Raw genomic sequence first — 52,650 nt, forward strand, 5'->3', positions numbered from 1 at the left:
ACCTGCACGGGAATTGTCACGGTCGTGCGGGTGCCGTGGGAGCGCACGGCAGGGGACATTGATGTGCTGATCGACGCTGAGGAGTACCAGCGGATCCTCGGAGACGAGCTCCGCAAGCTCCGGCGCAGCCGAGGCTGGACGCGCAAGGAGCTGAACCAGCACTTGCAGAGCGAGATCTCGCTGCAGACGCTGGCCACCTACGAGCTGGGCACCAGACAGTGCTCCGTCGTGCGCCTGGTCGAGCTGTGCGTCGCGATGGACGAACTGCCCCAGGACCTGCTGGCCAAGGTGCACCGCCGGGTGTTCGTCGACGAGCCCGGCCGGGTCCGCGTGGACCTGCGCAAGGTCGTCGCCGACGCCCCGGCCGACCTGCTGCCGCTGCGCCGCTGGGCCGAGGACCGCCTGCGGCACTCCGGCGAGCAGGCCGGCGGCGAGATCGCCCTCGACCTGCCGGCGCTGGAGCGGATGGCCGAGCTGTGCGGGCTGCCGACCGTGGACCTGATCGCCCACCTCCGCCGCTACACCTCCCGCTAGCCCCACCCCGGTCGTGAGTGTTTAGACGGGTTAGAACCCGTCTAAACACTCACGACCGCTCAGCCGATCCGGAAGTCTTCGCGGCGCAGCTTGCGCGTGTCGAGCCAGTAGCGCCAGGTGAAGCCGGGCCAGATCGTCCGGTTGACGCCCTTCGCGTCCAGGTACCAGCTCTTGCAGCCGCCGCGCGTCCAGATGCCCTTGGCCAGCTTGCGCTGGATCCGCGCGTTGAACCGCTCCTGCGCCTCGGGCTTCGGCTCGATCGCCCGGCCGCGGGCCAGCCGCAGTGCTTCGGCGACGTAGGAGATCTGGGCCTCGATCATGAACACGACCGAGTTGTGCCCGAGACCGGTGTTGGGCCCGAGCAGGAAGAACAGGTTCGGGAACCCGGCGACGGTGATGCCGAGGTGCGTCCGCATGCCCTCGGTCGCCCACTCCTTGCCGAGGTTGCGCCCGTCCCGGCCGACGATCTCCAGGTCGTCGAAGGCGTCGGTGACGTGGAAGCCGGTGCCGTAGACGATGACGTCGGCCTCGTGCTCGACCCCCGCGGCGTCGACGACGCTGTGCTCCCGGACCTCGCGCACGCCGTCGGTCACGACGTCGACGTTGTCCCGGGCCAGCGCCGGGTAGTAGTCGTTGGAGATGAGCACGCGCTTGCAGCCCATGGTGTAGTCCGGGGTGACCTTGCGCCGCAGCGCCGGGTCGGTGATCGCGCGGTCGATGTTGCGCTGGGCCAGCCGTTGCCCCAGCTTCATCACCCACGACTGGCCGTTGAAGCCGATCGCCCGGGCTTCGAGCAGCCAGTAGAGCAGGCTGCGGTAGGCGCGCTGGGCCGGCGGGAACGCCCGGAACAGCGCGCGGGTGCGCCCGGACATCTCGTGGTCGGCCTTCGGCATGATCCACGGCGGCGTCCGCTGGAACAGCGTCAGCGCTTCGGCCTCCGGGGCGATCTTCGGCACGAACTGGACCGCGCTGGCGCCGGTGCCGATCACGGCGACCTTCTTGCCCGCGAGGTCGACGTCGTGGCGCCACCGCGCGGAGTGGAACGCCGGGCCGGCGAACGCCTCGATGCCGGGCAGCTGCGGGATCATCGGCAGGTGCAGCGCCCCGACCCCGGCGACCAGGGCGTTCGCCACGAACTCGTCGCCGCCCCTCGTGGCGACGTGCCAGCGGTTCTCCTCGGCGTCCCAGCGGGCGCCGGTCATCTCCTGGCCGAAGCGGATGAAGCGGCGAAGGTCGTGCTTGTCGGCCACCTCGCGCATGTACCGCCAGATCTCCGGCTGCGGCGAGTACGCGCGCGACCAGCCGGGGTTCTGCTCGAAGGAGAACGAGTACATGTGCGACGGGATGTCGCAGGCGCACCCGGGGTAGCTGTTGTCGCGCCAGGTGCCGCCGACGTCGTGCGCCTTCTCGAGGATGACGAAGTCGTCGCGGCCCTCCTTGCGCAGCTGGATCGCCATGCCGAGACCGGAGAACCCGGTCCCGACGATGACGACCCCGGTCTCCGTGCGGTTGCCCATGAGGCCTCCCGGTTCCTGTTACCCGTCGTCCATCTTACTCGGAGTAGGTTACCCCCGGTAGAGTGTGCGGGGTGACCACCGCGAAGCGCAAGCGCATGCCCCGGGCCGACCGGATGCGACAGATGATCGAGGTCGCCGAGCAGGTCTTTTCGGAGCGCGGCTACGCGGCGGCGTCAATGGACGAGATCGCCGAACTGGTGGGCGTCTCGAAGCCGATGCTGTACGAGTACTTCAACTCGAAGGAGGGCCTGCTGCTGGCCTGCATCCGGGAGTCCCGCGCGGTGCTGCGCGAGGTCACCGAGCAGGCCACGGTCGGCGCGGCGGACGCCGAGGACGCACTGCGGCGCGGCCTGCTGGCCTTCTTCGTGTTCATCCGCGAGCGCCGCCAGGCGTGGTCGCTGCTGCGCCACGAGATGGCGCTGATCGGCACGCCGGCCGCGGACGAGGTCGAGGAGACCCGCCGCCAGCAGACCGACCTCATCGCGGCGTTGATGAGCGGCCACTTCGACAGCGGCGACGACCTGCGGGCCGAAGCGGCCGCGGAATTCGTGGTCGGGGCCTGCGAGCGGCTCGCGATCTGGTGCGAGCGGCACGACGAAGTGAGCCCGGAAGCGGCCACCGAATACGCCATGGACGTGCTGTGGAGCGGCCTGGCGCACCGTGCACGGTAGCCTGCGCGTGCATTAGGCCATTTGGTCGTTACTCAGCGCTGTCGTGTCCTGTGACACAGAGTTGCTCTACTGTTCTGCTGACACGGTACAAAGTGTGCTGGAGCTTCACGACCGGAGGAGGGGCACGGGAGCCGCGTCACGAAAGCGCGGTGCCTGCGTCACGGTTGTGTAAGGATGCTGGTGAGGGAGAGGGGCGTGAGGCAGATGGTGGAAATGATCACGGCGATGTACGTCCAGGAAGACGCGGACTGGGCGGTCACGGTCAGCGGCCACGGCAAGGAGCTGACCGCGCGGGCGCCGGGCATCATCGCCGCCCGCGACCGCGCCGACCAGCTGGTGGAGGAGCTCGCCGGCGACGGCAGGAGCACGGTGGTCCACCTGCTCAACGGCAGCGCCCTGGACTTCACCAGCGCCTACATGACGGCCCGGCTGACGCTCCCGAAGCTCCCGCCGCTGGAGGTCCCGCCCCCGGGCAGCGTCCCGAAGCAGCAGACACCGGAGTCGGCATCTGCGCCCGCTTCGGCGTCGGCTTCGGCGGAGAAGAAGCCGAAGCTGCCCCCGAGCAAGCAGCTCCCGAAGGCGGTCGAGGACCGCAAGGCCGAGCCGGCGCCCGCCGCGGAGAGCAAGGCGCCGGCGAAGCAGGCCTGAGCTACTTCAGGAGCTTGCGCACCAGCAGGACGAGCACGAGGACGCCCGCACCGATCAGCGGGAACTTGACCTTGGGGTTGTCCAGCTTGGCGCGCACGCCGTCCTTGGCCGCGTCGGCGAGCTTCTTCGGGTCGGCCTTGACGGTGAGCTGGTCGAGCGTCGCCGCCAGAGCGGTCCTAGCCTGCTCGATCTCACGCTCGATCGTCTCGGGATCGCGGGCCACTTGTCCTCCTCGCCGCTGGGACTTCCGGGCCCCAACCTAGTCGACCGCCCGGCGCCCGCCGCATGGGCCACGCCGCACGCTACGCTGCGAAGTGCTGGGGGCCCGTAGCCCAATTGGCAGAGGCACACGGTTTAGGTCCGTGCCAGTGAGAGTTCGAGTCTCTCCGGGCCCACTCGAGGGACGTCCACCCCGGTTTCACCGCTGCTCCACCGTGATGTGCGGCGCCAGCGCCCGCAGGAAATCGGCCGCGTCGAACAGCTCCCCCGCCGCCGCCACGCCGTTCGCGCGGACCCGGCCGGTGAGGATCCGCTCCACCGCCTCCACCGCCAGCGGCGCGCTCACCGCGTAGATGTCCTCCCCCCGCGCCACGATCCGGCGCTCCTCCTCCCCGGCGCGCACCACGACCTCCACCACGAACGTCTCCGCCGAGTCGCGCCCGGCGGCCGCCGCCAGCCCCTCGGCCGCGTCCACCGTCAGGTACGACGTCACGTCGCGGACCTTCAGGTGCCGCGGGATGGTGACGATGTCGGCCATCGAGAACTCGCCGAGCACCGGTCGCGCACCGAGCGGTTCGGGGAAGGTCCACTCCAGCGTCGGCAGGGCGTCGTCGCGGTACTCCAGGCGGCCGCCCGCGTACCGGACGCGGCGGCCGTCGCGGCGTTCCCGGGACACCCGGCCCGCCGCGAGCGTCCCGGGTGTCGGGTGCCAGCCGCTGAGGCCGTAGGCGACGTGCACCTCGTCGGCCGCCGGCCAGCCGGCCATGGCCGCCGTGGCCAGCAGGTCGGCCAGGCCGCCGAAGAACGCCATCGCGGGCACCACCGCGGTGTCCGCGGTGAGCTCGAAGGTGTCGAGGTTGGCCTCGATCTCCGCGGCGACGTCCACGTAGGGCACACCGGCGCGGATCGCCGCCTCGGCCACGGGGCGGGCCGTCGCGGCGAACGGGCCCGCGCAGTTGATCACCGCCGCCACGCCGTCGAACGCGCGGTCCAGGGCGGCCGGGTCGTCGACCGGCGCGGGCCGCCCGCCCGGCAACCGGGCCGCGTCCCGGCCGGAAAGGACCGGCTCGAAGCCGCGTTTCCGCAGTTCAGCCACCACGAAGCGGCCGGTGTGTCCGTAAGCGCCGTAAACCAGAACCGGAGTCATGGTGATCATCCTGGCGACGGCGTCCCCCGCTCACCAGTGTCCGGAACGACGTGCTGCGTACAGTTTCGGACATGCACGCAGTCGCGCTCGCCGCCACCGACGGAATGCTCTCGTTCGAGCTGACCATCGCCACCGAGGTGTTCGGCGACGATCCCCGCTACGCCTTCGCGGTCTGCGGCTCGCACGCGGTGCGGGTCGGCCGGTTCCGGCTCGAACCCGACCACGGCCTCGACCGGCTGGCCGGCGCGGACACGGTGATCGTGCCCGGCTGGGCCGACGTCGACGCGGACCCGCCGGCGGACCTGGTCGACGCGGTGCGCGCGGCCCACGCCCGCGGCGCCCGGGTGGCGTCGCTGTGCACGGGCGCGTTCGTGCTCGCGGCCGCCGGCCTGCTGGACGGCCTGCGCGCGACGACGCACTGGGCGCACACGGACGTCCTCGCGGCCCGGTACCCGCGGGTGACGGTGGACCCGGACGTGCTCTACGTCGACAACGGCCAGGTGCTCACCTCGGCGGGCAAGGCGGCGGCGATGGACCTGTGCCTGCACCTGGTCCGCGCCGACCACGGCCCGGCGGCGGCCAACGCGATCGCCCGCCGGCTGGTGGTGCCCCCGCACCGCGCGGGCGGCCAGGCCCAGTTCGTCCCGGCCCCGGTCCCCACCCGCGACGACCACCCGCTGGCGGCCCTGATGCCGTGGATCACCGCCCGCCTCGACCGCCCCCTGACGGTGGCGGACCTGGCCCGCCGGGCGAACATGAGCTCCCGCCACCTGGCCCGCCACTTCCGCGCGGCAACGGGCACGACACCGTTGCAGTGGGTGCTGAACCAGCGCATCCGCCGCGCGCAGGAGCTGCTGGAGAACACGGACGCGGGCATCGACGCGGTGGCGGAGGCGGTGGGCATGGGCACGGCGACGACCCTGCGGCGGCACTTCAACCGGACGGTCGGGGTGCCGCCGGACACCTACCGCCGGACGTTCCGCAGTTAGAGTCAACCATGCAGTCGTACGGATTCGTGGGCACCGGTGAGCTCACCGCCGCCATCGTCGAAGGTCTCAGCAGCAGCGGCAACCCGCCGCAGATCCACCTCTCCCCGCGCAACCACCGCATCGCGCGCGATCTCGCCGCCCGGTTCCCGAACGTGCGCGTCGCCGGCAGCAACCAGGAAGTCCTCGACCGCACCACGACCGTCGTGATCGCCGTGCGCCCGCAGATCGCCCGGGACGTGCTGGGAGAACTCACCTTCCGTCCCGGACACGTCGTCGTGAGCGCGGTCGCCGCCCTCACCCTCGCCGAGCTGCGCGCCCACGTCAGTCCCGCCGAGCGCGTCGTCCGGTCCATCCCGCTGCCGACGGCGAGCCGCCGCGCGAGCTGCACCGCCCTCCACCCGGACGATCCCGCCGCCCGCGCCCTCTTCGAAAGCGTCGGCGAAGTCGTCGTCCCCCGGGACGAAACCGCGCTGGCCGCCTTCAGCGCCGCCACGGCCACCTTCGCCGCGCACCTCGACCAGCTCGCCACCATCGCCGCCTGGATGGCCGCGCACGGCGTCCGTCCCGACGACGCGAACGCCTACGTCGCCCACGTCTTCGGCGAGCTCGGCCACACCCTCCGCCGGCACGACGGCACCCTCGACGAACTGGCCGCCAAGCACATGACGCCCGGCGGCATCAACGAACAGTTCCGGACCGCCCTGCGCGAGGCCGGCGTGCCGGACCACATCGGACACGGCCTCGACGACGTCCTCGCGCGGCTGACTTCTCAGTAGCGGACGGAGCTCTGCAGCAAGGGCGGGTACACAGTGGACGGTTCGCCGTCGACGGTCGCGCCCGCGAACTGGAGCATCGCGCGCTGGGCGCCGTGCATCGGGGCCGGGTAGTCCAGCGTCGGCGCCGAAACCTCGTCCAGCCGCGCCAGCTGCGCCGGCGTCAGCTTCACGTCCAGGCCGGCGAGGTTGCCGGTCAGGTGCTCCAGCCGTCGCGCGCCGAGGATCGGGACCACCGTTGCGCGCCGGGCCAGCAGCCACGCCAGCGACACCGCCGCCGACGTCGTCCCGTTCTCCTCGGCGACGGCGGCGACCGCGTCGATCACCGCGAACTCCGCTTCGGACGGACCGCCGACGAAAGCCGTGCGCGCCGAGTCCGGCGCCGAAGCGCCGCGCCGGTACTTGCCCGACAGGAAACCGTTCTTCAGCGGGCTCCACGGCACCAGCGCCAGCCCCTGGTCGAGCGCGAAGGGCGCCAGCTCGCCCTCGACCGTCCGTGCCAGAAGCGAGTACTCGACCTGCAGCGCGACCAACGGCGTCCAACCCCGCAGCAGCGCCGTCGTCTGCGCCTGCGCGGTGACCCACGCCGGGGTGTTGGAGAAGCCGACGTACCGGATCTTGCCCGCGCGCACCAGGTCGTCGAGCGCCCGCAGGGTTTCCTCGATCGGCGTGTGGCGATCCCAGTTGTGCAGCCAGTAGAGGTCGAGGTGGTCCGTCCGCAGCCGCCGGAGGGTTTCCTCGAGCTGGGCGGTGATCGCCCCGCGGCCGGCGCCGCCGCCGTTCGGGTCGCCGGGGAACATGTTGCCGAAGAACTTCGACGCGAGCACCACCCGCGCCCGGCGGCCGGGGTGGGCGGCGAAGAAGTCGCCGAGGATCTTCTCGGAATGGCCGTTCGTGTAGAAGTTCGCCGTGTCGACGAAGTTCCCGCCGAGGTCGAGGTAGGTCGCGAGGATCTTCCCGGACTCCTCGACGCTGCAGCCGGCACCGCCGGGGTCCTCCCCGAAGGTCATCGCCCCGAGGGCGAAGGGGCTGACGCGGAGCCCGGACCGGCCCAGGGTGACGTAGTGATCGAGTGACACGAAACTCTCCTTGCCTGGCGGATCGACGAGAACCAGGAAACCGCGAATCACCTGCTCACCGGTAGACCGATCGCCCCGACCTCTTGCACAATCCTCTCGACCTCGGTTTCCTGGACCGGTGCTCGAAGAACTCCGCGACCTGGTCGCCCGGCACGCGCACACCGACCTGCGCACCGCGGTGCCGGGCCTCCTGCTGTCCAAAGTGGACACCAGCGAGCCGCACCACTCGCTCGCCGAGCCGCTGCTGGTCGTGATGGCCCACGGCGGCAAGCGGCTGCTGCTCGGTGCGCAGGTGCACGAATACCGCGCCGGCCAGTACCTGCTGGTCGGCACCGACCTGCCGGTGACCGGCCACTTCGTCGACGCCACGCCGCGGACGCCCGCGCTGGGCCTGGGCGTGGCGCTGCGGCCCGCGGCGATCGCTCCGCTGCTCCTCGATGCGCCACCCCGCACCCCACCGGCGTCCCCCATCGCCATCGGGGACGCCGGCCCGGAGCTGCTCGACGCGGTCCTGCGGCTGGTGCGGCTGCTCGAGCACCCGTCCGACGTGCCCGTCCTCGCGCCGCTGATCGAGCGGGAGATCCTCTGGCGGCTGCTGACCGGCCCGCACGGCGGCCTGGTCCGCCGGCTCGGCCTGGCCGACAGCGGCGCCGCCCACGTCGGCCGCGCGATCCGGTGGATCCGGCACAACTACGCCGAGCCGGTGCGGATCGAGGAGCTCGCCCGGCTGAGCGGGCTGAGCGCGTCGGCGTTCCACCGCCACTTCCGGGCGGCGACCGCGATGAGCCCGCTGCAGTTCCAGAAGCGCATCCGCCTGCAGGAGGCGCGGTCGCTGCTGCTGGCCGACGCGGGTGACGTCGCGGGCGTCGGACACCTCGTCGGCTACGACAGCCCTTCGCAGTTCAACCGCGAGTACCGCCGCCTGTTCGGTGCGCCGCCCGGCCAGGACGCAGCACGCCTGCGCGAAGCCGCCGCCGGGCCACAGCTGCCCTGAGGGTCCGATCCGTTCAAGACGGCCGTGCGACGCTGGCCGCATGCCCGTGAACCTTCCCGCGGCGGCGTCCTTCATGGCGACGCACGCCCGCCTCCTCGACCGCCGCCGCTTCGAACTGCTCGGCGGCGCGGCGAACGCCGACGCCGTGCTGGCCGCGGTCGACGGCTACCGCAATCCCGACGGCGGCTACGGCTGGGGCCTCGAACCGGACCTGCGCGCCCCGGAAAGCCAGCCCGGCGGCGCGCTGCACGCCTTCGAGGTGTTCGAGGAAATCGCCCCGGACACGACCCCGCACGCGGTGCGGCTCTGCGACTGGCTGGCGACGGTGTCCCGCCCGGACGGTGGCCTGCCGTTCGCCCTGCCCGTGGCGGACCCGGCCGGCGTCGCGCCGTTCTGGGCCCAGGCCGATCCGGCGGTGGCCACCCTCCAGAGCACCGCTTTCGCCGCCGGGGTGGCCTTGCGCGTCGCCCGCCACGACCGGGCCGTGCGCGAACACCCGTGGCTCGCCGCGGCAACGCAGTACTGCTTCCGCGCGATCCGCGAACTTTCCTCGGCCCCGCACGCGATCGCGTTGTCCTTCGCGGTGCAGTTCGTGGACGCGGCGCACGAACTCCACGCGGAAGCGCCCGCGCTGCTGGCCCACCTCGCCGCGTTCGTCCCGGCCGACGGCCTGGCCCCGGTGGACGGTGGTTCGGACGGCGAAACCCTGCGCGCGCTGGATTTCGCGCCGCTGCCGGACCGCCCGGCGCGCGCGTTGTTCGCCAACGACGTCATCGACGCCGAACTGCGGCGGCTCGCGGGCGAACAGCAGGACGACGGCGGCTGGCGCGTCGATTTCGCGAGCTACTCACCCGCCGCGGCGCTGGAATGGCGCGGCTACGCGACCGTGCGTGCGGTGTCGGTGCTGCGGCGTCACGGACTCGCTTGATCTGCTACACCGGCACCGCCGAGGTTCACCCGACCGTGGGGTGTCGGGGATGGACGGCCGGCCGGTCCTTCCGGGGCACCCGGCCGAACCCGTACTGTAACCGGCGGAACCGGTTCCCGGAGGTGCAGGATGTCGTCGCGCAACCCGTTGCGCTGGTTCGCCCGCTGGGCGGACTGGTTCGAGGAGCGCGGCGTGTACGTGCCCGGCGAAGAGAGCCGCGCGGTGGATCCGGTCCGGGATTTCGGCTGGCTGATGGCCGCGTGGGTAGCCGGTGTCGCGATCTTCATCCTGTTGTTCGCGCTCGCGGTTTAAGTGGCATGTGGCCAAGGATTGTCACCAGCCGTGCCGTTCCGGTCACGGATTGGCCACGGGGCGGCACCAGGTGCGCGACAACCCCCGGTCGCGCCTCGTAACCACGCGCGATCACGGCCAGAGTGGAGCGGGTTCGCCCGGCATCCCCCGTGCCGAACGGCCCCGACCCGCCGACTGGAGTACCCGCGATGGCGCTCGCGCGCACGTGCAAGATCATGTTCACCTCAGGACTGCTCGGCCTGGCGGTGGCGTGCGGGGTCACTTCGGCACACGACGGCACCGCGGCCCTCGGCGCGGGCGGTTCACCCGCGGGCGCCGGAGCGTCGGCCGCGCCGGCGGGCAACGACCTCAGGTTCGGCGCCGACCACCGGTTCCCCAGCGGCCTCACGATCTCGGTCGGCTCCCCGACGTCGTTCCGGCCCAGCCCGTCGGCGTACCCGCAGAGCCCGCGCGGCGCGGCGTTCGACGTCGAGCTGACCAACGAGGGTTCGACGACGTACAAGCTGTCGGGTCTCGCGGTCACCGCCACCGCGGCCGGGGCCCCGGTCAAGCAGGTCGTGGACACGACCCAGGGCTTCACCGGCATCACCGACGCGGGCAAGGACGTGCTGCCGGGCCGTTCGGTGCACCTGACGCTGGCGTTCGCGGTGCCGCAGGAGCCGGCGCAGCTGCGCCTCCAGCTCCGGCCGAGCGCGACGGAAACCACGGCGGTCACCTATTGTGGCCCCGCCTGACGGTCCGCCGTTAGGCTCGGGGTATGACCGAGCGCCTTTCCCCCGGTGACGACGCCCCGGACTTCACCCTGCCCGACAGCGCGGGCAAGGAGGTGTCGCTCAGCGACTTCCGCGGCCGCTCCGTGGTGGTGTACTTCTACCCGGCGGCGAGCACCCCGGGCTGCACGAAGCAGGCCTGCGACTTCCGCGACAACCTGGCCGAGCTGAACGACGCGGGCTACCAGGTCGTCGGCATCTCGCCGGACAAGCAGGCGAAGCTGGCGAAGTTCGTGGAGAACGAAGAGCTGACGTTCCCCTTGCTGGGCGACCCGGAGAAGGGCGTCCTCGAGGCATGGGGCGTGTGGGGCGAGAAGCGCAACTACGGCAAGACGTACATGGGCGTGATCCGGTCGACGTTCGTGGTCGACCCGGAGGGCAAGATCGCCAACGCCTGGTACAACGTCCGGGCGACCGGCCACGTGGCCAAGCTGATCCGGGACCTCGGCCTGGCGTCCTGACCGTCGCCGGTTCCCGCCCGCATTCCCCCGGGGATGCGGGCGGGGCCGGCGCGCTAAGCCAGGTCCCGCAGAGCCGGCAGCAGCGCCCGCAAAGCCAGCCCCCGGTGTGAAGCGGCATCCTTCTCCGCCGGCTCCAGCTCAGCCGACGTCCGGCTCTCTCCGTCGGGCTGGAAGATCGGGTCGTACCCGAACCCGTTGCCCCCACGCCGTTCCCGGATCAGCGTTCCCCGCCACTCGCCCCGGACCACCGTCTCCTCCCCGGACGGCAGCACCAGAGCGGCAGCACAAACGAACTGCGCCCCACGCCGCTCGTCCGGCACGTCACCGAGCTGCCCCAAGACGAGCTCCAGGTTCGCCTCGTCGTCCCCGTGCCGCCCGGACCACCGCGCCGAAAGCACGCCGGGCATCCCGTTCAGCGCATCGACGGCCAGCCCCGAGTCGTCGGCGATCGCCGCCAACCCCGTCGCAGCAACGGCATCCCGGGCCTTCGCGACCGCGTTGCCCTCGAAGTCCGGCGCCGTCTCGGGTGCCTCGGGGAACGAAGGCACGTCAGCGAGCCCGATGACCTCGATCCCCGAAAGCCCTTCCGCAGCAACGATCCGCCGCAGCTCGCCGAGCTTCTTCGCGTTGCGCGTGGCCAGAAGCAGCTTCGTCACTTCGTGCCCTTCTTCTTGTCCGGACGCGGTTCCGGCAGCTCACCCGGGTACGGCAGGGCCAACGCCTCGTTCTGCAGCCGGGTCAGTTCCGCGCAGCCCGCCAGCGCCATGTCCAGCATCGTGTCCAAAGTGGACCGAGCGAAGGTCGCGCCCTCGCCGGTGCCCTGGACCTCGATCAGCGTGCCCGCGTCCGTCGCCACCACGTTCATGTCGACCTCCGCGCGCGAGTCCTCCTCGTACGGCAGGTCCAGCCGGACCCGGCCGTCGACCACGCCCACGCTCACCGCCGCCACCGACGACGACAGGGGCTGCGGGTCGTTGAGGCGGTTCGCCGCCGCCAGCCAGGTGATCGCGTCCGCCAACGCCACGTACCCGCCGGTCACCGCCGCCGTGCGGGTGCCGCCGTCGGCCTGGATCACGTCGCAGTCGATGACGATCGTGTTCTCGCCCAGCGCCGCCAGGTCGATGCACGCCCGCAGGGACCGGCCGATCAGCCGCGAAATCTCGTGCGTGCGGCCGCCGATGCGGCCCTTCACCGACTCGCGGTCGCCGCGCGTGTTGGTCGCCGACGGCAGCATCGCGTACTCGGCCGTCACCCAGCCGAGGCCGGAACCCGCCCGCCAGCGCGGCACCCCTTCGGTCACACTCGCCGCGCACAGCACCCGCGTGTTGCCGAATTCGATCAGCACCGACCCCGCCGGCCACTGCTGGAACCCCCGGGTGATCTTGATGTCGCGGAGCTGGTCGTCGGTCCTGCCATCGTTACGAGCCACCAGTGCACTCTATGACCGGCGCTCAGACGTCGTAGACGGCACCCTGCTTGACGACCTCGGCCCCGGGGAACCCGGCCGACGCCTCGGCCAGGACCGCACCGGCGTCGGTCCACGGCGCGATGTGCGTGAGCAGCAGCCGCCCGACGCCGGCGTCACGCGCCAGCTCGCCGGCCTGCTTGCCGGACAGGTGCACCCCCGCCGGCCGCTCCGCCGAGTCCGTCCACGACGCCTCCGCAAGTAGCAGGTCGACGCCGTCCGCGAGCTCGTTCAGCGCCGCGCACGGCCCGGTGTCGCCGGTGAACGCCAGGATCCGGCCGCCGTAGGAAATCCGCAGGCCGTACGCCGGGGTCGGGTGGTCGACCTCGACCGCGACGACCTCGAACGGCCCGATCCGGCACGGCTCCGGCCGCAGCGGGTGGAAGGCGTAGACGTCGGAGAGGTCCGTGGTGGCCCGCTCGGTCTCGTTGGGCGCGTACGCGTTCGCCAGCCGCACGGGCGCGTCCGGCGGCGCGTACAGCGGCAGCAGCCGCGGCCGGGCCGGGTACGGCGGCGCCGGGTGGTAGCGCCGCAGGACGGTGAGCGCGCTGACGTCGGCGCAGTGGTCCGGGTGCAGGTGGGTGAGCACGAGCGCGTCGAGGTCGAACGGGTCGGCCACGGCCTGCAGCTGCGCGAGCGTGCCGTTGCCGAGTTCCAGGCCGAGCAGGAAGCCCTCGGCCTCGATCAGGTAACCGGACGCGGCGGCGTTCGGCCCGGGGATGCTGCCGGAGCACCCGAGGATGGTCAGTCGCACGACGACACCCTAAGCGCCCGCACGGCGGATCACGCAGTGGTGGGAGCGAGGACACCCGGGGCGAAGCCCATGAAGCGCTGGGCGAGCCGGGTGAACGGCTCGGCCGAGCCGGTGGCGAGGAACTCGTGCCGCGGCGCGGTCTCCCCGCTCGCCAGCAGGTCCCGCTCGGTGAGCACGCGGACGAGGTCCTTGGCGGTCTCCTCCGCGCTGCTCACCAGGGTGACCTCCTGGCCCATCACGATCTGCAGCACCCCCTGCAGGAGCGGGTAGTGGGTGCAGCCGAGCACGAGCGTGTCGACCTCGGCGTCGAGCAGCGGCTGGAGGTAGCCCTGCGCGAGGCCGAGCACCTGACGCCCGGTCGTGATGCCCCGCTCGACGAAGTCCACGAACCGCGGGCAGGCGACGCTGGTGAACGTGATGCCGGGCGCCGCGGCGAAGGCGTCTTCGTAGGCCCGCGACCGCACGGTGCCTTCGGTGCCGATCACGCCGACGCGGCCGGTGTGCGTCGCGACGACGGCGCGGCGCGCGGCGGGCAGGACGACCTCGATCACCGGGACGTCGTAGCGCTCCCGCGCGTCGCGCAGGCAGGCCGCCGACGCCGTGTTGCAGGCGATCACCAGCGCCTTCACGCCGCTTTCGACGAGCTCGTCGAGCGCCGCGAGAGCGTAGCTGCGGGCGGTGGCGATCGGGAGCGGGCCGTACGGGTTGTGCGCCGTGTCGCCGACGTAGCGGAGCTGCTCGGCGGGGAGCTGTTCGAGGATCGCGCGCGCGACCGTCAGCCCGCCGACACCGGAATCGAACACGCCGATCGGGGCATCAGCGGGCGAAGAGGTCACCCTTCGAGGTTACCCGCAGGCGCCGGAGCGGCCTTGCCGGACCGCCGGGTGGTCAGCCAGGCCGCGAGCACGCCGGCCAGCGCACCGAAGACGTGGCCCTGCCAGGAGACGCCGGGGTTGCCCGGCAGCAGCCCGGCCAGCATGCCGCTCCACACGCCGAGCAGCACGACGGCGACCAGGATCTGCCCGGCCGCACGGTTGAACAGGCCGCGGACCAGCAGGTAGGCGAGCCAGCCGAAGGCCAGCCCGGACGCGCCGACGGTGACGCCGTTCGCCGGCCCGAGCAGCCACACGCCGAGCCCGGAGACCACCCAGATGATGGCCGTGACCAGCGCGAACCGGCCGATCCCGGCGGCCATCGCGAGGAAGGAGAACACGAGCACGGGGACGGTGTTCGCGAACAGGTGCGACCAGCCCGCGTGCAGCACGGGCGCGAACAGCACGCCGTCGAGGCCGGACAGTGAGCGCGAGTGGATGCCGCCCTGGTCCAGGTCGCCGGGCAGGATCACGTCCACCAGCTCGACCAGGTAGAGCAGCAGGGTGAACGACAGCGCGACGATCGCGGCCGCCATCGGTTTCGGCGGCAGCACGCGCTTGGCGGCGTCGGTTTCCGGGGCGGGGTTCAGAGTGCTCACACTTCGAGGTTACGACGGGTCCCGGGCCCGCCACCTCGGGTGAAATCCCTGATCCCGCGGTTTTGTCGGTGGTCACCGCTAGCGTGGCGGGCATGGGGAACTTCGACGTCACCGGATACCTGCAGCGGCTCGGCCTCGGCGCGGAACCGCCGAGCCTGCCGGCGCTGCGGCGCCTGCACGCGGCCCACGTGGAGCGGGTGCCGTACGAGCCACTGGAGATCCAGCTCGGGCGGCCGACGCCGCTCGAGCCGTCGGCGTCGGTGGCGCGGATCCTGCGGGGCCGCGGCGGGTACTGCTACCACCTCAACGGCGCGTTCTCCGCCCTGCTGCACGCGCTCGGCTACCAGGTGGCGCGGCACCTCGGCGGCGTCCAGGGCAGCGCGGCGGACGAGCCGAACGTCGACCGCAACCACCTGGCCCTCACCGTCACCGGCCTGCCCGAAGACCCGGCGGCGAGCTGGCTGGTGGACGCCGGGCTGGGCGACGGCATCCACGAGCCGCTCCCCCTCCGGGAAGGCACCTACGTCCAGGGCCCGCACACCTACCGGCTGCGGCCGTCGGAGGTGGCGCCGGGCGGCTGGCGCTTCGACCACGACCCGACGGGCAGTTTCGCCGGCTTCGACTTCGCGCCGGGTCTCGCGGAGATGGCCGACTTCGCCGAGAAGCACGAGTGGCTGTCGACGTCGCCGGAGTCCGGGTTCGTGCGGGTCTGCGTGCTGCAGCGGCGGGACGCGACCGGCGTCGACACCCTGCGGGCGCTGACGCTGAACCGGCACGGGGTGAAGGAGCTGATCGGGTCACCTGAGGAGTGGTGGACGGCCGCCGCGGACGTGTTCGGTATCCCGGCCGCGCAGTTCACCGACGAGGAGCGCGCCCGGCTGTGGCGGCAGTGCGTCGCCCAGCACGAGGCTCACGTCGGCGGCAAGGGCAGCGAGGTGGTGCCCAGCGCGTAGTCCACCGCCGCGCCGGCGTGCAGGCTCGTGGTCGGGAAGGTCGGCACCGGGCTGTCCTGCGGGCCGACCAGCAGCTCGATCTCGGTGCAGCCGTAGATCACGCCCTCGGCGCCCGCGTCGGCGAGCCGCGCGATCACCCCGCGGTAGGCCTCGCGGGACTCGGGTTTCACGACGCCGAGCACGAGCTCGTCGTAGATGACCCGGTGCACGAGGTCGCGGTCCTCGTCGCCGGGCACGAGCACCTCGAGGCCGTGCGCGGCCAGGCGGTCGCGGTAGAACGGCTGCGCCATGGTGAAGCCGGTGCCGAGCAGCCCGACGCGGCGGATCCCGGCGGCCTTGATGGCCGCGGCGGTGGCGTCGCCGAGGTGCAGCAGCGGGATGCCGAGGCCGGCTTCGAGCCGGTCGGCGACCTTGTGCATGGTGTTGGTGCAGAGCACGACGAAGTCGGCGCCGGCCGCCTCCAGCGCGCGAGCGGCCCGGTTGAGCTCGGTCCCGGCGTCGTCCCAGCGGCCCTCGGCCTGCATCCGCTCGATGGCGGCGAAGTCGACGGAGTAGAGCACCGTGTGCGCGGAGTGGAACCCGCCGAGGAGGTCCTTCACGCGTTCGTTGACGAGCCGGTAGTACTCGATCGAGGATTCCCAGCTCATGCCGCCGAGCAGGCCGATGACCTTCATACTCCCAGCATGCCCGAACTGCGCACGGTGTTCGCCGGGGTGTCGAACGTGCTGGTCACCGACGGCAGCTCGGCGGTCCTGGTCGACGGCTTCTTCTCGCGGCCGTCCCTGCCGAAGCTGGCGACGCGCGTGGCGCCCGACCGCGTCCGGATCGACGAGGCCCTGCGACGCCTCGGCGTCACGGAACTGGACGCGGTCCTGGTCGCGCATTCCCACGTCGACCACGTGCTGGACGCGCCGGTGGTCGCCGAGCTGACCGGCGCCACGCTGGCCGGCTCGCCTTCGACCCGCAAAGTTCAGGAGGGCTACGGCCTGGCCGACGGCCCGTTCGAGGAACTGGTGCCGGGCGAACCCGTCCGGTTCGGCGCCTTCACCGTGACGCCGGTCGAAGCCGCGCACAGCGCCGGCGACCGGGTGCCCGGCGAGATCACCGAGCCGGTCCGGCTGCCGGCCAAGGCGAAGGCCTTCAAGACCGGGCGCTGCTACTCGTTCCACATCGCGCACCCGGCGGGGAACGTCCAGGTCCACGCGTCGGCGAACTACGTGCCCGGCGCGCTGGCCGGCTACCGGGCGGACACCCTCTACCTGGGCGCCGGTGCGGCCGGCAAGCAGACCGAACAATGGCGCGAGCGGTACTGGCGGGAGACGGCCGGGGCCCTCGGCGCGCGCGTCGTCCGCCCGATCCACTGGGACGCCTTCTGGCGCCCGCTGTCCCGGCCCCTCAAGCTGCTGCCGAAGCTGTTCGACGACTTCGGCGCGACCATGGCGACGTTCGAGCGGCTGGCCGAGGCCGGCGGCGTCGACCTCGCCCTCCCCGAACTGTGGAAGCCGGCGTGACTCAGGCCCAGAGCTGCCCGTCGAGCCGCTCGGCGGCCTCGTCGAGCGAACCCGCGTAAGCCCCCGTCGACAGGTACTTCCACCCGGCGTCGGCAACGACGAAGGCGACGTCGGCCGCTTCGCCGCGAGCCGCGGCCTTCTCCGCGACGGCCAGCGCCGCGTGCAGCACCGCGCCCGTCGAGATACCGGCGAAGATGCCTTCGTGCTCCAGCAGCTCCCGGGTGCGCCGCAGCGCGTCGTACGCGCCCACGGAGTAGCGGCCGTTGAGCACCGAAGCGTCGTACAGCTCGGGCACGAACCCCTCGTCGAGGTTGCGCAGCCCGTACACCAGCTCGCCGTAGCGCGGCTCGGCCGCGATGATCTGGACGTCCGGCTTGGCCTCGTGCAGGTACCGGCCGACCCCCACGAGCGTGCCGGTGGTGCCGAGGCCGCCGACGAAGTGCGTCAGCGTCGGCAGGTCCTTGAGCAGCTCCGGGCCGGTGCCGCGGTAGTGCGCGTCGGCGTTGGCCGGGTTGCCGTACTGGTAGAGCATCACCCACTCGGGGTTCGCCGCCGCGAGCTCCTTCGCCCGCCGGACGGCCTCGTTCGAGCCGCCCGCGGCCGGGGAGAAGACGATCCGCGCGCCGTACGCCTGCAGCAGCTGCTTGCGCTCGGTCGAGGTGTTCTCCGGCATCACGCAGACCAGCCCGTAGCCCTTGAGCTTGGCGGCCATGGCCAGCGAGATGCCGGTGTTGCCCGACGTCGGCTCCAGGATCGTGGAGCCGCGCCGCAGCTTGCCTTCACGCTCGGCGGCTTCGATCATGGCCAGCGCGGGCCGGTCCTTGATCGAGCCGGTCGGGTTGCGGTCCTCCAGCTTCGCCCACAGGCGCACGTCGTGCGTCGGCGAGAGCCGGGGCAGCCCGACCAGCGGGGTGCCGCCGAGCGCGTCGAGCAGGGACTCGAAGCGAGCCATCGATCAGCCACCGGCCACGGCGGGGAGGATGGTCAGGGTGTCGCCGTCCTTGACCTCGGCCTCGAGCCCGCCGGCGAAGCGCACGTCCTCGTCGTTGACGTAGACGTTGATGAAGCGGTGCAGCTTCTCCTCCTTCACCAGGCGGCCCTTGATGCCGGCGTGGCGGGACTCGACGTCGTCGATGACCTCGAGGACGGTCGCGCCCTTCGCCTCGACGGACTTCTCGCCGCCGGTGTGGGTGCGCAGGATCGTCGGGATGGAGACGGTCACGGCCATGGGTTTCTACCTCCGGTGGGTTCTTACACGCAGACGCCGGTGGCGCGGCGGTTTATTCCGGTCGTCAGCCGAGGATCTCGACCGGCTCCTCGGTGATCTCGGCGTCCACGATCCGGTACGACCGGAACTCGTGCACTTCGGGGTCGCGGGTGGAGACGAGCACGTAGTGCGCGTCCGGCTCGGCCGCGATGTTCGCGTCGGTCCGCGACGGGTACGCCTCGGTCGCGGTGTGCGAGTGGTAGATCACCACGGGCACCTCGTCGTTCGCGGCCATCTCGCGGTAGAGCTTCAGCAGGTCGCCGGAGTCGAACTCGTAGAACGTCGGCGACCGGGCCGCGTTCAGCATCGGGATGAACCGCTCGGGGGAATCCGAGCCCTCGGGCCCGGCGATCACCCCGCACGCCTCGTCGGGGTGGTCACGACGGGCGTGGGCGACGATCTCGTCGACGAGTTCACGGCGGATCCGGAGCACACCGACATCTTAGGTGGTGGACAAAGCGCGTCCAGATGATGAGACATACCGCTCACCGGCCGTTCCCGGGATACTGGGCCGATGCCGTTGTCGTCGAAAGTGCGCGACCGGTGCCGGATGTACCTCGGCACGGACGAGCGGATCCAGTACGTGATCCCGGGCATGTCGCTCTACGTCAACCGCATGCGCGCCCGGGTCGGCTTCCTGGTCATGGTGACCGACCGGCACGTCACGCTGCTGGCCTGCAGCCGCTGGACGCTGAACCGGCCGAAGCAGATCTGGGAGCGCCTGCCCCGCAGCACCGAGCTGGGCCCGCTGGAGATCCACCCGTCGCTCGGGCCGATCCTGTCGGTCGGCGGCATCGACCTCGAGATCGACGAGGAGTACGTCGCGGCCGTGCGCGCGGCGAACCTCGAAGCCGGGGGCGACGCCCTGCCCGAGGACCCCTTCCCCGGCGGCTGACGGGTCAGAGCTCCAGGAACACCGGCACGTCGGCCCGGGACAGCGCCGCCGTGGCGACGTGACTCTCCAGCGCCTGCAGCCAGGCGAACTTGATCTCGCCGCCCCAGCGCGTGGAGAACAGCTCGTCGGGCGGCACCTCCCAGCGCGGTTTCCGCAGGTACGCCGACTGGGCGTGGGCGAGCACGAGCCGCAGGTCGCGGGCGCCCGCCAGGTCGAGCTCCAGCTCCGGGCCGCCCGGCCACGCCTCGAGGGTCCGTGAGAACGCGGCCACCACCTCGGCGCGCATCGCCGCGCCGTGCCGCTCCCGGAACTCGGCACTGGTCTTGCGGCGCCGGTAGGCGTCGGGGAACAGCGTGGTGTCGGCGATCCCCTTCCGCCCCGAGCCGCCCAGCCGGGTCGCGACGTCGGAGAGCATCCCGTGCAGCACCGACGCGGTGTGGGGCGCGAACGCGATCCGGACGCGCCCGGACCAGGCCGTGACGTGCGCGAAGTCGGTCACGGGGCCGGCTCCAGGGTCGCGCGCAGGCCGCGGACCTGCAGGGCCGCGACGAAGTCCTCCGCCGGCCCGGTCCGCAGCGGGTCGAGCCCGGCCGAGCCGGTCGTGTCGATCCGCTCCGCGGCGGCCCAGCAGTCTTCGGCCGGCAGATCCAGCAGCTCCGCCAGCACCAGAGCCACCCCGGCGTGGCTGTTCACGTTGTCATCGTGGATCCGGACGACCCACTTCTCGTCGAGCTGCACCTCGGGATGATCCCCGCGGAGGACACCGGCGTTACGCGAACGCCTCCGGCCACACGTCCCGGTAGGCGGGCACCCCGCCCGCCGTGGTCGCCGCGAGCAGGCCGTGCACCATCGCCCGCGCGAACACCCGCGCCGCCGCCGAGCACAGCGCGTCCAGCGCGGCCGGCCGGGCCGCCGCACCGAACGGGCCGCTCGCGTCCGGCAGCTCGTGCGCGCCCGTGGCCAGCGCGAACACCGTGTCGCCGTCGAACATCGAGTGCGCCGGCCGCACCGCCCGCGCCAAGCCGTCCTGGGCCGCGACCGCGAGCCGCCGTGCTTCGGCCTTCGACAGCGCCGCGTCGACCGCGACCACGCCGATCGTCGTGTTCAGATCGGTCCGCCGCGACGGCAGGTCGGCGGCCCGGGACGGCCACGTCACGCCGAATTCGCCGTGGTCGGCCGCGTACGCCCGGCCGGTCGTCAGGTCGACGGCCTCACCGGCCGCGTTGACCGCCGCCAGCGCCCCGACCGTGAACTCGCCGACGACCTCGCTCGCCGAGCCGATCCCGCCCTTCAACGACCCCACGGCCGCGCCCGCACCGGCGCCGACCGTGCCCAGCGCGAAGGAGCCCGAAGCCGCTTCGCAGGCCGCGTAGCCGAAGGACGCGTCGGGCCGGTTGCCCCACTCGCTGCGCGGCAGGTCGAACAGCACCGCCGCGGGCACGATCGGCACCACCTCGTGCGGCTGCGTCCCGACGGGGAAGCCCAGGTTCCGCTCCGCCAGCCACCGCATCACGCCGTCGGCCGCGGCCAGGCCGTACGCCGACCCGCCCGAGAGGCACACGGCGTTGACCCGCTGCACCAGGTTCTCCGGCTCGAGCAGGTTCGTCTCGCGCGTGCCGGGTGCGCCGCCGCGCTGGTCGACCGCGCCGACCGCGCCCTCGGGCACGAGCACCACCGTCGTCCCGGTGGCCCAGCCGTCACCGACCCGCTCGTGGTGCCCGACGAGGACACCGGGCACGTCGGTGATCATCCGGTCAGCGCCTGGATCAGCGTCTCCTGCACCCAGGTCAGCCAGTGGTAGACGCCCAGGTGCGGCGCTCGCGGGTCGTCCTCGGGCAGCTCGTCGGGCATGTCCTCGGTGACGTCGAGCGCGGTGCCGAGCGCCAGCCGGACGTCGTTGAGCGCGCCCAGCCAGGCGTCGGCCTGCTCCTCGGTCAGCCGGACGTGGCCGCCGTCGCGGGGAAGCGTGTCGAGCACGATCTTGGCCACGCCGACCTTGATGTCGAGCAGCTCGGGCTCGTGCAGCGACCGCATCGCCGCCGAGGAGTCGATGTCCTCCCGCGACGGGTTGTCCGGGTCGAGCTTGTGGAAGTCGGGAAGCAGCCGGGAGAGCACCGGGTCGTCCGGGGACTCGGTCGGCCCGGTCCGGATGCCGGTGAGCTCGGCGAGCTCGTCCTGCGGGGCCTCTTCGGCCCGCGCGGTGAGCATGTCCTCGAGCTGGCTGACCAGCCCCCGCAGCACGGCCGCTTCCTGCTGCTCGAACCCCGCGTGGATCACCGCGCCCTTGCGCCGCCAGCCGTTCACGAAGGCTGCTCCATGGTGGCCCAGAGGCCGGCCGCGTGCAGTTTCGCCACGTCGGTTTCCACCTTCTCCTTGCTGCCGGACGACACGATCGCCTTGCCCTTGTGGTGCACGTCCAGCATCAGCTTGGTGGCGTGGTCGCGGCTGTAGCCGAACAGCTTCTGGAAGACGTACGTCACGTACGACATCAGGTTGACCGGGTCGTTCCACACCACGGTCCGCCACGGTGTGTCCGACTCGGCGACTTCGGCACCGGCCGGTTCGACCTGCGTCTGTTCGGATGCGACAGGCGTGGACATGCACCCCATGGTGTCACGGGGGTCACGGGGTACGCCGCGCCAGGTCCGGCCATGTGGGTGAATAGGCTGACCCCATGGGTTCACCGGAGCCGGTCACGGCCAGCACTGCGCTGCTCACCGACCACTACGAGCTGACCATGCTGGGCAGCGCGCTCGCCGACGGGACGCACGCGCGGCCCTGCGTGTTCGAAGTTTTCGCCCGGCGGCTGCCGGACGGGCGCCGCTACGGCGTCGTCGCGGGCACCGCCCGGGTACTCGACGCGGTCGCGGACTTCCGCTTCACCGACGCGGAGCTCGCGCAGCTGGAGGCGACCGCGGTCGTCGACGACGCGACGCTCGCCTGGCTGGCGGACTACGAGTTCTCGGGCGACATCGACGGCTACGCCGAGGGCGAGCTGTACTTCCCCGGCTCGCCGATCCTCACCGTCACCGGCTCGTTCGCCGAGTGCGTGCTGCTGGAGACGCTGATCCTCTCGATCCTGAACCACGACAGCGCCATCGCGTCGGCGGCGGCCCGGATGTCGGGTGCCGCGCACGGCCGGCCGATCATCGAGATGGGTGGCCGCCGCACGCACGAGTACGCCGCCGTCGCGGCCGCGCGCGCCGCCTACCTGGCCGGCTTCGCGACGACGTCCAACCTCGAAGCCGGGCGCCGCTACGGCATCCCGACCCGCGGCACCGTCGCGCACGCCTTCATGCTGCTGCACGACAGCGAGGAAGCGGCCTTCCGCGCCCAGGTGGACAAGATGGGCGCGGACACGACGCTGCTGGTCGACACCTACGACATCACCGCGGGCATCGAGACCGCCGTCCGCGTCGCCGGGCCCGAGCTCGGCGCGATCCGGATCGACTCCGGCGACGTCGGCCCGCTCGCCCGCCGCGCCCGCGAGCAGCTGGACTCCCTCGGCGCCAAGGACACCCGGATCGTGGTGTCCGGCGACCTCGACGAACACGCCATCGCGGCGCTGCGCGCGGAGCCGGTGGACGCGTACGGCGTCGGCACCTCGGTGGTCACCGGGTCCGGCGCGCCGACCGCCGGCATGGTCTACAAGCTGGTCGAGGTGGACGGCAAGCCGGTCGCCAAGCGCAGCGCGCACAAGGAGTCCCGCGGCGGCCGCAAGTCCGCGCTGCGGCGCCACCGCGGCACCGGCACGGCGGTCGAGGAGGTCGTCTGGACGACCTCCGGCAACGCGCCCGGACCCGAGGCGAACGACCGGCCGCTGCAGATCCCGCTGGTGCGCGCTGGCCGCCCGGAGCCGGACCTGCCTACGCTCGACGACGCGAGGCAGCGGCTGCGCCGCGGCCTGGTCAGCCTGCCGTGGGAGGGCCTCAAGCTCTCGCACGGCGAGCCGGCCATCCCCACGCTGTTTCTTTGAGAGGGAGTACGAACCATGGGTACCGCGCTGATCGTGGTGGACGTGCAGAACGACTTCTGCGAGGGGGGTTCGCTCGGCCTGCCGGGCGGGGCCGCGGCGGCCGCCGGCATCTCCCAGCAGGCCGCGGAAGGCGGGTACAGCCACGTCGTGGCGACCCGGGACAACCACATCGACCCGGGTGACCACTTCAGCGAGACGCCGGACTTCAAGGACAGCTGGCCGGTGCACTGCGTCGCCGGCACCGCGGGCGCGTCGTTCCACGCCGCGCTCGACGTCGTCCCGATCGGCGAGGTGTTCTCCAAGGGCGAGTACAGCGCCGCGTACTCCGGCTTCGAAGGCGCGGCCCGCGACGGGAAGTCGCTGGAGGCGTGGCTGCGCGAGCACGACGTCACCGACGTCGACGTCGTCGGCATCGCGACGGACTTCTGCGTCCGCGCGACGGCGCTCGACGCGAAGAAGGCCGGCTTCGGCGTGCGGGTGCTGCTGGACCTGACCGTCGGCGGCTCGCAGCCGACGGTCGACGCGACGCTGAAGGACTTCGACGAGGCGGGCGTCACCTACACCGGCACCGCCGCCGTCGGCCCTGCCGCGTGAAGGACGTCCAGGCCGCGCTGGCGGAACACCGGCTCGTCGCGATCCTGCGTGCTTCGGACGCTTCCCGGTTCGCCGACGCGGCGATGGTGCTGCACGCGGCGGGCGTCCGCCTGCTCGAAGCGACGCTGACGACGCCGGGCGCCCCCGCGGCCATCACCGCGCTGCGCCTGGCGCTCGGCGAAGACGCGCTGATCGGCGCGGGCAGCGTCCGCGAACCGTCCGATGTGGACATCGCGGTGGACGCCGGGGCCGCGTACCTGATCACGCCGACGGTCAACCCGGCGGTGCTGGAGCGCGCCGCGGCCCTGGACACCCCGGTGATCTGCGGCGCGCTGACGCCGACGGAGATCGACCAGGCGTGGCGGCTCGGCGCGGCCGCGGTGAAGGTGTTCCCGGTCGCGGCCGTCGGCGGGGTGGCGTACCTGCGCGCGGTGCGGGCTCCGCTGCCGGACGTCCCGCTCGTGCCGACCGGCGGCGTCCACCTGGCCGACGTCGAGGGCTACCTGCGCGCGGGCGCGATCGCGGTCGCCGCGGCGACGCCGTTGCTGGGCGACGCGCTCTCCTCCGGCGGCAGCCTGCCGGACCTGGCCACGCGGGCGGGCGAGTTCGTCGCCGCGGCTTCGCGGTTGGGCTACTTCTTGCCGAAGGGGTCGCAGGCGGCCGTGCCCAGGTAGATGTCCCCGCTCGCGGGGCCGCCCTGCGGGAACAGCCTGATGTGCACCGCGTGCGTCACCAGGCTGCCGTCCGGCGGCTGGGGCGTCACGGTCTCGTTGAGGGTCACCGTGGCCAGCGCGGTGCCCGCGGCGCCGCCGGGGATGACGATCCGGTGTTTCGGCGGGATCTGCCCGGGCACGGTGACGCCCTCGACCGCGCCGACCGCCACCTCGCCGAGGCTGCCGGTCGCCGTCGTCGCGCACTTCACGGAGTAGGTGCGCACGGTGATCTCCGGACCGCCGTAGCGCTGCAGGACGGTCGCCCGGAAGCGGCGTCCGGACGCCTGCGCGACCGAGACGTCCCCCGACCGCCCGCACCCGCTGTCACCGGCGCCGAACACGGCGACGTCGCCCGTGGCACCGCCCTGCGTCCAGCCCTGGTACGGGCCGTCGACCGTGCATTTCGCCAGGTCGCCGGTGACGATATGCTCGTTGTCGATCGTCACGTCCACCGAGCCGGAAGCCGCCCATCCGGTGGACGACACGGGGGCCGCGGCACCCAGGACCGGCACGGCCAGCGTCGTCACGGCCAGCAACCGAAATGTCCTCTTCCTGGCGGTTCGCATGCTCCGGCCTCCTCGGTTCGGTGACGGTTCGCAGTCGCCCCCTTCGTCATCGGCCGGTCCGCCGCCCGCCCTGATCGGGTCCACCCGGACGAGTGGCCGGTGAGGAACGCAACTCGGCGGGTCCGCGCGACGGTAACGAGCGTTAACCTCGGGCGTCGCCTGTTCCCCTCGGGAGGTTTCGTGTCTTCGCTGTCCTTCGCCGGCAAGCGGCCCGTGCTGGCCGACCTCGTGCCCGGTTCGCTCGTGCGGGACATCGCGCTGGTCGCCGGCGGTGCCGTGCTCACCGGCGCCGCCGCGCAGCTGACGATCCCGGTGCCGGGCAGCCCGGTGCCGATGACCGGCCAGACGTTCGCCGCGCTGCTGGTCGGCGCGTCGCTCGGCATGTCGCGCGGTGCCGCGTCGATGCTGGTGTACCTGCTGGTCGGCGCGGTGGGCGTGCCGTGGTTCCAGCACGGCACCGCGGGCCTGTCCGGCGCGAGCGCCGGTTACATCGTCGGCTTCGTCTTCGCCGGTGCCCTGGTCGGCGCGCTGGCCGGCCGCGGCGGCGACCGGACGCCGGTGCGCACCGCGGGCACCATGGTGCTCGGCAACCTGGTGATCTACGCGTTCGGCGTGCCGTGGCTGATGGCGTCGACCGGGTTCGACCTGTCGACGGCGTTCGCCAAGGGCGTCACGCCGTTCCTGGTCGGCGACGCGATCAAGATCGTCGTGGCCGCCGGCCTGCTGCCGCTGACCTGGAAGCTGGTTTCCGGCCGCAACCAGGACTGAGGCTCCCGCACGGCGCAAGTCCTCGTGAGTGTTTAGGAGGGTTAGAACCCTCCTAAACACTCACGAGCCGGGTTCCGCGCGACGCGAGTGGCCCGTTCGCGACGGAGCACCGGTCTCTGTCGGTGGTGGCGGCTAATGTGTGTCGCTGTGCCCGCCCGAACCGATTTCCCCGGCGTCCTCGAACTCCTCACCCACGCGGTGGAGTCCGTGGGCGGTGCCGAACGTCCAGGGCAGGTGCAGATGGCCGACGCCGTCGGCCGCGCCATCCGCACCGGCGAGCACCTGGCCGTGCAGGCCGGCACCGGCACCGGCAAGTCACTGGCCTACCTCGTGCCCGCGATCCGCCACGCGGTCGAGAAGGAAGCCACGGTCGTCGTTTCCACGGCGACGATCGCGCTGCAGCGCCAGCTCGTCGACCGCGACCTGCCGCGGCTGGCGAAGGCGCTGAAGAAGCCGCTGGGCCGCGAACCGACCTTCGCGATCCTCAAGGGCCGCCGCAACTACATGTGCCTGCACCGGCTGGATTCCGGCGCGCCGGACGAGCCGGAGGACGCGCAGCTGTTCGACCCGTTCGCGGTGTCCCGGCTGGGCAAGGAGGTCACGCGGCTGCGGGAGTGGGCGTCGGACACCGAAACCGGCGACCGCGACGAGCTCGTCCCCGGCGTCACCGACCAGGCGTGGCGTCAGGTTTCGGTGACGGCGAAGGAATGTCTCGGCGCTTCGCGCTGTCCGATCGGCACTGACTGCTTCGCCGAGAAGGCCCGCGCGGAAGCCGGCCGCGCCGACGTCATCGTCACCAACCACGCGCTGCTGGCGATCGACGCGCTGCAGGGCTACCAGGTCCTGCCGGACCACGACGTGGTGATCATCGACGAGGCCCACGACCTGGTGGACCGGGTCACCTCGGTCGCCACCGGCGAGCTGACCAGCGCGATGTGCGCGGCGGCCGCGCGCCGCTGCGGCAAGCTGATCGACGCCGACGTCGCCGACGGCCTGCTGGAAGCGGGTGACGGGCTGGCCCTGATCGTCGACGACCTGCCGGCGGGCCGGATGGACGAGCTGCCCCGGCCGCTGAAGGGCGCGATCCCGGCGGTCCGCGACGCCGCGCACCGGTGCATCACGGCGCTGGGTTCCGACCGCAAGGAGGACGTCGAGGGGGCCACCGCGCGCAAGCTGGCGCGGTCGCTGCTCGACGAGGTGCACGACACCGCGGTCCGGCTGCTGGAGGCGTTCGACGAGGACCAGGCCCACCAGCGTGACGTCGTCTGGCTGTCGGGCGACAAGTACTCCTCGAACCCGCGGCCGCCGGCGCTGAAGGTGGCGCCGCTGGGTGTCGCCGGCCTGCTGCGCGAGCGCGTGTTCAACCAGCACACGACGATCCTGACGTCGGCGACGCTGACCCTGGGCGGCACGTTCGACACGATGGCGCGCCAGTGGGGCCTCCCGCCCGGCGCGGCTCGGGTGGAGCAGGCACCGGGCGCCGCGACGGAGAAGGAAGCGCCGTCGGACGAATCCGGCCCGAAGTGGACCGGGCTCGACGTCGGCTCGCCGTTCGACCACCGGCGCAACGGCATCCTGTACCTGGCCAAGCACCTGCCGCCGCCGGGCCGCGACGGCCTCACGTCGTCCACAATGGACGAACTGGCCGAGCTGATCGAGGCCGCGGGCGGCCGCACGCTCGGGCTGTTCTCCTCGATGCGGGCGGCCAAGCAGGCAACCGAGGAGATGCGCGAGCGGCTGGACTTCCCGATCCTCTGCCAGGGCGACGACGCGACGTCGCTGCTGGTCCAGAAGTTCTCCGAGGACGTCCGCACGTGCCTGTTCGGCACGCTGAGCCTGTGGCAGGGCGTGGACGTACCGGGGCCGTCGCTGCAGCTGGTGGTGGTCGACCGGATCCCGTTCCCCCGCCCGGACGACCCGGTGTCCTCGGCGCGCCAGCGCGCGGTGGAAGCCCGCGGCGGCAACGGGTTCCTCACGGTGGCGGCCACGCACGCGGCTTTGCTGCTGGCGCAGGGCACCGGGCGGCTGCACCGCGCGGTCAGCGACCGCGGGGTGGTGGCGGTGCTGGATTCGCGGCTGGCGAACGCCCGCTACGGCGGCTTCCTGCGTGCGTCCCTGCCGCCGTTCTGGCCGACGATGGACCCGAAGGTGGTGCGGGAAGCGCTGCGCCGGCTGGACGCAGCCGCGCCCGCGTGACGCGGTCCACAGCCGCGCCCGGTACGGTGAAGCCACCGAAGCAACAAGGGAGCACCGGTTGACCCAGGATTCGTCCAGCGCCCAGTCCCGGACCGTCAGCGTCGACGACACCGGAGTGCGGCGGCGGCTCGCGGACGGCAGCGAAGAGGCCGTCACGTGGACCGAGCTGTCCTCGGTGATGGTCAGGGTGATCCCTGACGGCCCCTGGAACGAAGACGTGTTCTTCATGCTCGTCGGCACCGACGGCAAGGGCACCGCGGTCCCCAGCGGCGACCCGGCGGCCGACGCCCTCATCGAGCGCCTGCAGGCCCTGCCGGGCTTCGACAACGAGAAGTTCATCGAGGCCATGACGACCGACGCCGACCAGGCCTACGTCGTCTGGGAATCCGGCCAGAACTGACGTGCGCTGCCCGGTCTGCGGCGAGGAGAGCCTGAGCCCGCTCGCCGATCTCGACCCCTTGCGCTGGCTTCTCGTGCGCTTCAAGCGTCCCGGATTCCTGGAGCCGAGGCCGGCCTTCGTGGCGAAACACGCCCGCATCTGCCGATCGTGCGGCGCCATGGTGCCGTTCCTCGCTCAGGAGGAGCGCACCAAGCTGGCCGAGGAGTGGGACACGCTGATCCCCGTCGCGCCGGACCCTACGCCGGGAACTCCTCCGTCACCGGAATCCCCTTCTTGAGCGTGCGGCTCACCGTGCACAGCCGCTCGATCGCGCGGTCCACAGCACCGGCGAGCGCGTCCCGCTGATCCCCCGTCAAAGCCGACACATCGACGTCGAAAGCGACGTGCACGGCGTCCAGCTCCGAAGCGCCTTCACGCCGGTCCGCGGTGACGTTCACGCGGAACCTCGCTTCTTCGCCGACGCGCCGGGTGATCAGCTCTTCCGCCGTCACCGCGCTGCAGCCCGCCGCCGCGATCTGCAGCAGCTCCGCGGGCGAGAACGCCCCTTCGGCGCCCTTGCGGCCCAGCCGCACCTCCGCGCCCCGCTCGTTGCGCCCGACGAACGCGTGCTCGCCGGTGCGTTCCACTTCCAGTGCCATGCCCGCTCCAACCGGGTCAGGAAGCCGGTTGTTCCGGCTCCCACTGGGCAAGAACGGTGATCGTGCCCGGGTCGACCTCGGTGAACCCGGCGTCCCGCACGGCGATCACCCGGTCGCGCCGCCACGCGCCCTCCGGGTCGTCCCCGGGGTGCAGTTCCTTCCACTGCACCGGGCCGGCCGTGCGGACCGCGACCCGGAACCCGTCCGCCGCCCAGGCCGCCCGCTGCCCGTCGTCCAGCAGCGCGGCCAGGATCATCGTGGCGTGGCCGACCTGCGCGGCGGCCTTGCCGACCGTCATCGGCACGTGCGGGTTGAGCAGCAGCAGCGGCACCCCGCCCGGGATCGGGCCCGGCTCGTCGGGCGGCAGCTCGCTGCCCGAGATCTGCAGCCGGGCGACGTCCTTGGGCGTCTCGGTGACCAGGCCCGGCACGAGGGCCCGCGCCTCGGCGCCGTCGACCTCGACGGTGATGCCCGGCAGGTCCTGGACGGCCGCCCAGTGCGCGCCCCGCGCCCGCCGCGCGACCTTCCGGATCCGGTTGTCCAGCCACGCGTGCACCGGCTCGGCCCACTCGCCACCGGGCCGGGAACGCTCGTCGAGGCAGACCGCCAGCGCGGCCGTGGCGGCCGCCTCCAGCAGCGGGGTCCGCTCCGGTGGCTCGGCCCGCTCGATGCGGAGGATGACCGGCATCGCCCGGACTTCCTCCGGGAGCTCGTCGGAGGTGTCCGAGGTGTCTTCGGCCGGGAGCCCCAGCCAGAAGGCGTAGCGGGCACCCAGGGGGTCGAGAACGCTGCTCACGGACGCATCAGCTCGAGCCCGTCGGCGGCGTCGGCCGCTTCGACCTCGCCGCGGGTGAGGCCGAGCACGAACAGCACGGCGTCGAGGTACGGGTGCGACAGCGCGGTGTCGGCCACCTCCCGCAGCGCGGGCTTCGCGTTGAACGCGACACCCATGCCCGCGGCCGAGAGCATGTCGATGTCGTTGGCGCCGTCCCCGACCGCCACGCACTGCTCGAGCGGGATGTCGTACTCGGCGGCGTAGCGGCGAAGCACCTTCGCCTTGCCTGCGCGGTCGACGACGTCGCCGATGACCTTCCCGGTGAGCTTGCCGTCCTCGATCTCCAGCTCGTTCGCCACCGCGAAGTCGAGCCCGAGTTCCGCCACCAGACCGTCGATGACCTGCGTGAACCCGCCGGAGACCACCCCGGTCCGGAAGCCCATCCGCTTGAGCGTCCGGATCGTCGTGCGCGCCCCCGGGGTCAGCTCGATCGACGCGGCGACCTCGTCGATCGCCGTCGCCGGCAGCCCGGCCAGCAGCGAAACCCGCCGTTCCAGCGACTCGGTGAAGTTCAGTTCGCCGCGCATGGCCGCTTCGGTGATCTCGCGGATCTCCGGCTCGACACCGGCGTGCGCGCCCAGCATCTCGATGACCTCGCCCTGGATCAGGGTCGAGTCCACGTCGAACACGACGAGCCGCTTCGCCCGGCGCGTGATGCCCGCCCGCTCGACGGCGATGTCGACGCCCGCCTCGACGGCGGCGTCGGCCAGCACCGAGCGCAGGGCGGCGTCGGCCTCGGGTGTGTCCCGGTCGACCGAGACGTACAGCTCGAGGCCGGTGACGGGGTAGTCGGCGACGCTGCGGATCGCGTCGATGTTGGCGCCGAGCGACGCCAGCCGGCGCGCGACCTCCGAGAAGCCGCGCGCGGTCACCGGGCGGCCCAGCACCACCAGGACGTGGGTCGAGTCACGCCGGCCGAGCGCGAACGGGTCGTCCCCGATCGCCGTGCCGATCTTGACGTCGACCTGCATGCCGACGGAGGCCATCGCCTGCTCGACCGTCTCCTGCAGACCCTCCGGGTCGCGGTAGACCCCGGCGAGCACCCCGAGCACCAGCTGCCCGCGGATGACGACCTGTTCGACGTCGAGCACGTCGACGTCGTGCCGGGTCAGCACGGCGAACAGCACGGACGAGACACCCGGCTTGTCGGGGCCGGTCGTCGTGATCAGGACGGGGGTCTGGGTCACTCTCGTCATCCCTCGTTCGGCAACGCTGCACGGTCAGTCTGCCGGTCCGGGGTCGAACATAAGTAGAGCGCGTGCCCGGCTTCACATAAGCCGGGCACGCGCTCACTCGATCGGGGTGTTACTTGTCGCCTTGCTCGCTCGCGTTGTCCTGGGAGTGGTCTCCGGGGATCACCGCTTCGGTGAGCAGCTGCGACGGCGCCGCGTGGCTGTTGACCTTCTGCTTCCCGAAGAAGCCGATCTCGCCTTCCTTGTGGATGCGTTCGATCATGTGCGGGTAGTGCAGCTCGAACGCGGGCCGCTCGGAGCGGATCCGGGGCAGCTCGGTGAAGTTGTGCCGCGGCGGCGGGCAGGACGTCGCCCACTCGAGCGAGTTGCCGTAGCCCCACGGGTCGTCCACCGTGACGATCTCGCCGTACCGGTAGCTCTTGAAGACGTTCCAGATGAACGGCAGCGTCGAGGCACCGAGGATGTACGCGCCGATCGTGGAGATCGTGTTCAGCGTCGTGAAGCCGTCACTGGTGAGGTAGTCCGCGTACCGGCGCGGCATGCCCTCGGCACCCAGCCAGTGCTGGACGAGGAACGTGCCGTGGAAGCCGATGAACGTGGTCCAGAAGTGCCACTTGCCGAGCTTCTCGTCCATCATCCGGCCGGTGATCTTCGGGAACCAGAAGTAGATGCCGGCGAAGGTGGCGAACACGATCGTGCCGTAGAGCACGTAGTGGAAGTGCGCGACGACGAAGTAGCTGTCCGACACGTGGAAGTCGATCGCCGGCGCGGCCAGCAGGATGCCGGTCAGGCCGCCGAAGAGGAACGTGACGATGAAGCCCATCGAGAAGATCATCGGCGTCTCGAAGGACAGCTGGCCCTTCCACATCGTGCCGATCCAGTTGAAGAACTTGATGCCGGTCGGGACGGCGATCAGGAACGTCATGAAGGAGAAGAACGGCAGCAGCACGGCGCCGGTGGCGTACATGTGGTGCGCCCACACCGCGACCGACAGCGCCGCGATGGCCAGCGTCGCCCAGACCAGGCTCTTGTAGCCGAACAGCGGTTTCCGGCTGAACACCGGGAAGATCTCCGACACGATCCCGAAGAACGGTAGCGCGACGATGTAGACCTCGGGATGGCCGAAGAACCAGAACAGGTGTTGCCAGAGGATCACGCCGCCGTTTTCGGGGTCGAAGACGTGTGCCCCGAGGTGCCGGTCCGCCAGCAGGCCCATCAGGGCCGCGGTCAGGATCGGGAAGGCGAGCAGGATCAGGATCGACGTCACCAGGATGTTCCAGGTGAAGATCGGCATCCGGTACATCGTCATGCCCGGCGCGCGGAGGCAGACCACCGTGGTGATCATGTTGACCGCGCCGAGGATGGTGCCCAGACCGGACACGACCAGGCCGGAGATCCACAGGTCCGCGCCGACGCCCGGCGAGTGGATCGCGTCCGACAGCGGGGTGTAGGCGAACCAGCCGAAGTCGGCGGCGCCACCCGGGGTCAGGAAGCCCGAGATCACGATCAGGCCGCCGAAGAGGTACAGCCAGTACGAGAACGCGTTCAGCCGCGGGAACGCGACGTCCGGCGAGCCGATCTGCAGCGGGAGCACGAAGTTCGCGAAGCCGAAGAGGATCGGGGTCGCGTACAGCAGCAGCATGATCGTGCCGTGCATGGTGAACAGCTGGTTGTACTGCTCCTGCGAGAGGAACTGCTGCCCGGGCCGCGCCAGCTCGGTGCGGATCAGCATGGCCATCGCGCCGCCCGCCATGAAGAAGGCGAACGACGTGACCAGGTACATGATCCCGATCTGCTTGTGGTCCGTCGTGCGGAACAACCGCAGCAGGTACGAACCCTTGACCGACTCGCGCGCGGGATACGGGCGCGTCGCGATCGGCTTGGGGGCTACGGCCGTCACTCCTGCCTCCAACACTGAAACCTTGTGGTGGTCATCGTCGCGCCACCGGGGTCCGGGAGGGCCCGTTCCGGCGGCTTAGGGGGATCGTAGCCCTCGCTACCGACAGTCGCGCGCACCGGCTGGCAAGATCGGGGCGTGGCCGATGACTACACCCGCGCGGCGGTGCGCGCGGCCCGGGCCGTGACCGCCCGGCTTGGCCTGCCCGACCGCGAACCCGAACTGCTCCACGAGCGGTCGAACGTGCTGGTGAGACTGGGTCCGCTGGTGGCCAGGGTGCCCGCCACCACCCGCCTGGCGCGGTCCGGGCCGGCCTGGCAGGAGCGGGATGTGGCCGTGTCGCGGTTCCTCACCGAACGTGGTGTGCGCGTCGTCTCACCCAGCACGGATCCCCCGGCCGGACCCCATTTCGCCGACGAACTGCCGGTCACTCTCTGGCACCACACCCCGCACGACCCGGACCACCGGTACGCCCCGGAAGTCGTCGCCCGGTCGCTCGCCGAGGTGCACGCGGCCCTGCGCGAGTACCCGGGCGAGCTGCCCCGCCGCGGCCCGCTCGACGATCTGGAGCGCATCCTCGGCCGGCACGACCTCGACCCCCGGCTGGGCGCCGAGCTCTCGCGCGTCGAGGCCGCGTTGCCGGACGCCGCCGCGCAGCCGCTGCACGGCGACGCGCACCCCGGCAACCTGATCGCCACTCCCGCCGGCCCGTGCTGGCTGGACTTCGAGGACACCTGGCGCGGACCGCTCGCCTGGGACCTGGGCATCCTCACCACGCAAGGTGGCCCGGAGTACCTCGACGCCTACCCGGCCTCCGTCGCCGAAGACGCGCTTCGCGCCTATACGGAACTGCGGGCCCTCTACGCCGTCGTGTGGCGGTTCGTCATCGCGATGCGGTTCCCGCACCGGCTGCCCGAGGCCCGTTCGGCGCTCGACGCCTACTTCTCGTGAGTCGCCGGGTACCAGGACAGGATCGCCTCGACCACGCCCGCGGGGTCTTCGAGCGGGGTCAGGTGCCCGGCCTCCGGGAGCACGACGAGCGTGGCGCCGTCCATGACCTCGGCCATCGCGCTCGCCGCCGCGACCGGGGTGATCGGGTCCGCTTCGCCGACGATGACCAGCGCGGGGAGCTCCGAGTCCCGCAGCAGGTCCAGCGAGTCCGGCCGGGTCCGCAGCGCCAGCGCCGTCCACGAGATCCCGGCGGGCGGCTGGCTTTCGATGATCTCCCGGACGGTCTCGACGAGCTCGGGGCGGTGTTCCCGCGTCGATTCCGCCAGCAGGGTGGGCAGGGTGGCTTCGGCCAGCCAGGGTTTGGTTCCTTCATTTTCGACGCGGGTCACGACGTCCAGCCGGGTCTGCGCGGCCTCAGGCGTGTCGGGCGTGGCCTTGGTGTCGATGAGCACGAGCCCGCCGACCCGCTCCGGCGCGAGCCGCAGCACGGCCATGGCCAGGTAGCCGCCCATCGAGCAGCCGCCGAGCACGACGCGGTCCAGGTCCAGCCGGTCGAGCAGGGCGACGACATCGCGGGCGGCGTCTTCGAGGCTCGGTTCGCGATCGGTCTCCGGCAGCGGCGAGCGGCCGAGCCCGCGCTGGTCCGGGGTGATCACCCGAAGGTGTGAAGCGAGGGGCTCGCGCACCGCGTTCCACATGCGGGAATCCAGCGGGAAGGCGTGGAGGAGGACCAGCGGCAGTTCGGTCATGCGCGTCATTTTGTCGGACCCCCTCGCTAGCTTCGCCGATGTGTTCACCGACATCGAAACCGGCCGGCTGCTGCTGCGTCCGCTCCACGAGGCGGATCGGCAGGCGATGGTCGACATCCACACGGACCCGCGCACCAACCGCTTCCACCCGGACCCGCCCGACGTCCCACGCGCGTCGGCGATGTTCTCGGAGTGGCTGGCCCACTGGTCCGAGCACGGCTTCGGCTACCCCGCGGTCCTGGAACGCGGCGGCACCGAGGTGATCGGCATGTGCGGAGTGCGGCTGAGGGAGTTCCACGGCGAGAAGGTCCTCAACCTCGGCTACCGCTTCCGCCCGTCGGCGTGGGGAAAGGGGTACGCGGTCGAGGCCGGGCAGGCGGTCTTGGCGTGGTGTGCCCGGGAGCTGCCGTCGGTACCGGTGCTGGCGAGCGTGAGCATCGCGAACAAGCCATCCCTGAGGGTGGCGGAGCGCCTGGGCTTCACGGAGTACACGGAGGAGCAGTACGACGGCGCGATGTCGAGACACTACCGGCGCTGACCGGGCGGTTGTTTGACAACTCCAGAGCGAACCACCTCCCGGATACGACCCCGCCGGAGAGGCCGGCCAGGGCACCCGACCGCGTGCACCGGCCCGGAGGGGTCGGCCGAGGCGAGGCCGAGCAGGGTGCGGCCGGCGCCACCGGCGCCCGGGGGCCCGGACCGCGTGCACCGGCCCGGAGGGATCGCCCGCCACCGGGCGCGTGCTCCCCAACGCGCCCGATGCCAATGCCGGCGAGCCAGGCCAAGCTCACCAGCGGCGCGACGGCCGCGTGCTCCCCCAACACGCCCGATGCCCATCCCGGCGAGCCACGCCGGGCTCACCAGCGGCGCGACGGCCGCCGCCGGGCGCGGGCTTCCCAGCAGGCCCGGTGCCAGTGGCGACGGTCGGCGACCGAGCCGGTCTCGTCGGCCGGCCACACGACGAGGTGCGGTGTCCCCGGCCGGATCTCGTGGTCGCAGCCGGGGCAGCGGTAGACCTTGGTGGCCTGGCTGCCGGGGACCGTCCGCACGAGCCAGTCCCCGTCGGCGCCGGCCTCGGCCCGGGCCCACCCGGTGGCGGCACCGAGCTCCCGATCGGGCGGCGGCCCACCGTCCGAGCGGCGGCCGGGACGGTTGCGTCGTGGCACCCCCAAACCGTAACCGCCCCCCCAAGCCGACCCTCCACGCACACGAACCGACCCCCCAGGCACGCGAACCGACCCTCCAAGTACGCGAACCGTCCCCCCAGGCACGCGTGCCGACCCCCCCAATCACGCGTGATACCCCTCCGATCACGTGTGATGCCTCAGGCCGCCCGGTCCGCCACCCGCTCCCCGGACCGCAGCCGCCCCAGGATCGCGTCGTGGCCGAGGCCGTCCCACCCGAGCCGGCGGAGGGTCCGGCCCGTCCGGCGGAAGTCCTCGCCGCCGAGCACCGACATGATCGTGATCGCCGCGTCCACCATCGGCGTCGCGACGCCCGCGCACCGCGCCAGTGCCTGCAGCGGCACCAGCGTGGACCGGATGTCCTCGGTCAGGAACCGGTGGTCGAGGCTGGTCGGCGCGGCGATCGTCCGGTACGGCTCCACCGTCCGCAACGCGTCGAGCAACGTCGTGGCCGGGCAGCCGTAGTACCGGTCGAGCACCTCCGTCATGGGCAGCAGCCGCGCGCCGTAGGCGTGCGCGACGGCGGCGAACTCGGCCTCCGTGCGCTCCAGCAACGCGACCGTGCGCGGCGAAACGCCTTCGACGTAGAAGAGCAGTTCCTCCGCCCGGTCGATCGTGCCCAGGTTGGCCAGCGCGATCGGCACGTGCGCGACCGCCCCGAAGTCGTGCAGGCCCCGCTCCACCGGGTTGCGCGCGACCTCCAGCATCGGGAACCACTCGCGCAGCAGCCCCGCGTGCCGGCCGACGGCGGCCTCGGTGCAGCCGGAGATCAGGTTCCAGCCCTTGACGCCCAGCACGGTGACCCCGCCGGTCCCGGACGGCCGCGCGGCGAACAGGGCGTCGGTCTCCACGACGTCGACGTCCGGTGCCCCCGCGGCGGCGAGCGCGTGGGCGAACTCGACACTCCCGCAAAGCTTGCCGGAGAACAGCACCACGACCTGCCCCGGACGCAGGTGCGGCGCGAGCCGGGCGGCGACCTCCGGATAGGCCGTGGTCACGGTGGCGACCAGGACGACGGCCCGCGCGGCCAGCCCGGCCGGGTCCGCGGTCACCTCCCGGACCGGGAACCGCCCGTCGAGCACCCCGTGCGCGACGATCTCGCGACGGCGCGCGACCTCCCCCACGGCCCGGGGATCCCGCGTGTACAGGTGCACGGGCAGCTCCCGCGCGGCGAGGTAAGCCGCCACGGCCCGTCCTTCGCCGCCCGCCCCGACGACCCCGATCCCGTCCAGCACGCTCATTCCGCCCACTCCCGTCAGTCCGGTACGCAGTGGACAGGTCGGCACCGGAACGGCGAAAGTTCCCGCCGGGGCACGTTCGAGGAACGCGGGTCAGCCCTGGGCGAGCGCCAGCGGCACGAGCTGTTCGGCGGTGGTCAGCGAGCCGTGCTGCCCGATCAGCGACGTCTCGACGGCTTCCGCGAGCCCGCGCACCATCCCGAACCGGCCGCGGGCCGCGGCGACGACGTCCCCGATGCGCGGCAGCACCCGGTCGCTGACCGTGTGCCCGAACCAGCCCTCGGCCACGGCCTCCTCCCGCGAGCGCACCCAGGCCCGCTCGCCCAGCACCGCCCGCCAGGCCGCGAGGACGTCCGCGGCCGCACCCGGTTCGGTGTAGACGTGCCGGGCCCGCACCTCGCCCCCGAACGTCCGGACGCCGGACAGCAGGCCGGGCTCGTCTTCGAGGTCGAGCTTGTCGTCGACGGCCACCATCCCGTGGTCGGCCACCACCGCCAGCAGCGCGCCGGGCGGCAGACCGTCCACAAGGGACTCGACCAGCCGGTCGACCTGCCGCAGCTGCATCCGCCAGGCGGCCGAACCGGGGCCGTGGACGTGGCCGAGCAGGTCGAGTTCGCTGTGGTAGGCGTAGCAGAACGCCCGCCCGCCGAGCACCGACAACGTCCGCGCGGCGAGGTCGCCCAGCGCGTGCACCCCGGCGTACTGCGCCCCGCTCTGGGTGGCCAGGGTCAGGGCCGTGTCGCGGAACTTGGCCGAAGACACCACCGCGGCGTCGATCCCGGCCGCGGCGGCCCGCTCGAACGTCGTCGGCAGGGGCTGCACCTCGCGGGGCGGGAGCGCGCCGCGCAGGTCGCTGCCGTCCTCGTGACTGCACCAGCGCAACGCGTTGAGCACGCCGGTGCCCGGTATCTCGAAGGTGTAGCCGACCATGCCGTGCTCGCCCGACGCGAGCCCGGTGCCGATGGCCGCGACGCCGGCGGCCGTCGTCGACGGGAAGCCGACGCGCAGCGGCTCGCGCGCCAGCTCGGCCAGCACCGGGGCGTCCGCGGCGTGCTCGGCGAGCAGCTCCCAGCCGAGCCCGTCGACGAGCAGGACGCCGGCACTGCGCGCCTCCGGCAACGTCAGCGTGTTCGCGCAGCCGGGCACGCCGAGCGCGGCGAGCAGGGACGGGACGACCTGGCCGAGGTGCGGGACGTCGGCGAGCGGAGGCGGCTGCACGCGCCCAGCTTCCCACTGATCGGCGAGGCCCGGGGATGGCCACCGCGGGCGCGTCCGGCGATAATCACGCCCATGCCGACCTACGCCTACCGCTGCCGCGAGTGCACCGAGACGTTCGAACTCCTGCGCCCGATGAGCGAATCCGGCGCGCCGGCCACCTGCCCGGAGGGGCACGGCGACACCGTCAAGCTGCTCACCACCGTCGCGCTGACCGGGGCCGCGAGCGGTCCCGCGGCCCCGTCCGGCGGCGGCGGTGGCTGCTGTGGTGGCGGCTGCTGCGGCTAAAGGGCCTTCAGCGCCTGCTCCAGGTCGGCCCACAGGTCCTCGACGTCCTCGAGCCCGGCCGAAAGCCGGATCAGCTGGTCGGAGACGCCGGCGTCGTGGCGGTCGCCCTCGTCGACGATCCGGTGGCTGATCGAACCCGGGTGCTGGATCAGCGTGTCGACGCTGCCGAGGCTGACGGCCGGGGTGATCAGCCGGACCGCGCCGATCAGGGCGTGCGGGTCGCCGTCGACCTCGAACGCCACCAGCGGTCCGCCGATCCGCGGGTAGTGGACGGCGGTCACGGCCGGGTGCTCGCCGAGGCGTGAGGCGAGCGTCGCCGCCGTCGCGGAGGCGGCGTTGACGCGCAGCGGAAGCGTCGAAAGCCCGCGCAGCAACAGGTATCCGGCGAGCGGGTGCAGCACGCCGCCGGTGGCGAAGCGGATCTGGCGCAGGCGCGCGGCTTCTTCGGCGCCGCACGCGACGATCCCGCCCATCACGTCGCCGTGGCCGCCGAGGAACTTCGTCGCGCTGTGCAGGACGATCCGGGCGCCGTGGTGGCCGGGGCGCTGCAGGACCGGGGTGGCGAACGTGTTGTCCACCAGGAGCGGCACCTCACCGCAGGCACGGGCCAGCGCGGCGATGTCGGCCTCGGCCAGCGTCGGGTTCGCCGGCGTCTCGACGAACACCAGCCCGGTGTCCGGCCGCAGCGCCGCGGTGACGGCGTCCGGCGCGGCCCACGTCACCTCGGTGCCGAGCAGGCCCGACTCGAGCAGGTGGTCGCTGCAGCCGTACAGCGGCCGGACCGCGACGACGTGCCGTTTCCCCTGCGCCACCGCGGAAAGCAGGCAGGCCGAGACGGCGGCCATGCCGCTGGCGAACGCGACGCCGTGCTCGAAGCCCTCGAGTTCGGCGAGTGCCCGCTCGAACCGTTCGACGGTCGGGTTGCCGACCCGGCCGTAGATCGGCGGGCCGTCGAGCTCGGCGCCGGCGGCGAAGGCGTCGATCCGGGCGGCTTCGGCGGCGCTGTCCCGGGACGGGTAGGTCGTGGACAGGTCGAGCGGAGCGGCGTGCACGCCGAGGTCCGTGAGGTCGTCACGGCCGGCGTGGACGGCTCGCGTGCGCAGCGAGGAGGTCATGCCAGCATGGTCGAGCTTTCCCCGGACCAAGGGCAACCGTCTCGGATATCATTCGGCGATGTCCGCTTCCGTCGAACTGAGTCCGGTCGATCTCGAAATTCTGCGGCTGCTGCAGAACGATGCCCGGATCACGAACAAGGACCTGGCGGCCGCGGTCGGCATCGCGCCGTCGACGTGCCTGGACCGCGTCGCACGGCTGCGGGACACCGGCGTCATCACCGGCCAACACGCGTCGGTCGATGCGGCCAAGCTGGGGCGTCCGCTGGAGGCGTTCCTGTTCGTCCAGGTCCGCCCGCACCGGCGGCCGCTGGTCGACCCGTTCGTCGAGCACCTGCTGTCGCTGCCGGAGGTGCGCGCGGTCTACCACCTGACCGGGCCGGACGACTTCCTCGCGCACGTCGCGACCAGCTCGGCGGCCGAGCTGCAACGCCTGGTGCTCGACGAGCTGACCGCCCGCGACGAGGTCGCCCGCGTCCACACCAACCTGGTGTTCCAGCACTGGAGCGGCGGCCCGCTGCTGCCGCCGGGTGCCTGACGTCAGAGCGTCTCGAGCCAGCGGCGCGTCTCGCGCGGGGACGTCATCCGGACGACGGCGGGGCCGTCCGGGTCCGCCGCCCAGGTCCGGATGCGCCGGCGCTTGCGGGCGAACGAGGTGAAGTGCCAGCGGATGATCGAGTCCGCGGAGAACATCTGGCGGAACGATTCGACGTTGCCGTTGCAGATCCGTTCGCGGGTCAGGGAGCGCACGGCCGTCCGGCGCAGCAGGCGGCCCAGCGAGAGCCAGCGCGGGTAGTCGAGGCCGACGACGAGCTGCGTGCGGGCAAGGGCGAATTCCATCCACTTCGAGTAGGCGGAGTCGATGACCCAGCGTTCGCCCGCGCAGACCTCGGCGAGCCGGCGGCGCTGCTCGTCGTCGGGGACCGGGACCCAGCCCGGCTCCCAGGTGAGGTCGTCCACCGGGTGGTAGGGCAGGCCGGTCCGCTCGGCGATCCGGGCCGCGAGCGTCGACTTGCCCGAACCGGTCACGCCGTAGACGAGGACGCGGTCAGGAATCGAGGTCACGGGCGGGCTCCCGGGGGCCGCGGTAGGGCAAGGTCTGGCGGTAGACGAGGTTCGTCGTCGTGCTGCCGAACTGGCACAGCTCGTCCACCGTCCGCTCGAGGTGGGCCATCGACGCGGCGGCGATCTTGAGCGTGTAGCAGTCGTCGCCGGTGGTGCGCAGGCACTCGAGGATCTCCGAGCGCTCGCGGAGCAGCTTGTGCAACGGCTCGTGCCGGCTGCCCGGGTACTTGAGCCGGACCACGGCGAGCACCGGGTAGCCGACCTCGGCGAGGTCGATCTCCGCGCGGTAGCCGGTGATCACGCCAGCCGCTTCGAGCCGCCGGAGCCGCTCGGTCGCCGCGGACGCGCTGAGGTTCACGCGGCGGCCCAGCTCGGTGAGGGGCAACCGGGCGTCGGCCTGGAGCTCGGCCAGGATGGCCCAGTCCGTCGGATCGAGACTCTCGGTCATGGGCCGAAGATACCGTGGGATCCACGGCCGGAGCGGCCGAACGCCGTGATCGTTCCCTTCCGGATCCGGGCCGGACGTCGATAGCCTTTGCGGCGTGAAGATCGGCGTGAACGTCCCCAACTTCGGGCCCGGCACGGATCCGGGTGTGCTGCGCGCCTGGGCGCAGACGGTCGAGGGGCTCGGCTTCGACCTGCTGATGGTGTCCGACCACGTCGCCATCACGCCCGACGTCGCCGGGCAGTACCCGGCGCCGTTCTACGAACCGTTCACGACGTTGTCCTGGCTGGCCGGGGTGACGCAGCGGGTGCGGCTGGGCACCACGGTGCTGGTGGTGCCGTACCGGCATCCCCTGCTGGTGGCGCGGATGGCGGCGAACCTCGACGCGCTCAGCGGCGGCCGGCTCGTGCTCGGCGCCGGGATCGGCTGGGCGAAGCAGGAGTTCGAGGCGCTGGGCGTGCCGTTCGAGCAGCGCGGGAAGCTCACCACCGAACACCTGCGGGCGATCCGGGCCGCATGGGCCGGGCACGACGACTACCGCGCGGGCCCGATCCCGCTCTGGCTCGGCGGGCACAGCGACGCCGGGCTGCGCCGCGCGGTGGAGCTCGGCGACGCGTGGCACCCGCTGCGGCTGACGCCGGCCGGGTTCCGGGAAGGCTTGGCCCGCCTGGAAAAGCTGGCCGGCGACCGGCCGGTGCCCGCGTTCGCGCCCCGGATCCTGCTGCGGGTGACCGAAACCGCGGTGACCGGGCCGGACCGGCGGGCCGGCGAAGGCACGCTCGAGCAGGTCCTCGACGACCTGGCGCAGCTGCAAACCCTGGGCGCGGACACCGTCGTGCTCGACCCGTTCGACTCGGACCCCGCCGAGACCCTCCACCCGGAGGTGGCGTGGCGGGACCTCGCGGCGGTGGCCGCATCCTGGAAGGAGAACCGGTGAAGGACACCGAAGAAGCCCTGCTGCGGCGGGCGATCGAGCTGGCCCGTGAGGCGCGCGAGGAGCACGGCAATCCGCCGTTCGGCTCCCTGCTGGCCGACGCCGACGGCACCATCCTGGCCGAGGACCGCAACACCTCGTTGACGGACAACGACATCACGGCCCACCCGGAGCTGAAACTGGCCCGCTGGGCGGCGCAGCACCTGGACCCGGAAACCGCGGCGGCCACGACCATGTTCACCAGCACCCAGCCGTGCGGCATGTGCACCGGCGCGATCGAGCGGTCCGGGCTCGGCCGGGTCGTCTACGCGCTGTCGACGGACCAGTTCCTCACGCTGCGCCCGCCGCTCACCTGGGGCGGCCCCGAGCTGGCGGGTCCGGCGCTGTTCGACGAGGCACGCGTACCGGTCGAGGGCTACTACAAGTGACGGGCTACCACGTGCGGCCGGTGGCCCGGGTGGAGTCGCCCCTGACCGACCTCGCGACCGCCCCGAAGCAGGGCGACGAGGGCGCACCACCGGCCCGCGTGGTGTTCGACCCGCAGTTCCACCCCGCGGCGGCCGACCTCCGCCCGGGAGATCGCCTGGTGCTGCTGACCTGGCTGCACGCAGCGGACCGCGACGTCCAGGCGGTCCACCCGCGCAGCGACCCGGGCCGCCCGCGGCAGGGCGTGTTCTCGACGCGCTCCCCGGATCGCCCGAACCCGATCGGCCTCCACACGGTCACGGTGACGGCGGTCGAGGGTGGCACGCTCACGGTCACCGGCCTGGAAGCGATCGACGGCACGCCGGTCCTGGACGTGAAACCGGTTCTCGGCGAGGTGACCGAGCGCTGATCAGTAGTCCTTGAAGCCTTTCCCTGTCTTCCGGCCCAGCCGCCCGGCTGTCACGAGGTGCTCCAGCAGCGGCGCCGGCGCGAAGCCCTCCTCGCGGAACTCGTTGTACAGCGTCCGCTGGATGGCCAGGGAAACGTCCAGGCCGACGACGTCCAGCAGCTCGAACGGGCCCATCGGCAGGCCGCAGCCGACCTTCATGGCCGTGTCGATGTCGTCCGCGCCCGCGTAGTGGGCCTCCAGCATCTTCACCGCGTCGTTGAGGTACGGGAACAACAGCGCGTTGACGATGAACCCCGCGCGGTCGCCGCAGTGCACCGCGTGCTTGCCCACCGTGGCGCAGACCGCGCTCGCCGTCGCCACCACGTCCGGGGCCGTCGCGATCGTCGAGACCACCTCGACCAGCTTCATCACCGGGGCCGGGTTGAAGAAGTGCAGACCGACCACATCGGACGGCCGGGACGTCGAGGCCGCGCACTCGATCACCGGCAGCGAGGACGTCGTCGTCGCCAGGACCGCGCCCGGGCGGACCACCTCGTCGAGCGCCGCGAACACCGCCTGCTTCACCGGCAGCTCCTCGGCCACCGCCTCGATGACCAGGTCGACGTCGGCCAGCGCCTCGAAGTCGGTGACCGGCGTGATCCGGGCCAGGGCGGCAGCACCGTCCTCTTCGGACAGCTTGCCGCGAACCACGGCCTTGTCGAGCGACTTCTTGACGCGAGCCACCGACGCCTGCGCCTTCTCCAGGCTCCGCGCCCGCAGCACGACGTCGAGGCCGCGCTTGGCGAACACCTCCGCGATGCCGGTGGCCATCGTGCCCGTCCCGACCACGCCCACCCGCGCCACCGGCCGCGGCGGGACACCCTCCACTGTGGACACGCTCGCGGCGGGCACCACGTTGGGTGAGTCCGGGCCGTCGTAGGTGTAGAAGCCCCGGCCGGTCTTGCGGCCGAGCAGGCCCGCCGTGATCATCTGCTTGAGCAGCGGCGCGGGCGCGTGCAGGCGGTTGCGGGACTGGTGGTACATCGTGTCGAGGATTTCGTTCGCGGTGTCCAGCCCGATCAGGTCGAGCAGCGCGAGCGGGCCCATCGGGTAGCCGCAGCCGAAGCGCATCGCGGCGTCGAGGTCCTCGCGCGTGGCGTAACGCTGCTCGTACATCCGCACGGCGTGGTTGAGGTAGCCGAACAGCAGCGCGTTGGCGATGAACCCGGCCCGGTCGCCGATCACCACCGGCACCTTGCCCAGCCGCTCGGCGAACTCGACGACTTCGGCGACCACGTCCGGCTCGGTCACCACCGTCTTCACGATCTCGACGAGCTTCTGCACCGGCGCCGGGTTGAAGAAGTGCATCCCGACGACCTTGCCGGGACGCGTGGTGTGCACGCCGATCTCGGTGATCGACAGCGACGAGGTGTTGGACGCGAAGACGACCTCGGGCCGGGTGATCTTGTCCAGCTCGGTGAAGACGTCGGCCTTCGCCGCCAGGCTCTCCGGGATCGCCTCGACCACCAGGTCCACTTCGGACAGATCCGACAGCGACGTGCCGTAGCGGATCCGGCCCAGCAGCGCGGCTCGCCCGGCCGCGTCCAGCTTGCCACCGGAGAGCGCCCGCTCGGTGGAGTGCTCGAGGTGACCGCGACCCCGGGCGACGCCAGCCTCGTCGAGTTCGACCGTGACGACGTCGAGCCCGCTGCGCGCGAGCACTTCGGCGATTCCGGAGCCCATGGTGCCCAGGCCGACCACACCGACCGTCGAGATTTCCCGCGCCATCGAGGCCTCCAGAGATGTTACTCGCTGGTAATTGGCCTCGATAGTGCCACGCGGTACCACCGGAAGCCCAGACGGAATCGAGTCAGTACCGCGCAAGTCACCCGGTCGGCGACGGCCGCTTCACTCGCCGAAATTGCCGTCCACCAGCTCCTTCACCTTCTCCAGGGCGGCAGCGGCCTGTGGCCCGCGCGCCCGCACGAGGATCCGGTCGCCCTGGCGCGCGCCGAGCGACATGAGGCCCAGCACGCTGTGGCCGTCGGCCTCCTGCTCGCCCAGCCGCACGGTGACGTCGGCGTCGAACGCGCTCAGCGTGCGCACCAGCAAGCCGGCCGGCCGGGCGTGCAATCCGACCTCGTTGCGCAGCTCCAGCTCGAGTTCGGCACCGTCGCCGGTGGCCTCGGCCGGCGCCAGGTCCTCGGGGATCCCGGCCGTCGCGGCCGCCTCCGCCACCGCCTTGCGGTCCTGGCCGGCCTGCGCCGCGACCGCCGCCGCGATCGCGCCCTCGACCAGCGGGCCGTCCGCGACGATCGCGGCCGAGGGGTCGGCCAGCGACTCGACCGCCAGCTCGGCGGTCATCTGCGCGCTGCCGAGGTCGTAGAGCAGCACGACGCCGTCGCCGTGGTCGGCGCGCTGGGTGGCCGCGACGACCTCGTCGTAGTCCGTGCCGATCGAGCCGTCGGCCAGGCCGCCCGCCGGCACGATGGTGACGTCCGGCGCCATCTGGGCGGCCAGCTCGGCCAGTCCTTCGGCGAGCTTCGCGCTGTGCGACACGAGTACGATTCCGACGCTCACCGGGCGGCCTCCGCGAACGCCCGAAGCAGCAGCGCCGACGACCGGGCGCCGGGGTCCAGGTGCCCCACGGCCCGCTCGCCGAGGTAGGACGCCCGGCCCTTCCGCGGCACCAGGTCCACAGTGGACTCCGCGCCGGCGTCAGCCGCGTCGGCGGCCGCGGTCAGCACCGCGACGGCGTCCCCGCCGTCCGCGGCCGCCTTTTCCGCCGCCGACACCGCCGGGATCAGGGCGTCGACCATGGTCGCGTCCCCGCCCACGGCCTTGCCGCGGGCCTGGACGCCTTCGAGGCCGGCGCGCAGCGCGTCCACCAGCGCCGGGACGTCGAGGGTGGCACCGGCCCCGAGCTTGGCCGACGCGCGCAGGAAAGCCGTGCCGTACAACGGGCCCGCGGCCCCGCCGACCTTGGAGATCAACGTCGTCGCGACGAGCTTCAGCACCCCGCCCGGGGTGTCCGGCACCGCGGAATCGAGCGCCGCCACGACGGCCGCGAAGCCGCGGTTGAGGTTCTCGCCGTGGTCGCCGTCGCCGATCGCGCGGTCGAGGTCGATCAGCTCCACGCGGTGCTCGGCGACCACCGCCGCGGCGGCGCGCACCGCCGCCGCGACCCCGTCGGCCGTGCAGGCCATCAGAGCCCCCACCGCAGCGCCGCGGTGTTGACCGGGGCGTCCCACAGCTCGGTCAGCTCGTCGTCCAGTTTGAGCAACGTCAGGCTCATCCCCTGCATCTCGAGGCTGGTGATGTACGGGCCGACCAGCCGGCGCTCGACCACGATCCCCCGGTCGGCCAGCAGCCGCTCGGCGATGCCGTGGGCGAGGTAGAGCTCGACGAGCGGGGTGCCGCCCATCGAGTTGGTGAACAGCAGCACGCGGTCGCCCGAGGCGAACGGCAGGTCCGAGACGACCGCCTCGACCAGCCGCGCCACCAGTGCGTCGGCCGGCTCGGCCGGGATCCGCTCGCGGCCGGGTTCGCCGTGGATGCCGATGCCGAACTCGATCTCGTCCTCGGCCAGGTCGAAGCTCGGGGTGCCGGCGTGCGGCACGGTCGGTGCGGTGAGCGCGACGCCGATCGACCGGACCTGGCCGATCACCTTCTGTGCCAATGCGGTCACGGCGTCGAGCGAGTCGCCGCGCTCGGCGGCGGCGCCGGTGATCTTCTCCAGCAACACGGTCCCGCCGACCCCGCGCCGGCCCGCGGTGTACGTCGAGTCCTTGACCGCGACGTCGTCGTCGATCACGACGCTGCGCACCTCGAGGCCCTCGGCCGCGGCCAGCTCGGCGGCCGTCTCGAAATTCAGCACGTCGCCGGTGTAGTTCTTCACGATGAGCAGGGCGCCCGCTTCGCCGGTGGTGGCGGTGACCGCGGCCTGGACGGCGTCGGGCGTCGGCGAGGTGAACACCGCACCGGGCACGGCGGCGGCCAGCATGCCCCGGCCGACGAAGCCGCCGTGCAGCGGCTCGTGCCCGGACCCACCGCCGGAGATGACGGCGACCTTGCCCGCCACCGGCGCGTCGGCTCTGATTACGACATCCGGGTCGTACTGGACGCGAAGGACGTCGGCGTGCGCGGCGGCGAGCCCCCGCAGCGACTCGGCAACCACGTTCGCCGGATCGTTGATGATCTTCTTCACGGCAGCCTCCGGCACATCGGCGGGTGGGGTGTCCCCTTCCTACCTCGCCGCGGGGCCGGCCGCCAGATCAAGGCTTAGGGAGCTTGGTGACCACGTTCTTCGCGACGGTCACCGCCTTGCCGCACGGATCGGCGTCGTTGTCGTCATAACCCTGGTAGTCCACCTGGGCCAGTTCGACGTCGTCGCCCTGCCACGGCCGGTGCTGCCACTGGACCTTGCACCGCGCCGAACCCCCGGTCTGCGGCTTCTGGAACGCGGTCACGCCGTTGCCGAGGTCCACCTTGGAGTAACCGTCGCCGACGAGCGGGGGCAGGCCCGGCAGGAACCCGACCGTCACCGACGGGCCCCGGTCCTTCCACTCGCACGAGTGCAGGCCCGAGGGCGCCGCCTTCGCCGCCGGCACGGCGGCGGTCACGGCCGCCGCGTCGGCCATCGCGCACGGATCCACGGTCAGCACGGTCCCCGGCGGCGTCGAGTACTTCTCCGGCGAGTTGTGCAGCTTCTGGACGACGGCCTCGGCGAACGTCTGCCCCGGACGGCAGGGATCGTCACCCGCGTAGGTGACGGTCACCTCGAGTCCCACGTCCGGGTTCAACGCCGTCATCACGGCCACGGTGCAGTCGGTGTCCCCGGTCTTGTTCACGCGCAGCGGCAGCCCGCCGACCGCGCCGGTCGTCTTGTCCGCCCGCGGCACCACGGTGCTGCCGATCTCGAGCTCGAGCCGGATCTCCTTGCCGCCCGGGTCCTTCACCTTGTTGCGGCAGGTGTCGAAGGCGATCGACGACGGCGACGGGTCGTCCTCGACCGTGCCGAGGCCCAGCGCCCCGAGGGCGTCCTTGGCCAGGAACTGGCACGGCTGGACGGTGCGGAGCACGTTCGCCGCCACCGCGGCGTCGGTGATCGGGCCGTCGGCGACCTGGCCGGAGCCGGCCGCCGCGGGCACCGTCGTCCGGGCGAAGTTGGACTTGCCGAGGTCCTGCCCGCACGCCGTCAGGGGCAGCACGAGGGCGGTGACCAGCAGGAACAGCTTCGGGAACCGGCGGTGCCGGACGTCTGGGAACACGCCGAGCACGGTAGCGGCCGGTGCGCGCCGCTGTCCGGACAACCCGCTTATTCGCCGGCGACGGCCGCTGTGTCGTCGCTCTCGGTCTCCGTGGGCACGACGAGCGGCCGGACCAGGGCCCAGGTGACGAACAGCGCGGCCACCACCAGCATGCCGATCCCGGCCCACAGGTTGATGTTGACGTCGGCGGCCTTCTTGAGGTCGTCGTCGGAGGTGAAGCCGATCCCCATGACGGTGAGGATGACGCCGTAGACGCCGATCAGCAGGGCGATGATCAGCCGGATGTCGAAGGCGCCGGCCTTGTGCGCGCGCGGCTGCGACTCGGTAGCCATTCCGGCCTCCTAGAAAATGGCGTTCAGGGCGATGGTCAGGACGAGCACGATGCCCGCGAGCAGGCCCGGCTTGCGGTACCAGCCCGCGTTCTCGCCGGTCGAATCGTGCTGCCGGGTTTCCTTCGGCGTCAGCGAGTAGACGAGGCCGACCAGCTCCTCGTCCGCCTTCGGCCGGGTCGCCAGCGAGACGGCGACGCTCACCACGATGTCGACGACGAACGCGGTCCCCGCGGCGACGAAGCTGATGCCCTGGCCGGTCAGGCCCAGCACCCCGGCCTTCGACAGGGCCCAGACGGTGATCGCGGACGCGGTCCCGAGCACCAGGCCGCTCCAGCCGGCGTGCGGGGTCATCCGCTTCCAGAACATGCCGAGGATGAACGTCGCGAACAGCGGCGCGTTGAAGAACGAGAACAGGTCCTGCAGGTAGTCCAGGATGTTGCTGGACTGCGACGCGATGAACGCCGTGCCGATCGCCAGGATCGTGCCGGCCGACGTCACGATCCGGCCCAGGTTCAGGTAGTAGTGGTCCGGCTTTTCCTTCTGGACGTAGGTCTGCCAGATGTCGTAGGTGAAGACCGTGTTGAACGAGCTCAGGTTGGCCGCCATGCCGGCCATGAACGAGGCGAGCAGGCCGGCGATGGCGATGCCGAGCATGCCGTTCGGCAGCAGGTCGCGCATCAGCAGCAGGAGCGCGTTGTTGAACGTGACGCCGCTTTCGGCGGTGCCGCCGTCGAGCAGCACCTGCTTGTCCTTCACGTACTCGGACACGGTGACCGCGGCGATCATGCCGGGGATGATCACGATGAACGGGACCAGCATCTTCGGGAACGCGCCGATGATCGGCGTGCGCCGCGCGGCCGACATGCTCTTCGACGCCATCGCACGCTGGACCTCGACGAAGTTCGTCGTCCAGTACCCGAAGGAGAGCACGAACCCGAGGCCGAACACGATGCCGAGGATCGACAGGATGTTGTTGCCGAAGCCGGTCAGGTTGTCACCGGGCCAGGAGTGCAGCTGCGCCGACCCGCCCGGGCTGTTGGTGACCTTCTGGACCAGCCCCTGCCAGCCGCCGACCTTGACCAGGCCGATGATCGTCAGCGGCACCAGGGCGATGACGATGACGAAGAACTGCAGGACCTCGTTGTAGATCGCGGCGGAAAGGCCGCCGAGCGCGGTGTAGGAGAGCACGATCGCGGCGGCGACGACGATGGACACCCACAGCGGCCAGCCGAGGAGCAGCTTGACGACGCTGGCCAGGAGGAAGAGGTTCGCGCCCGCGATGAGGATCTGGGCCGCGGCGAAGCTGACGCCGTTGACCAGGTGGGCCGGCTTGCCGAAGCGCCGGCGCATGAACTCGGGGACGCTGCGGACCTTCGAGCCGTAGTAGAACGGCATCATCACGATGCCGAGGAACAGCATCGCCGGGATGGCGCCGATCCAGAAGTAGTGCACGGTCGGCAGGCCGTACTTGGCCCCGTTCGCCGACATGCCCATCACTTCGACCGCGCCGAGGTTCGCCGAGATGAACGCGAGGCCGGTGACCCAGGCGGGCAGCGACCGGCCGGACAGGAAGAAGTCGAGGCTGCTCGACACCTGCCGCCGCGCCAGGTACCCGATGCCGAGCACGAGCACGAAGTAGAACGCCAACTCGATGTAGTCGATCACGCTCGCGTCGAGTCGCAGGTTCGCATCGGCTAGGACGAGCACCCGACCCACCTCCGGCAGTTCCTCTTCGAGACAGGACAAGATCCGACAGGAATCACCAGCACCCTGTCGGATCCGGACAGTACTGCATGGATTCAGGGTCGGCACGTTGACGTGTCCACAATGGCCAGAAGGCGCGCCTCCCCCGGCTTTCACCAGGGGAAACGCGCCTTCGTCACGCGCCGCGGGAGCGGCCGGGGTCAGCGGTCGGTCGGGACCGCGATCTCGCCCTCTTCGTCGATCAGCTTGGCGAGCACCGCGTCGGGCAGGTAGGTCCGGTGCGGGAAGCCCGGGCCCCACGAGTTGAGGATCGGCACCGCGCCGAGCTCGTCGGCCCGCGGGTTGGCGAGCACGGAATGCACGTCGTCGACCGACTTCGCCCAGCGGAACGCCTTGATGCCCTGTTTGGCCTCGGGGGTGTACTTCTCCCGCGCCTGCCAGTCGTCGTTCGCGTACGAGTCGTCCCACAGGACGTGCCCGGTTTCCTTGAGGACCTCGGCCGCGGCCCGGACCGACGTGCCGTTCTCGTCGCCCGGGTTGGTCTCGGGCCACTCGTCGCGCTTCTTGGCCGCGTCCCAGAGCCAGCGGGCCGCGTACTCGCTGCCGTTGAACAGCGACATGCACCGTGACCAGCCGAAGCCGACGCAGGCGCCTTCGTGCCCCTGGTCGTAGAACGCGTAGTAGGCGTCGGTGTCCGGGGTACCACCCGGTTCGAGGCAGACGCAGTGGCCGCCGCGGATCCGGCCGAGCTGCGCGACCCCGGCCTTCGCGATGAAGAACTCGCCGGAGGTTTCGTCCTGTTCCGGGGTGTCGAACGCCGAGTACCAGTTGACGCCGATCACGACGGGCGAGCGGGTGGGGCGGTCTTCCTCGGCCAGCGCACCGAGCGGATACCTTTCGACGTGCCGCCAGTCGTCCGGAATGAACCGGCCCAGACGCGGGTCGGCCGGATCGGAACCGAGTGGGCGATAACGCATGACTTCCTCCTCCGTGCAGGCGAAAAAGCGCGCACACCGGCCGGCTGGCGCGCACACACGAGCTCGAAGGCGGACAACGACGTTGGGCACGACGAAGAAAAGACGGCCGAGCGCACCACCCTCCGGCCACACCGGACGCACCGGCGGAACCCCTCGAATCGAGTGTGGCACGGCACGGCCGAATAAGATCCCGAACTCACCCGAACAGCGCAGGAATCGCGGTGAAAAAGTATCCGCTGACCACTCGGGCCGCTATCGGGTCAATGATTTCCTGGCGGAGGAATAATCATCGAATCAGATACACCTGTTTCCGCATCGATTCGGTATCGGCCCCGAGATCCGCCCGTCCGGGCAGCCCGGCGGGCGATTTTTTCACCGGCGCGGGTCAGTCCGTCACACGGCGGAAGCGCGGCACCCGGCCGCCGGGCGTCCCGACCGTCTCCGCGAACATCGCCGCCGGGCGCACCCACAGGCCCCGCTCGCCGTACAGCGCGCGGTACACGACCAGTTCCTCTTCGGTTTCGCTGTGCCGGGCCACGCCGAGCACCTCGTACTCGCCGCCCTTGTGGTGGACGTACCGGCCGGGCTCCACGTCGGACACGTCGGACACTCAGAACAGCCGGAATTCGTCGGACTCGATGCCGCGGAGTTCGTCGTAGTCCAGGGTCAGGCAGCGGATCCCGCGGTCCTCGGCCAGCGTGCGGGCCTGCGGCTTGATGATCTGGGCCGCGAACACGCCCTGCACCGGGGCCAGCAGCGGGTCGCGGTTGAGCAGTTCCAGGTACCGCGTGAGCTGCTCGACGCCGTCGATTTCGCCGCGGCGCTTGATCTCGACCGCGACCGAGCGGCCATCGGCGTCGCGGGCCATGATGTCGACCGGGCCGATCGCCGTCGGGAATTCGCGGCGGACCAGCGTGTAGCCGTCGCCGAGGGTCTTGATGTGCTCGGCCAGCAGTTCCTGCAGGTGCGCTTCGACGCCGTCCTTCTGCAGTCCCGGTTCCGCGCCGAGGGCCTGGGAGTAGTCGTGGAAGACCTCTTCGATCGAGATCACCAGCTTCTCGCCCTGCTTGTTCTCCACGATCCAGAGCTTGCCGTCCTCGATGAGCCAGCACGGCGGGCTCATCCAGTTCAACGGCTTGTACGCACGGTCGTCGGAGTGCACCGACACCGAGCCGTCGGACTTGACGAGCAGCAGGCGGGTGGCCATCGGCAGGTGGGCGGTCAGCCGGCCGGCGTAG

66 protein-coding genes and 1 tRNA gene (1 of these 67 cut by a window edge) are annotated in these 52,650 nt (G+C 72.0%); 27 read left to right on the forward strand and 40 right to left on the reverse strand.

All coding sequences use genetic code 11. The features are described 5' to 3' along the window. Positions 1 to 63 precede the first annotated feature (63 nt). Positions 64 to 534: a helix-turn-helix domain-containing protein gene (locus ABZW17_RS20260; RefSeq protein ID WP_354815984.1), complete on the forward strand. Its 471-nt coding sequence runs from the start codon at positions 64 to 66 to the stop codon at positions 532 to 534. Between the two features lie 59 nt (positions 535 to 593). On the opposite strand, the gene ABZW17_RS20265 is transcribed toward ABZW17_RS20260, so the two are convergent. Beyond that, positions 594 to 2,051 (reverse strand): NAD(P)/FAD-dependent oxidoreductase, encoded by a 1,458-nt coding sequence (locus tag ABZW17_RS20265; RefSeq protein WP_354815987.1) that lies wholly within the window; start codon positions 2,049 to 2,051, stop codon positions 594 to 596. A 113-nt stretch (positions 2,052 to 2,164) separates the two neighbouring features. Here ABZW17_RS20265 and ABZW17_RS20270 point away from each other — a divergent pair, with 113 nt between their 5' ends. Further along, positions 2,165 to 2,722, forward strand: coding sequence for a TetR/AcrR family transcriptional regulator (locus tag ABZW17_RS20270; RefSeq protein WP_354816304.1), 558 nt, complete (start codon positions 2,165 to 2,167; stop codon positions 2,720 to 2,722). A 204-nt stretch (positions 2,723 to 2,926) separates the two neighbouring features. Beyond that, positions 2,927 to 3,370, forward strand: a complete 444-nt coding sequence (locus tag ABZW17_RS20275) for a hypothetical protein (protein WP_354816307.1) — start codon at positions 2,927 to 2,929, stop codon at positions 3,368 to 3,370. 1 nt (position 3,371) lies between these two features. Here ABZW17_RS20275 and ABZW17_RS20280 read toward each other — a convergent pair whose 3' ends face one another. Continuing rightward, a complete protein-coding gene (locus ABZW17_RS20280) occupies positions 3,372 to 3,593 on the reverse strand; it encodes a DUF3618 domain-containing protein (RefSeq protein ID WP_004559246.1) in 222 nt (73 codons plus the stop codon). 98 nt (positions 3,594 to 3,691) lie between these two features. Between ABZW17_RS20280 and ABZW17_RS20285 the strand changes: the two genes are divergently transcribed. Next, positions 3,692 to 3,765: transfer RNA gene (locus tag ABZW17_RS20285), tRNA-Leu, on the forward strand. Between the two features lie 23 nt (positions 3,766 to 3,788). Here the strand turns inward: ABZW17_RS20285 and ABZW17_RS20290 are convergent. After that, positions 3,789 to 4,736, reverse strand: coding sequence for a saccharopine dehydrogenase NADP-binding domain-containing protein (locus ABZW17_RS20290; RefSeq protein WP_354815991.1), 948 nt, complete (start codon positions 4,734 to 4,736; stop codon positions 3,789 to 3,791). A gap of 71 nt (positions 4,737 to 4,807) precedes the next feature. Here ABZW17_RS20290 and ABZW17_RS20295 point away from each other — a divergent pair, with 71 nt between their 5' ends. Next, positions 4,808 to 5,725, forward strand: coding sequence for a helix-turn-helix domain-containing protein (locus ABZW17_RS20295; RefSeq protein WP_354815994.1), 918 nt, complete (start codon positions 4,808 to 4,810; stop codon positions 5,723 to 5,725). Positions 5,726 to 5,733: 8 nt separating this feature from the next. Next, entirely contained in the window at positions 5,734 to 6,501 is a 768-nt protein-coding gene (locus ABZW17_RS20300; protein WP_354815997.1) for an NAD(P)-binding domain-containing protein, read from the forward strand. On the opposite strand, the gene ABZW17_RS20305 is transcribed toward ABZW17_RS20300, so the two are convergent. After that, positions 6,495 to 7,577, reverse strand: a complete 1,083-nt coding sequence (locus ABZW17_RS20305; protein WP_354816000.1) for an aldo/keto reductase — start codon at positions 7,575 to 7,577, stop codon at positions 6,495 to 6,497. The two genes, ABZW17_RS20300 and ABZW17_RS20305, sit on opposite strands and share 7 nt — an antisense overlap. Before the next feature lie 118 nt (positions 7,578 to 7,695). Here ABZW17_RS20305 and ABZW17_RS20310 point away from each other — a divergent pair, with 118 nt between their 5' ends. From ABZW17_RS20310 to bcp, 5 genes are all read left to right on the forward strand, one after another. Then, complete coding sequence (locus ABZW17_RS20310; RefSeq protein ID WP_354816003.1) at positions 7,696 to 8,571, forward strand: AraC family transcriptional regulator; 876 nt, start codon at positions 7,696 to 7,698, stop codon at positions 8,569 to 8,571. A gap of 40 nt (positions 8,572 to 8,611) precedes the next feature. Further along, a complete protein-coding gene (locus tag ABZW17_RS20315; protein WP_354816006.1) occupies positions 8,612 to 9,499 on the forward strand; it encodes a hypothetical protein in 888 nt (295 codons plus the stop codon). A 129-nt stretch (positions 9,500 to 9,628) separates the two neighbouring features. Further along, entirely contained in the window at positions 9,629 to 9,811 is a 183-nt protein-coding gene (locus ABZW17_RS20320; RefSeq protein ID WP_004559256.1) for a hypothetical protein, read from the forward strand. A 188-nt stretch (positions 9,812 to 9,999) separates the two neighbouring features. Then, positions 10,000 to 10,545, forward strand: a complete 546-nt coding sequence (locus ABZW17_RS20325; protein WP_354816009.1) for a hypothetical protein — start codon at positions 10,000 to 10,002, stop codon at positions 10,543 to 10,545. 23 nt (positions 10,546 to 10,568) lie between these two features. Further along, positions 10,569 to 11,042, forward strand: a complete 474-nt coding sequence (bcp, locus tag ABZW17_RS20330; RefSeq protein ID WP_354816012.1) for a thioredoxin-dependent thiol peroxidase — start codon at positions 10,569 to 10,571, stop codon at positions 11,040 to 11,042. A gap of 53 nt (positions 11,043 to 11,095) precedes the next feature. Here the strand turns inward: bcp and rdgB are convergent, their stop codons facing one another. From rdgB to ABZW17_RS20355, 5 genes are read right to left on the reverse strand one after another with little or no spacing between them, the layout of a single operon-like run. Then, entirely contained in the window at positions 11,096 to 11,698 is a 603-nt protein-coding gene (gene rdgB, locus ABZW17_RS20335; RefSeq protein WP_354816015.1) for an RdgB/HAM1 family non-canonical purine NTP pyrophosphatase, read from the reverse strand. Continuing rightward, positions 11,695 to 12,471 carry a ribonuclease PH gene (rph, locus tag ABZW17_RS20340; protein WP_354816018.1) on the reverse strand — a complete coding sequence of 259 codons (777 nt, stop codon included), beginning with the start codon at positions 12,469 to 12,471 and terminating at the stop codon, positions 11,695 to 11,697. Before rph ends, rdgB begins: the two co-directional genes overlap by 4 nt. Before the next feature lie 22 nt (positions 12,472 to 12,493). Then, complete coding sequence (locus ABZW17_RS20345; protein ID WP_354816021.1) at positions 12,494 to 13,261, reverse strand: MBL fold metallo-hydrolase; 768 nt, start codon at positions 13,259 to 13,261, stop codon at positions 12,494 to 12,496. A gap of 29 nt (positions 13,262 to 13,290) precedes the next feature. Then, positions 13,291 to 14,097 (reverse strand): glutamate racemase, encoded by an 807-nt coding sequence (gene murI, locus ABZW17_RS20350; RefSeq protein WP_354816024.1) that lies wholly within the window; start codon positions 14,095 to 14,097, stop codon positions 13,291 to 13,293. Further along, positions 14,094 to 14,732, reverse strand: a complete 639-nt coding sequence (locus ABZW17_RS20355) for a rhomboid family intramembrane serine protease (protein WP_354816027.1) — start codon at positions 14,730 to 14,732, stop codon at positions 14,094 to 14,096. The genes murI and ABZW17_RS20355 overlap by 4 nt, the downstream gene beginning before the upstream one ends. Before the next feature lie 92 nt (positions 14,733 to 14,824). Between ABZW17_RS20355 and ABZW17_RS20360 the strand changes: the two genes are divergently transcribed. Continuing rightward, positions 14,825 to 15,685, forward strand: coding sequence for an arylamine N-acetyltransferase (locus tag ABZW17_RS20360; RefSeq protein ID WP_354816030.1), 861 nt, complete (start codon positions 14,825 to 14,827; stop codon positions 15,683 to 15,685). On the opposite strand, the gene ABZW17_RS20365 is transcribed toward ABZW17_RS20360, so the two are convergent. Continuing rightward, entirely contained in the window at positions 15,643 to 16,359 is a 717-nt protein-coding gene (locus tag ABZW17_RS20365) for an aspartate/glutamate racemase family protein (RefSeq protein WP_354816033.1), read from the reverse strand. The two genes, ABZW17_RS20360 and ABZW17_RS20365, sit on opposite strands and share 43 nt — an antisense overlap. A 9-nt stretch (positions 16,360 to 16,368) precedes the next feature. Between ABZW17_RS20365 and ABZW17_RS20370 the strand changes: the two genes are divergently transcribed. Then, on the forward strand, positions 16,369 to 17,196 hold the full coding sequence (locus ABZW17_RS20370) for an MBL fold metallo-hydrolase (protein ID WP_354816036.1): 828 nt from the start codon (positions 16,369 to 16,371) through the stop codon (positions 17,194 to 17,196). 1 nt (position 17,197) lies between these two features. On the opposite strand, the gene ABZW17_RS20375 is transcribed toward ABZW17_RS20370, so the two are convergent. The 3 genes from ABZW17_RS20375 to ABZW17_RS20385 form a co-directional block, all read right to left on the reverse strand. After that, positions 17,198 to 18,148, reverse strand: coding sequence for a cysteine synthase (locus ABZW17_RS20375; protein ID WP_354816039.1), 951 nt, complete (start codon positions 18,146 to 18,148; stop codon positions 17,198 to 17,200). 3 nt (positions 18,149 to 18,151) lie between these two features. Then, positions 18,152 to 18,424: a MoaD/ThiS family protein gene (locus tag ABZW17_RS20380; protein ID WP_086679767.1), complete on the reverse strand. Its 273-nt coding sequence runs from the start codon at positions 18,422 to 18,424 to the stop codon at positions 18,152 to 18,154. Between the two features lie 64 nt (positions 18,425 to 18,488). Continuing rightward, positions 18,489 to 18,896, reverse strand: coding sequence for a M67 family metallopeptidase (locus ABZW17_RS20385; protein ID WP_103344314.1), 408 nt, complete (start codon positions 18,894 to 18,896; stop codon positions 18,489 to 18,491). Between the two features lie 81 nt (positions 18,897 to 18,977). On the opposite strand from ABZW17_RS20385, the gene ABZW17_RS20390 reads away from it, so the two are divergent. After that, a complete protein-coding gene (locus ABZW17_RS20390; protein WP_354816043.1) occupies positions 18,978 to 19,358 on the forward strand; it encodes a hypothetical protein in 381 nt (126 codons plus the stop codon). A gap of 4 nt (positions 19,359 to 19,362) precedes the next feature. Here the strand turns inward: ABZW17_RS20390 and ABZW17_RS20395 are convergent, their stop codons facing one another. Genes ABZW17_RS20395 through clpS form a run of 5 tightly spaced genes read right to left on the reverse strand, consistent with a single transcriptional unit; the run spans position 19,363 to position 21,958 of the window. Further along, on the reverse strand, positions 19,363 to 19,857 hold the full coding sequence (locus ABZW17_RS20395) for a hypothetical protein (protein WP_354816046.1): 495 nt from the start codon (positions 19,855 to 19,857) through the stop codon (positions 19,363 to 19,365). Then, positions 19,854 to 20,096, reverse strand: a complete 243-nt coding sequence (locus ABZW17_RS20400; protein ID WP_354816049.1) for a Clp protease ClpS — start codon at positions 20,094 to 20,096, stop codon at positions 19,854 to 19,856. Before ABZW17_RS20400 ends, ABZW17_RS20395 begins: the two co-directional genes overlap by 4 nt. Positions 20,097 to 20,127: 31 nt before the next feature. Further along, entirely contained in the window at positions 20,128 to 21,108 is a 981-nt protein-coding gene (locus ABZW17_RS20405; protein WP_354816052.1) for a P1 family peptidase, read from the reverse strand. Then, positions 21,105 to 21,662, reverse strand: a complete 558-nt coding sequence (locus ABZW17_RS20410; protein WP_004560463.1) for a DUF2017 domain-containing protein — start codon at positions 21,660 to 21,662, stop codon at positions 21,105 to 21,107. Before ABZW17_RS20410 ends, ABZW17_RS20405 begins: the two co-directional genes overlap by 4 nt. Beyond that, on the reverse strand, positions 21,659 to 21,958 hold the full coding sequence (gene clpS, locus ABZW17_RS20415; protein WP_004560461.1) for an ATP-dependent Clp protease adapter ClpS: 300 nt from the start codon (positions 21,956 to 21,958) through the stop codon (positions 21,659 to 21,661). The genes ABZW17_RS20410 and clpS overlap by 4 nt, the downstream gene beginning before the upstream one ends. Before the next feature lie 74 nt (positions 21,959 to 22,032). On the opposite strand from clpS, the gene ABZW17_RS20420 reads away from it, so the two are divergent. Genes ABZW17_RS20420 through ABZW17_RS20430 form a run of 3 tightly spaced genes read left to right on the forward strand, consistent with a single transcriptional unit; the run spans position 22,033 to position 24,602 of the window. After that, positions 22,033 to 23,334 carry a nicotinate phosphoribosyltransferase gene (locus tag ABZW17_RS20420; RefSeq protein WP_354816056.1) on the forward strand — a complete coding sequence of 434 codons (1,302 nt, stop codon included), beginning with the start codon at positions 22,033 to 22,035 and terminating at the stop codon, positions 23,332 to 23,334. A gap of 15 nt (positions 23,335 to 23,349) precedes the next feature. Then, complete coding sequence (locus tag ABZW17_RS20425; protein WP_354816059.1) at positions 23,350 to 23,928, forward strand: isochorismatase family protein; 579 nt, start codon at positions 23,350 to 23,352, stop codon at positions 23,926 to 23,928. Next, the gene (locus tag ABZW17_RS20430; protein ID WP_354816062.1) at positions 23,925 to 24,602 is read left to right on the forward strand and encodes a bifunctional 4-hydroxy-2-oxoglutarate aldolase/2-dehydro-3-deoxy-phosphogluconate aldolase; all 678 of its coding nucleotides are present in this window, start codon (positions 23,925 to 23,927) and stop codon (positions 24,600 to 24,602) included. Before ABZW17_RS20425 ends, ABZW17_RS20430 begins: the two co-directional genes overlap by 4 nt. On the opposite strand, the gene ABZW17_RS20435 is transcribed toward ABZW17_RS20430, so the two are convergent. Beyond that, complete coding sequence (locus ABZW17_RS20435) at positions 24,560 to 25,177, reverse strand: hypothetical protein (RefSeq protein WP_354816310.1); 618 nt, start codon at positions 25,175 to 25,177, stop codon at positions 24,560 to 24,562. The two genes, ABZW17_RS20430 and ABZW17_RS20435, sit on opposite strands and share 43 nt — an antisense overlap. A gap of 210 nt (positions 25,178 to 25,387) precedes the next feature. Here ABZW17_RS20435 and ABZW17_RS20440 point away from each other — a divergent pair, with 210 nt between their 5' ends. The 3 genes from ABZW17_RS20440 to ABZW17_RS20450 all read left to right on the forward strand — a co-directional run bounded on the left by ABZW17_RS20440 (position 25,388) and on the right by ABZW17_RS20450 (position 28,571). Continuing rightward, on the forward strand, positions 25,388 to 25,975 hold the full coding sequence (locus tag ABZW17_RS20440) for a biotin transporter BioY (protein WP_354816065.1): 588 nt from the start codon (positions 25,388 to 25,390) through the stop codon (positions 25,973 to 25,975). A 147-nt stretch (positions 25,976 to 26,122) separates the two neighbouring features. After that, positions 26,123 to 28,171: an ATP-dependent DNA helicase gene (locus ABZW17_RS20445; protein WP_354816068.1), complete on the forward strand. Its 2,049-nt coding sequence runs from the start codon at positions 26,123 to 26,125 to the stop codon at positions 28,169 to 28,171. 58 nt (positions 28,172 to 28,229) lie between these two features. After that, complete coding sequence (locus ABZW17_RS20450) at positions 28,230 to 28,571, forward strand: hypothetical protein (protein WP_354816071.1); 342 nt, start codon at positions 28,230 to 28,232, stop codon at positions 28,569 to 28,571. Positions 28,572 to 28,807: 236 nt separating this feature from the next. Here the strand turns inward: ABZW17_RS20450 and ABZW17_RS20455 are convergent, their stop codons facing one another. The 4 genes from ABZW17_RS20455 to ctaD all read right to left on the reverse strand — a co-directional run bounded on the left by ABZW17_RS20455 (position 28,808) and on the right by ctaD (position 33,137). Further along, the gene (locus tag ABZW17_RS20455; protein ID WP_354816074.1) at positions 28,808 to 29,209 is read right to left on the reverse strand and encodes an OsmC family protein; all 402 of its coding nucleotides are present in this window, start codon (positions 29,207 to 29,209) and stop codon (positions 28,808 to 28,810) included. Between the two features lie 16 nt (positions 29,210 to 29,225). After that, a complete protein-coding gene (locus ABZW17_RS20460; protein ID WP_354816077.1) occupies positions 29,226 to 30,005 on the reverse strand; it encodes a peptidyl-tRNA hydrolase in 780 nt (259 codons plus the stop codon). Beyond that, positions 30,002 to 31,231: a phosphoserine phosphatase SerB gene (gene serB / locus ABZW17_RS20465; protein ID WP_354816080.1), complete on the reverse strand. Its 1,230-nt coding sequence runs from the start codon at positions 31,229 to 31,231 to the stop codon at positions 30,002 to 30,004. Before serB ends, ABZW17_RS20460 begins: the two co-directional genes overlap by 4 nt. Before the next feature lie 118 nt (positions 31,232 to 31,349). Beyond that, positions 31,350 to 33,137 (reverse strand): cytochrome c oxidase subunit I, encoded by a 1,788-nt coding sequence (ctaD, locus tag ABZW17_RS20470; RefSeq protein WP_354816083.1) that lies wholly within the window; start codon positions 33,135 to 33,137, stop codon positions 31,350 to 31,352. Between the two features lie 135 nt (positions 33,138 to 33,272). On the opposite strand from ctaD, the gene ABZW17_RS20475 reads away from it, so the two are divergent. Next, positions 33,273 to 34,085: a phosphotransferase gene (locus tag ABZW17_RS20475; protein ID WP_354816086.1), complete on the forward strand. Its 813-nt coding sequence runs from the start codon at positions 33,273 to 33,275 to the stop codon at positions 34,083 to 34,085. Here ABZW17_RS20475 and ABZW17_RS20480 read toward each other — a convergent pair. After that, complete coding sequence (locus tag ABZW17_RS20480) at positions 34,073 to 34,834, reverse strand: alpha/beta hydrolase (protein WP_354816089.1); 762 nt, start codon at positions 34,832 to 34,834, stop codon at positions 34,073 to 34,075. The two genes, ABZW17_RS20475 and ABZW17_RS20480, sit on opposite strands and share 13 nt — an antisense overlap. Here ABZW17_RS20480 and ABZW17_RS20485 point away from each other — a divergent pair. Next, the gene (locus ABZW17_RS20485; protein WP_354816091.1) at positions 34,833 to 35,372 is read left to right on the forward strand and encodes a GNAT family N-acetyltransferase; all 540 of its coding nucleotides are present in this window, start codon (positions 34,833 to 34,835) and stop codon (positions 35,370 to 35,372) included. The two genes, ABZW17_RS20480 and ABZW17_RS20485, sit on opposite strands and share 2 nt — an antisense overlap. Positions 35,373 to 35,691: 319 nt before the next feature. Here ABZW17_RS20485 and ABZW17_RS20490 read toward each other — a convergent pair whose 3' ends face one another. The 3 genes from ABZW17_RS20490 to ABZW17_RS20500 form a co-directional block, all read right to left on the reverse strand. Further along, the gene (locus tag ABZW17_RS20490; protein ID WP_354816093.1) at positions 35,692 to 36,000 is read right to left on the reverse strand and encodes a hypothetical protein; all 309 of its coding nucleotides are present in this window, start codon (positions 35,998 to 36,000) and stop codon (positions 35,692 to 35,694) included. Positions 36,001 to 36,158: 158 nt separating this feature from the next. Continuing rightward, positions 36,159 to 37,259 (reverse strand): NAD/NADP octopine/nopaline dehydrogenase family protein, encoded by a 1,101-nt coding sequence (locus ABZW17_RS20495; protein WP_354816096.1) that lies wholly within the window; start codon positions 37,257 to 37,259, stop codon positions 36,159 to 36,161. Positions 37,260 to 37,349: 90 nt separating this feature from the next. Further along, positions 37,350 to 38,474, reverse strand: coding sequence for a nucleotide pyrophosphatase/phosphodiesterase family protein (locus tag ABZW17_RS20500; protein ID WP_354816099.1), 1,125 nt, complete (start codon positions 38,472 to 38,474; stop codon positions 37,350 to 37,352). Positions 38,475 to 38,546: 72 nt separating this feature from the next. Between ABZW17_RS20500 and ABZW17_RS20505 the strand changes: the two genes are divergently transcribed. Further along, complete coding sequence (locus tag ABZW17_RS20505; protein WP_354816102.1) at positions 38,547 to 38,759, forward strand: zinc ribbon domain-containing protein; 213 nt, start codon at positions 38,547 to 38,549, stop codon at positions 38,757 to 38,759. Here the strand turns inward: ABZW17_RS20505 and ABZW17_RS20510 are convergent. After that, on the reverse strand, positions 38,756 to 39,874 hold the full coding sequence (locus ABZW17_RS20510; protein WP_354816105.1) for a PLP-dependent transferase: 1,119 nt from the start codon (positions 39,872 to 39,874) through the stop codon (positions 38,756 to 38,758). The two genes, ABZW17_RS20505 and ABZW17_RS20510, sit on opposite strands and share 4 nt — an antisense overlap. Before the next feature lie 58 nt (positions 39,875 to 39,932). On the opposite strand from ABZW17_RS20510, the gene ABZW17_RS20515 reads away from it, so the two are divergent. Next, entirely contained in the window at positions 39,933 to 40,409 is a 477-nt protein-coding gene (locus tag ABZW17_RS20515) for an Lrp/AsnC family transcriptional regulator (protein WP_354816108.1), read from the forward strand. Positions 40,410 to 40,411: 2 nt separating this feature from the next. Here the strand turns inward: ABZW17_RS20515 and ABZW17_RS20520 are convergent, their stop codons facing one another. After that, on the reverse strand, positions 40,412 to 40,936 hold the full coding sequence (locus tag ABZW17_RS20520) for an adenylate kinase (RefSeq protein WP_354816111.1): 525 nt from the start codon (positions 40,934 to 40,936) through the stop codon (positions 40,412 to 40,414). Next, positions 40,920 to 41,384, reverse strand: coding sequence for an Lrp/AsnC family transcriptional regulator (locus ABZW17_RS20525; protein ID WP_354816114.1), 465 nt, complete (start codon positions 41,382 to 41,384; stop codon positions 40,920 to 40,922). Before ABZW17_RS20525 ends, ABZW17_RS20520 begins: the two co-directional genes overlap by 17 nt. Before the next feature lie 94 nt (positions 41,385 to 41,478). Between ABZW17_RS20525 and ABZW17_RS20530 the strand changes: the two genes are divergently transcribed. From ABZW17_RS20530 to tsaA, 3 genes are read left to right on the forward strand one after another with little or no spacing between them, the layout of a single operon-like run. Then, the gene (locus ABZW17_RS20530; protein WP_354816117.1) at positions 41,479 to 42,318 is read left to right on the forward strand and encodes an LLM class flavin-dependent oxidoreductase; all 840 of its coding nucleotides are present in this window, start codon (positions 41,479 to 41,481) and stop codon (positions 42,316 to 42,318) included. Further along, positions 42,315 to 42,743 carry a nucleoside deaminase gene (locus ABZW17_RS20535; RefSeq protein ID WP_354816120.1) on the forward strand — a complete coding sequence of 143 codons (429 nt, stop codon included), beginning with the start codon at positions 42,315 to 42,317 and terminating at the stop codon, positions 42,741 to 42,743. Before ABZW17_RS20530 ends, ABZW17_RS20535 begins: the two co-directional genes overlap by 4 nt. Beyond that, on the forward strand, positions 42,740 to 43,150 hold the full coding sequence (tsaA, locus tag ABZW17_RS20540) for a tRNA (N6-threonylcarbamoyladenosine(37)-N6)-methyltransferase TrmO (RefSeq protein ID WP_354816123.1): 411 nt from the start codon (positions 42,740 to 42,742) through the stop codon (positions 43,148 to 43,150). Before ABZW17_RS20535 ends, tsaA begins: the two co-directional genes overlap by 4 nt. Here tsaA and ABZW17_RS20545 read toward each other — a convergent pair whose 3' ends face one another. The 10 genes from ABZW17_RS20545 to nucS all read right to left on the reverse strand — a co-directional run. After that, a complete protein-coding gene (locus tag ABZW17_RS20545) occupies positions 43,151 to 44,917 on the reverse strand; it encodes a 3-hydroxybutyryl-CoA dehydrogenase (RefSeq protein ID WP_354816126.1) in 1,767 nt (588 codons plus the stop codon). A gap of 120 nt (positions 44,918 to 45,037) precedes the next feature. Continuing rightward, on the reverse strand, positions 45,038 to 45,709 hold the full coding sequence (gene dhaM, locus ABZW17_RS20550; RefSeq protein WP_354816129.1) for a dihydroxyacetone kinase phosphoryl donor subunit DhaM: 672 nt from the start codon (positions 45,707 to 45,709) through the stop codon (positions 45,038 to 45,040). Then, a complete protein-coding gene (gene dhaL, locus ABZW17_RS20555; protein ID WP_354816132.1) occupies positions 45,706 to 46,335 on the reverse strand; it encodes a dihydroxyacetone kinase subunit DhaL in 630 nt (209 codons plus the stop codon). Before dhaL ends, dhaM begins: the two co-directional genes overlap by 4 nt. After that, positions 46,335 to 47,336, reverse strand: a complete 1,002-nt coding sequence (gene dhaK, locus ABZW17_RS20560) for a dihydroxyacetone kinase subunit DhaK (RefSeq protein WP_354816135.1) — start codon at positions 47,334 to 47,336, stop codon at positions 46,335 to 46,337. Before dhaK ends, dhaL begins: the two co-directional genes overlap by 1 nt. A gap of 67 nt (positions 47,337 to 47,403) precedes the next feature. Continuing rightward, positions 47,404 to 48,399: a DUF3558 domain-containing protein gene (locus tag ABZW17_RS20565; protein WP_354816138.1), complete on the reverse strand. Its 996-nt coding sequence runs from the start codon at positions 48,397 to 48,399 to the stop codon at positions 47,404 to 47,406. 47 nt (positions 48,400 to 48,446) lie between these two features. Further along, positions 48,447 to 48,731, reverse strand: coding sequence for a hypothetical protein (locus tag ABZW17_RS20570; RefSeq protein WP_354816141.1), 285 nt, complete (start codon positions 48,729 to 48,731; stop codon positions 48,447 to 48,449). Between the two features lie 9 nt (positions 48,732 to 48,740). Further along, positions 48,741 to 50,438, reverse strand: a complete 1,698-nt coding sequence (locus ABZW17_RS20575; protein WP_354816144.1) for a sodium:solute symporter family protein — start codon at positions 50,436 to 50,438, stop codon at positions 48,741 to 48,743. A 197-nt stretch (positions 50,439 to 50,635) separates the two neighbouring features. Continuing rightward, positions 50,636 to 51,412 (reverse strand): hypothetical protein, encoded by a 777-nt coding sequence (locus tag ABZW17_RS20580; protein ID WP_354816147.1) that lies wholly within the window; start codon positions 51,410 to 51,412, stop codon positions 50,636 to 50,638. 385 nt (positions 51,413 to 51,797) lie between these two features. Next, positions 51,798 to 52,004 (reverse strand): DUF1653 domain-containing protein, encoded by a 207-nt coding sequence (locus tag ABZW17_RS20585; RefSeq protein WP_354816313.1) that lies wholly within the window; start codon positions 52,002 to 52,004, stop codon positions 51,798 to 51,800. An 18-nt stretch (positions 52,005 to 52,022) separates the two neighbouring features. Beyond that, positions 52,023 to 52,650, reverse strand: the 3' portion of a protein-coding gene (gene nucS, locus ABZW17_RS20590; RefSeq protein ID WP_285985896.1) for an endonuclease NucS. Its footprint extends 32 nt past the window's final position; only the last 628 of its 660 coding nucleotides appear in the window; the start codon falls outside the window, past its right edge — the gene reads right to left on this strand; it ends in the stop codon at positions 52,023 to 52,025.

This window comes from Amycolatopsis sp. NPDC004625 (assembly GCF_040609695.1).
Lineage (GTDB): Bacteria > Actinomycetota > Actinomycetes > Mycobacteriales > Pseudonocardiaceae > Amycolatopsis.

What these genes read in the sequence shown, in the direction of transcription:
- ABZW17_RS20265 (WP_354815987.1), bottom strand. Translation starts at nt 2,051, where the DNA reads ATGGGCAACCGCACGGAGACCGGGGTCGTCATCGTCGGGACCGGGTTC.
- ABZW17_RS20270 (WP_354816304.1), top strand. Translation starts at nt 2,165, where the DNA reads ATGCGACAGATGATCGAGGTCGCCGAGCAGGTCTTTTCGGAGCGCGGC.
- ABZW17_RS20275 (WP_354816307.1), top strand. Translation starts at nt 2,927, where the DNA reads ATGGTGGAAATGATCACGGCGATGTACGTCCAGGAAGACGCGGACTGG.
- ABZW17_RS20290 (WP_354815991.1), bottom strand. Translation starts at nt 4,736, where the DNA reads ATGACTCCGGTTCTGGTTTACGGCGCTTACGGACACACCGGCCGCTTC.
- ABZW17_RS20295 (WP_354815994.1), top strand. Translation starts at nt 4,808, where the DNA reads ATGCACGCAGTCGCGCTCGCCGCCACCGACGGAATGCTCTCGTTCGAG.
- ABZW17_RS20300 (WP_354815997.1), top strand. Translation starts at nt 5,734, where the DNA reads ATGCAGTCGTACGGATTCGTGGGCACCGGTGAGCTCACCGCCGCCATC.
- ABZW17_RS20315 (WP_354816006.1), top strand. Translation starts at nt 8,612, where the DNA reads ATGCCCGTGAACCTTCCCGCGGCGGCGTCCTTCATGGCGACGCACGCC.
- ABZW17_RS20320 (WP_004559256.1), top strand. Translation starts at nt 9,629, where the DNA reads ATGTCGTCGCGCAACCCGTTGCGCTGGTTCGCCCGCTGGGCGGACTGG.
- ABZW17_RS20325 (WP_354816009.1), top strand. Translation starts at nt 10,000, where the DNA reads ATGGCGCTCGCGCGCACGTGCAAGATCATGTTCACCTCAGGACTGCTC.
- bcp (WP_354816012.1), top strand. Translation starts at nt 10,569, where the DNA reads ATGACCGAGCGCCTTTCCCCCGGTGACGACGCCCCGGACTTCACCCTG.
- ABZW17_RS20360 (WP_354816030.1), top strand. Translation starts at nt 14,825, where the DNA reads ATGGGGAACTTCGACGTCACCGGATACCTGCAGCGGCTCGGCCTCGGC.
- ABZW17_RS20365 (WP_354816033.1), bottom strand. Translation starts at nt 16,359, where the DNA reads ATGAAGGTCATCGGCCTGCTCGGCGGCATGAGCTGGGAATCCTCGATC.
- ABZW17_RS20370 (WP_354816036.1), top strand. Translation starts at nt 16,369, where the DNA reads ATGCCCGAACTGCGCACGGTGTTCGCCGGGGTGTCGAACGTGCTGGTC.
- ABZW17_RS20375 (WP_354816039.1), bottom strand. Translation starts at nt 18,148, where the DNA reads ATGGCTCGCTTCGAGTCCCTGCTCGACGCGCTCGGCGGCACCCCGCTG.
- ABZW17_RS20380 (WP_086679767.1), bottom strand. Translation starts at nt 18,424, where the DNA reads ATGGCCGTGACCGTCTCCATCCCGACGATCCTGCGCACCCACACCGGC.
- ABZW17_RS20390 (WP_354816043.1), top strand. Translation starts at nt 18,978, where the DNA reads ATGCCGTTGTCGTCGAAAGTGCGCGACCGGTGCCGGATGTACCTCGGC.
- ABZW17_RS20405 (WP_354816052.1), bottom strand. Translation starts at nt 21,108, where the DNA reads ATGATCACCGACGTGCCCGGTGTCCTCGTCGGGCACCACGAGCGGGTC.
- clpS (WP_004560461.1), bottom strand. Translation starts at nt 21,958, where the DNA reads ATGTCCACGCCTGTCGCATCCGAACAGACGCAGGTCGAACCGGCCGGT.
- ABZW17_RS20420 (WP_354816056.1), top strand. Translation starts at nt 22,033, where the DNA reads ATGGGTTCACCGGAGCCGGTCACGGCCAGCACTGCGCTGCTCACCGAC.
- ABZW17_RS20425 (WP_354816059.1), top strand. Translation starts at nt 23,350, where the DNA reads ATGGGTACCGCGCTGATCGTGGTGGACGTGCAGAACGACTTCTGCGAG.
- ABZW17_RS20455 (WP_354816074.1), bottom strand. Translation starts at nt 29,209, where the DNA reads ATGGCACTGGAAGTGGAACGCACCGGCGAGCACGCGTTCGTCGGGCGC.
- ABZW17_RS20485 (WP_354816091.1), top strand. Translation starts at nt 34,833, where the DNA reads ATGCGCGTCATTTTGTCGGACCCCCTCGCTAGCTTCGCCGATGTGTTC.
- ABZW17_RS20480 (WP_354816089.1), bottom strand. Translation starts at nt 34,834, where the DNA reads ATGACCGAACTGCCGCTGGTCCTCCTCCACGCCTTCCCGCTGGATTCC.
- ABZW17_RS20495 (WP_354816096.1), bottom strand. Translation starts at nt 37,259, where the DNA reads ATGAGCGTGCTGGACGGGATCGGGGTCGTCGGGGCGGGCGGCGAAGGA.
- ABZW17_RS20505 (WP_354816102.1), top strand. Translation starts at nt 38,547, where the DNA reads ATGCCGACCTACGCCTACCGCTGCCGCGAGTGCACCGAGACGTTCGAA.
- ABZW17_RS20510 (WP_354816105.1), bottom strand. Translation starts at nt 39,874, where the DNA reads ATGACCTCCTCGCTGCGCACGCGAGCCGTCCACGCCGGCCGTGACGAC.
- ABZW17_RS20515 (WP_354816108.1), top strand. Translation starts at nt 39,933, where the DNA reads ATGTCCGCTTCCGTCGAACTGAGTCCGGTCGATCTCGAAATTCTGCGG.
- ABZW17_RS20525 (WP_354816114.1), bottom strand. Translation starts at nt 41,384, where the DNA reads ATGACCGAGAGTCTCGATCCGACGGACTGGGCCATCCTGGCCGAGCTC.
- ABZW17_RS20545 (WP_354816126.1), bottom strand. Translation starts at nt 44,917, where the DNA reads ATGGCGCGGGAAATCTCGACGGTCGGTGTGGTCGGCCTGGGCACCATG.
- dhaL (WP_354816132.1), bottom strand. Translation starts at nt 46,335, where the DNA reads ATGGCCTGCACGGCCGACGGGGTCGCGGCGGCGGTGCGCGCCGCCGCG.
- ABZW17_RS20570 (WP_354816141.1), bottom strand. Translation starts at nt 48,731, where the DNA reads ATGGCTACCGAGTCGCAGCCGCGCGCGCACAAGGCCGGCGCCTTCGAC.
- ABZW17_RS20580 (WP_354816147.1), bottom strand. Translation starts at nt 51,412, where the DNA reads ATGCGTTATCGCCCACTCGGTTCCGATCCGGCCGACCCGCGTCTGGGC.